This window comes from Streptomyces sp. NPDC031225, assembly GCF_055570355.1.
Genome location: NZ_JBVIHJ010000020.1, coordinates 1 through 55705, shown reverse-complemented (window position 1 = coordinate 55705; position 55705 = coordinate 1). Strand labels below are relative to the sequence as shown.

General features: G+C 70.2%; 55 protein-coding genes and 1 riboswitch. Of the genes, 30 read left to right on the top strand and 25 right to left on the bottom strand.

The window, feature by feature from the left end:
• Positions 1–150 precede the first annotated feature (150 nt).
• Complete coding sequence (gene sigR / locus ACZ48Z_RS30270; protein ID WP_404737146.1) at positions 151–834, top strand: RNA polymerase sigma factor SigR; 684 nt, start codon at positions 151–153, stop codon at positions 832–834.
• Positions 831–1142, top strand: coding sequence for a mycothiol system anti-sigma-R factor (gene rsrA, locus ACZ48Z_RS30265; RefSeq protein WP_468739058.1), 312 nt, complete (start codon positions 831–833; stop codon positions 1140–1142). The genes sigR and rsrA overlap by 4 nt, the downstream gene beginning before the upstream one ends.
• A gap of 46 nt (positions 1143–1188) precedes the next feature.
• On the opposite strand, the gene ACZ48Z_RS30260 is transcribed toward rsrA, so the two are convergent.
• Positions 1189–1554 (bottom strand): hypothetical protein, encoded by a 366-nt coding sequence (locus tag ACZ48Z_RS30260; protein WP_468739057.1) that lies wholly within the window; start codon positions 1552–1554, stop codon positions 1189–1191.
• Positions 1555–1708: 154 nt separating this feature from the next.
• Here ACZ48Z_RS30260 and ACZ48Z_RS30255 point away from each other — a divergent pair, with 154 nt between their 5' ends.
• From ACZ48Z_RS30255 to ACZ48Z_RS30215, 9 genes are all read left to right on the top strand, one after another.
• Positions 1709–2083, top strand: coding sequence for a hypothetical protein (locus ACZ48Z_RS30255; RefSeq protein ID WP_468739056.1), 375 nt, complete (start codon positions 1709–1711; stop codon positions 2081–2083).
• Positions 2080–2913: a hypothetical protein gene (locus ACZ48Z_RS30250; RefSeq protein ID WP_468739055.1), complete on the top strand. Its 834-nt coding sequence runs from the start codon at positions 2080–2082 to the stop codon at positions 2911–2913. The genes ACZ48Z_RS30255 and ACZ48Z_RS30250 overlap by 4 nt, the downstream gene beginning before the upstream one ends.
• Positions 2914–4120: 1207 nt before the next feature.
• A complete protein-coding gene (locus ACZ48Z_RS30245) occupies positions 4121–4519 on the top strand; it encodes a roadblock/LC7 domain-containing protein (protein ID WP_468739054.1) in 399 nt (132 codons plus the stop codon).
• 156 nt (positions 4520–4675) lie between these two features.
• Complete coding sequence (locus ACZ48Z_RS30240) at positions 4676–5983, top strand: HD-GYP domain-containing protein (RefSeq protein WP_468739053.1); 1308 nt, start codon at positions 4676–4678, stop codon at positions 5981–5983.
• A 164-nt stretch (positions 5984–6147) separates the two neighbouring features.
• Positions 6148–7404 carry an HD-GYP domain-containing protein gene (locus tag ACZ48Z_RS30235; RefSeq protein ID WP_468739175.1) on the top strand — a complete coding sequence of 419 codons (1257 nt, stop codon included), beginning with the start codon at positions 6148–6150 and terminating at the stop codon, positions 7402–7404.
• 104 nt (positions 7405–7508) lie between these two features.
• Positions 7509–8489, top strand: a complete 981-nt coding sequence (locus tag ACZ48Z_RS30230) for a tetratricopeptide repeat protein (RefSeq protein ID WP_468739052.1) — start codon at positions 7509–7511, stop codon at positions 8487–8489.
• Positions 8490–8641: 152 nt separating this feature from the next.
• Positions 8642–9292: a peptide deformylase gene (gene def / locus ACZ48Z_RS30225; protein WP_468739051.1), complete on the top strand. Its 651-nt coding sequence runs from the start codon at positions 8642–8644 to the stop codon at positions 9290–9292.
• Between the two features lie 292 nt (positions 9293–9584).
• A complete protein-coding gene (gene cyc1, locus ACZ48Z_RS30220) occupies positions 9585–10670 on the top strand; it encodes an epi-isozizaene synthase (protein ID WP_468739050.1) in 1086 nt (361 codons plus the stop codon).
• Positions 10667–12046 (top strand): bifunctional albaflavenone monooxygenase/terpene synthase, encoded by a 1380-nt coding sequence (locus tag ACZ48Z_RS30215; protein ID WP_468739049.1) that lies wholly within the window; start codon positions 10667–10669, stop codon positions 12044–12046. Before cyc1 ends, ACZ48Z_RS30215 begins: the two co-directional genes overlap by 4 nt.
• Positions 12047–12050: 4 nt before the next feature.
• On the opposite strand, the gene ACZ48Z_RS30210 is transcribed toward ACZ48Z_RS30215, so the two are convergent.
• Positions 12051–13016: a GlxA family transcriptional regulator gene (locus tag ACZ48Z_RS30210; protein WP_468739048.1), complete on the bottom strand. Its 966-nt coding sequence runs from the start codon at positions 13014–13016 to the stop codon at positions 12051–12053.
• Positions 13017–13108: 92 nt separating this feature from the next.
• Here ACZ48Z_RS30210 and ACZ48Z_RS30205 point away from each other — a divergent pair, with 92 nt between their 5' ends.
• Entirely contained in the window at positions 13109–13333 is a 225-nt protein-coding gene (locus ACZ48Z_RS30205) for a hypothetical protein (protein WP_468739047.1), read from the top strand.
• Here ACZ48Z_RS30205 and ACZ48Z_RS30200 read toward each other — a convergent pair.
• The 7 genes from ACZ48Z_RS30200 to ACZ48Z_RS30170 all read right to left on the bottom strand — a co-directional run bounded on the left by ACZ48Z_RS30200 (position 13300) and on the right by ACZ48Z_RS30170 (position 22851).
• Positions 13300–13782 carry a hypothetical protein gene (locus ACZ48Z_RS30200; protein ID WP_468739046.1) on the bottom strand — a complete coding sequence of 161 codons (483 nt, stop codon included), beginning with the start codon at positions 13780–13782 and terminating at the stop codon, positions 13300–13302. The two genes, ACZ48Z_RS30205 and ACZ48Z_RS30200, sit on opposite strands and share 34 nt — an antisense overlap.
• 103 nt (positions 13783–13885) lie before the next feature.
• The gene (locus tag ACZ48Z_RS30195; protein ID WP_468739045.1) at positions 13886–15943 is read right to left on the bottom strand and encodes a putative Ig domain-containing protein; all 2058 of its coding nucleotides are present in this window, start codon (positions 15941–15943) and stop codon (positions 13886–13888) included.
• Between the two features lie 311 nt (positions 15944–16254).
• Positions 16255–17280: a ribonucleotide-diphosphate reductase subunit beta gene (locus ACZ48Z_RS30190; protein ID WP_468739044.1), complete on the bottom strand. Its 1026-nt coding sequence runs from the start codon at positions 17278–17280 to the stop codon at positions 16255–16257.
• A complete protein-coding gene (locus ACZ48Z_RS30185) occupies positions 17280–19643 on the bottom strand; it encodes a ribonucleoside-diphosphate reductase subunit alpha (protein WP_468739043.1) in 2364 nt (787 codons plus the stop codon). The genes ACZ48Z_RS30190 and ACZ48Z_RS30185 overlap by 1 nt, the downstream gene beginning before the upstream one ends.
• Before the next feature lie 124 nt (positions 19644–19767).
• A riboswitch (cobalamin riboswitch) is annotated at positions 19768–19896 on the bottom strand.
• A gap of 187 nt (positions 19897–20083) precedes the next feature.
• Positions 20084–21694: a monocarboxylate uptake permease MctP gene (mctP, locus tag ACZ48Z_RS30180; RefSeq protein ID WP_468739042.1), complete on the bottom strand. Its 1611-nt coding sequence runs from the start codon at positions 21692–21694 to the stop codon at positions 20084–20086.
• The gene (locus ACZ48Z_RS30175) at positions 21691–21942 is read right to left on the bottom strand and encodes a DUF3311 domain-containing protein (protein WP_389095436.1); all 252 of its coding nucleotides are present in this window, start codon (positions 21940–21942) and stop codon (positions 21691–21693) included. The genes mctP and ACZ48Z_RS30175 overlap by 4 nt, the downstream gene beginning before the upstream one ends.
• Before the next feature lie 144 nt (positions 21943–22086).
• The gene (locus tag ACZ48Z_RS30170; RefSeq protein WP_328750414.1) at positions 22087–22851 is read right to left on the bottom strand and encodes a GntR family transcriptional regulator; all 765 of its coding nucleotides are present in this window, start codon (positions 22849–22851) and stop codon (positions 22087–22089) included.
• A 307-nt stretch (positions 22852–23158) separates the two neighbouring features.
• Between ACZ48Z_RS30170 and ACZ48Z_RS30165 the strand changes: the two genes are divergently transcribed.
• From ACZ48Z_RS30165 to ACZ48Z_RS30150, 4 genes are all read left to right on the top strand, one after another.
• Positions 23159–24442 carry an extracellular solute-binding protein gene (locus ACZ48Z_RS30165; protein WP_468739041.1) on the top strand — a complete coding sequence of 428 codons (1284 nt, stop codon included), beginning with the start codon at positions 23159–23161 and terminating at the stop codon, positions 24440–24442.
• A gap of 633 nt (positions 24443–25075) precedes the next feature.
• A complete protein-coding gene (locus tag ACZ48Z_RS30160; protein WP_468739040.1) occupies positions 25076–26056 on the top strand; it encodes a carbohydrate ABC transporter permease in 981 nt (326 codons plus the stop codon).
• Positions 26053–26895, top strand: coding sequence for a carbohydrate ABC transporter permease (locus tag ACZ48Z_RS30155; protein ID WP_468739039.1), 843 nt, complete (start codon positions 26053–26055; stop codon positions 26893–26895). The genes ACZ48Z_RS30160 and ACZ48Z_RS30155 overlap by 4 nt, the downstream gene beginning before the upstream one ends.
• Before the next feature lie 8 nt (positions 26896–26903).
• Positions 26904–28406, top strand: a complete 1503-nt coding sequence (locus ACZ48Z_RS30150) for a glycoside hydrolase family 3 protein (RefSeq protein WP_468739038.1) — start codon at positions 26904–26906, stop codon at positions 28404–28406.
• A 135-nt stretch (positions 28407–28541) separates the two neighbouring features.
• On the opposite strand, the gene nagB is transcribed toward ACZ48Z_RS30150, so the two are convergent.
• Positions 28542–29327, bottom strand: a complete 786-nt coding sequence (nagB, locus tag ACZ48Z_RS30145; RefSeq protein ID WP_468739037.1) for a glucosamine-6-phosphate deaminase — start codon at positions 29325–29327, stop codon at positions 28542–28544.
• Between the two features lie 637 nt (positions 29328–29964).
• Between nagB and ACZ48Z_RS30140 the strand changes: the two genes are divergently transcribed.
• Positions 29965–31431 (top strand): sensor histidine kinase, encoded by a 1467-nt coding sequence (locus tag ACZ48Z_RS30140; RefSeq protein WP_468739174.1) that lies wholly within the window; start codon positions 29965–29967, stop codon positions 31429–31431.
• Positions 31432–31627: 196 nt separating this feature from the next.
• Here ACZ48Z_RS30140 and ACZ48Z_RS30135 read toward each other — a convergent pair whose 3' ends face one another.
• Positions 31628–31885: a WhiB family transcriptional regulator gene (locus ACZ48Z_RS30135; RefSeq protein WP_006142322.1), complete on the bottom strand. Its 258-nt coding sequence runs from the start codon at positions 31883–31885 to the stop codon at positions 31628–31630.
• A 321-nt stretch (positions 31886–32206) separates the two neighbouring features.
• Positions 32207–33175, bottom strand: a complete 969-nt coding sequence (locus tag ACZ48Z_RS30130) for a diacylglycerol/lipid kinase family protein (RefSeq protein WP_468739036.1) — start codon at positions 33173–33175, stop codon at positions 32207–32209.
• 168 nt (positions 33176–33343) lie between these two features.
• Here ACZ48Z_RS30130 and ACZ48Z_RS30125 point away from each other — a divergent pair, with 168 nt between their 5' ends.
• Entirely contained in the window at positions 33344–33793 is a 450-nt protein-coding gene (locus ACZ48Z_RS30125; protein WP_468739035.1) for a hypothetical protein, read from the top strand.
• Positions 33794–34135: 342 nt separating this feature from the next.
• Here the strand turns inward: ACZ48Z_RS30125 and ACZ48Z_RS30120 are convergent, their stop codons facing one another.
• The 3 genes from ACZ48Z_RS30120 to ACZ48Z_RS30110 all read right to left on the bottom strand — a co-directional run bounded on the left by ACZ48Z_RS30120 (position 34136) and on the right by ACZ48Z_RS30110 (position 36230).
• Entirely contained in the window at positions 34136–35278 is a 1143-nt protein-coding gene (locus ACZ48Z_RS30120) for an RNA polymerase sigma factor SigF (protein WP_468739034.1), read from the bottom strand.
• 17 nt (positions 35279–35295) lie between these two features.
• Complete coding sequence (locus ACZ48Z_RS30115) at positions 35296–35709, bottom strand: ATP-binding protein (protein WP_019058277.1); 414 nt, start codon at positions 35707–35709, stop codon at positions 35296–35298.
• 260 nt (positions 35710–35969) lie between these two features.
• A complete protein-coding gene (locus tag ACZ48Z_RS30110) occupies positions 35970–36230 on the bottom strand; it encodes a UBP-type zinc finger domain-containing protein (RefSeq protein ID WP_468739033.1) in 261 nt (86 codons plus the stop codon).
• An 86-nt stretch (positions 36231–36316) separates the two neighbouring features.
• On the opposite strand from ACZ48Z_RS30110, the gene ACZ48Z_RS30105 reads away from it, so the two are divergent.
• Entirely contained in the window at positions 36317–37915 is a 1599-nt protein-coding gene (locus ACZ48Z_RS30105) for a Na+/H+ antiporter (RefSeq protein ID WP_468739032.1), read from the top strand.
• A 42-nt stretch (positions 37916–37957) separates the two neighbouring features.
• Here ACZ48Z_RS30105 and ACZ48Z_RS30100 read toward each other — a convergent pair whose 3' ends face one another.
• On the bottom strand, positions 37958–38851 hold the full coding sequence (locus ACZ48Z_RS30100) for a 1-aminocyclopropane-1-carboxylate deaminase/D-cysteine desulfhydrase (RefSeq protein WP_468739031.1): 894 nt from the start codon (positions 38849–38851) through the stop codon (positions 37958–37960).
• Between the two features lie 22 nt (positions 38852–38873).
• Positions 38874–39464 (bottom strand): N-acetylmuramoyl-L-alanine amidase, encoded by a 591-nt coding sequence (locus tag ACZ48Z_RS30095; protein WP_468739030.1) that lies wholly within the window; start codon positions 39462–39464, stop codon positions 38874–38876.
• 314 nt (positions 39465–39778) lie between these two features.
• Between ACZ48Z_RS30095 and ACZ48Z_RS30090 the strand changes: the two genes are divergently transcribed.
• The 5 genes from ACZ48Z_RS30090 to ACZ48Z_RS30070 all read left to right on the top strand — a co-directional run bounded on the left by ACZ48Z_RS30090 (position 39779) and on the right by ACZ48Z_RS30070 (position 43987).
• Positions 39779–41185, top strand: coding sequence for a family 2B encapsulin nanocompartment shell protein (locus ACZ48Z_RS30090; RefSeq protein WP_468739029.1), 1407 nt, complete (start codon positions 39779–39781; stop codon positions 41183–41185).
• 140 nt (positions 41186–41325) lie between these two features.
• Complete coding sequence (locus tag ACZ48Z_RS30085) at positions 41326–42489, top strand: family 2 encapsulin nanocompartment cargo protein polyprenyl transferase (RefSeq protein ID WP_468739028.1); 1164 nt, start codon at positions 41326–41328, stop codon at positions 42487–42489.
• A gap of 168 nt (positions 42490–42657) precedes the next feature.
• Positions 42658–43263: a GNAT family N-acetyltransferase gene (locus tag ACZ48Z_RS30080; protein ID WP_468739027.1), complete on the top strand. Its 606-nt coding sequence runs from the start codon at positions 42658–42660 to the stop codon at positions 43261–43263.
• Positions 43264–43433: 170 nt separating this feature from the next.
• Positions 43434–43766: a DUF952 domain-containing protein gene (locus tag ACZ48Z_RS30075; RefSeq protein WP_328750430.1), complete on the top strand. Its 333-nt coding sequence runs from the start codon at positions 43434–43436 to the stop codon at positions 43764–43766.
• Positions 43763–43987, top strand: coding sequence for a hypothetical protein (locus ACZ48Z_RS30070; RefSeq protein ID WP_468739026.1), 225 nt, complete (start codon positions 43763–43765; stop codon positions 43985–43987). The genes ACZ48Z_RS30075 and ACZ48Z_RS30070 overlap by 4 nt, the downstream gene beginning before the upstream one ends.
• On the opposite strand, the gene ACZ48Z_RS30065 is transcribed toward ACZ48Z_RS30070, so the two are convergent.
• Genes ACZ48Z_RS30065 through ACZ48Z_RS30055 form a run of 3 tightly spaced genes read right to left on the bottom strand, consistent with a single transcriptional unit; the run spans position 43974 to position 45579 of the window.
• On the bottom strand, positions 43974–44714 hold the full coding sequence (locus ACZ48Z_RS30065; protein ID WP_468739025.1) for a VOC family protein: 741 nt from the start codon (positions 44712–44714) through the stop codon (positions 43974–43976). The genes ACZ48Z_RS30070 and ACZ48Z_RS30065 overlap by 14 nt on opposite strands.
• Positions 44715–44757: 43 nt before the next feature.
• Positions 44758–45174, bottom strand: a complete 417-nt coding sequence (locus ACZ48Z_RS30060) for a VOC family protein (RefSeq protein ID WP_468739024.1) — start codon at positions 45172–45174, stop codon at positions 44758–44760.
• Between the two features lie 9 nt (positions 45175–45183).
• Complete coding sequence (locus ACZ48Z_RS30055; protein WP_468739023.1) at positions 45184–45579, bottom strand: helix-turn-helix transcriptional regulator; 396 nt, start codon at positions 45577–45579, stop codon at positions 45184–45186.
• Between the two features lie 103 nt (positions 45580–45682).
• Between ACZ48Z_RS30055 and ACZ48Z_RS30050 the strand changes: the two genes are divergently transcribed.
• The 3 genes from ACZ48Z_RS30050 (at position 45683) to ppk2 (ending at position 48082) form a co-directional block, all read left to right on the top strand.
• The gene (locus tag ACZ48Z_RS30050; RefSeq protein WP_468739022.1) at positions 45683–46837 is read left to right on the top strand and encodes an inorganic phosphate transporter; all 1155 of its coding nucleotides are present in this window, start codon (positions 45683–45685) and stop codon (positions 46835–46837) included.
• Positions 46838–46858: 21 nt separating this feature from the next.
• On the top strand, positions 46859–47092 hold the full coding sequence (locus tag ACZ48Z_RS30045) for a hypothetical protein (protein WP_468739021.1): 234 nt from the start codon (positions 46859–46861) through the stop codon (positions 47090–47092).
• A 117-nt stretch (positions 47093–47209) separates the two neighbouring features.
• The gene (gene ppk2 / locus ACZ48Z_RS30040; RefSeq protein WP_468739020.1) at positions 47210–48082 is read left to right on the top strand and encodes a polyphosphate kinase 2; all 873 of its coding nucleotides are present in this window, start codon (positions 47210–47212) and stop codon (positions 48080–48082) included.
• A 344-nt stretch (positions 48083–48426) separates the two neighbouring features.
• Here the strand turns inward: ppk2 and sodN are convergent, their stop codons facing one another.
• Entirely contained in the window at positions 48427–48822 is a 396-nt protein-coding gene (sodN, locus tag ACZ48Z_RS30035) for a superoxide dismutase, Ni (RefSeq protein WP_005480378.1), read from the bottom strand.
• A gap of 145 nt (positions 48823–48967) precedes the next feature.
• Between sodN and sodX the strand changes: the two genes are divergently transcribed.
• The gene (gene sodX / locus ACZ48Z_RS30030; RefSeq protein WP_468739173.1) at positions 48968–49405 is read left to right on the top strand and encodes a nickel-type superoxide dismutase maturation protease; all 438 of its coding nucleotides are present in this window, start codon (positions 48968–48970) and stop codon (positions 49403–49405) included.
• On the opposite strand, the gene ACZ48Z_RS30025 is transcribed toward sodX, so the two are convergent.
• Positions 49309–49938 carry a CGNR zinc finger domain-containing protein gene (locus ACZ48Z_RS30025; protein WP_389095380.1) on the bottom strand — a complete coding sequence of 210 codons (630 nt, stop codon included), beginning with the start codon at positions 49936–49938 and terminating at the stop codon, positions 49309–49311. The genes sodX and ACZ48Z_RS30025 overlap by 97 nt on opposite strands.
• Before the next feature lie 98 nt (positions 49939–50036).
• Here ACZ48Z_RS30025 and ACZ48Z_RS30020 point away from each other — a divergent pair, with 98 nt between their 5' ends.
• Positions 50037–50795 carry a class I SAM-dependent methyltransferase gene (locus tag ACZ48Z_RS30020; RefSeq protein WP_468739019.1) on the top strand — a complete coding sequence of 253 codons (759 nt, stop codon included), beginning with the start codon at positions 50037–50039 and terminating at the stop codon, positions 50793–50795.
• A 62-nt stretch (positions 50796–50857) separates the two neighbouring features.
• On the opposite strand, the gene ACZ48Z_RS30015 is transcribed toward ACZ48Z_RS30020, so the two are convergent.
• The 3 genes from ACZ48Z_RS30015 to ACZ48Z_RS30005 are packed head-to-tail and all read right to left on the bottom strand — an operon-like array spanning position 50858 to position 53535.
• On the bottom strand, positions 50858–51619 hold the full coding sequence (locus tag ACZ48Z_RS30015; protein WP_468739018.1) for an amino acid ABC transporter ATP-binding protein: 762 nt from the start codon (positions 51617–51619) through the stop codon (positions 50858–50860).
• Entirely contained in the window at positions 51616–52554 is a 939-nt protein-coding gene (locus ACZ48Z_RS30010) for an amino acid ABC transporter permease (protein WP_468739017.1), read from the bottom strand. The genes ACZ48Z_RS30015 and ACZ48Z_RS30010 overlap by 4 nt, the downstream gene beginning before the upstream one ends.
• A 30-nt stretch (positions 52555–52584) precedes the next feature.
• A complete protein-coding gene (locus ACZ48Z_RS30005) occupies positions 52585–53535 on the bottom strand; it encodes an ABC transporter substrate-binding protein (protein ID WP_468739016.1) in 951 nt (316 codons plus the stop codon).
• A gap of 693 nt (positions 53536–54228) precedes the next feature.
• Between ACZ48Z_RS30005 and ACZ48Z_RS30000 the strand changes: the two genes are divergently transcribed.
• Positions 54229–55452, top strand: coding sequence for an NAD(P)-dependent malic enzyme (locus ACZ48Z_RS30000; RefSeq protein WP_468739015.1), 1224 nt, complete (start codon positions 54229–54231; stop codon positions 55450–55452).
• Positions 55453–55705: the final 253 nt, after the last annotated feature.

Sequence of the window (55705 nt, the reverse complement as noted above, 5' to 3'; positions counted from 1 at the left end):
TGCCCGAGCCGCAGCAGCCGCGCTGACCTGGACTGGACGGTGCTGCGCGCGACCAAGACCACTCCTATTCGAGGGGCGGCCGGGGCGGGTAGTCGTCTATCCTCCAATTCCGGTGGCACCGGTTTCGGTGCTGCCCGGAATCTTGAGGAGGTGGGTCCGGTCACTGGGATCGACGCAGGGACCGACAACGGCCAGGCGGAGCAGCCCGAGGGCCAGGGCACGAGCACGGAGTCCACGTCGGAGCGCAGTGCGCGCTTCGAGCGGGACGCGCTCGAATTCCTCGACCAGATGTACTCGGCCGCTCTGCGTATGACGCGCAATCCGGCCGACGCCGAAGACCTGGTGCAGGAGACGTACGCCAAGGCGTACGCGTCCTTCCACCAGTTCCGTGAGGGCACCAACCTCAAGGCGTGGCTGTACCGGATCCTCACCAACACGTTCATCAACTCGTACCGCAAGAAGCAGCGCGAACCCCAGCGCTCCGCGGCCGAGGAGATCGAGGACTGGCAGCTCGCGCGCGCCGAGTCGCACATGTCGACAGGTCTGCGCTCCGCGGAGTCGCAGGCGCTCGACCACCTGCCCGACTCGGACGTGAAGGAAGCCCTCCAGGCGATCCCCGAGGAATTCCGCATCGCCGTCTATCTCGCCGACGTCGAGGGCTTTGCGTACAAGGAGATCGCGGACATCATGGGGACACCCATCGGTACGGTGATGTCCCGCCTGCACCGCGGCCGCCGTCAACTGCGCGGCATGCTCGAGGACTACGCCCGTGAGCGCGGGCTCGTCCCGGCCGGTGCCGGAGAGTCGAACGAAGCGAAAGGCTCGGGCTCATGAGCTGCGGAGAGCCGCATGAGACGGACTGCAGTGAGGTACTCGATCATCTCTACGAGTTCCTCGACAGTGAGATGCCGGACGTCGATCGCGTCAAGTTCAAGCAGCACTTCACGGAGTGCTCGCCGTGCCTGGAGAAGTACGGCCTCGAAGAGGCCGTGAAGAAGCTCGTCAAGCGGTGCTGCGGCCAGGACGACGTGCCGACCGACCTGCGCTCCAAGGTCCTCGGCCGGCTCGACCTCATCCGTTCCGGACAGTCGGTGCCCGACCATGACGTGACGGCCTCGCCGGTGACACCGCAGGAGTCCTGAGCGCCACCGGCGACCTCGTCGCCGGGTCCCGCGGGAGCCTGCGCGGTCAGATCTCCAGGCCGTTCTCGATCCTCTTCAGCCCGTGCCGGGCCAGCGCCAGATTGCTGCGGGTCCGGTCCAGGGCGACGTAGAAGAACAACGAGCCCTGGCTGCTCGTGAGCGGGCGGATCAGGTGGTACTGCTTCCCGAGCGTGATCAGGATGTCCTCGATCACGTCGTCCATGTCCAGCGAGGCCAGGGTGCGCATCTTCGCGCGCACCACCTCGGTGTTGCCCGCGGCGGCGAGTTCCAGGTCGAGGCCCTGGCCGCCGCCGATGGCGCCGAGCGACATGCCGCTGTCATAGTCCACGACGGCGGCGCCGATCGCGCCGTCGAGGCTCATGGCTTCCTTGAGCGCGGTCTCTATGTTCACCGGTTCCCTCAATTCTTCCGTGCTGCTGACCGGTCGATGCTCGGCCAACTACGATCGAAGCCAGGCGACTTGTGGGTCACTTAGCGTCAGTTTTGGCGTGTGTGACGAAACTTGTCGTTCAAAGTAGTGCGTGGTGTCGGACCGTGGAGGGCCAATGGGGGAAAACGCGACCGCGCTCCAGACCTCCCTGGACCGGTTGCTCGACGCCCCCGGAGTCACGGGTGTCGCCCTGATCGACGCGGTGACCGGCCTTGTCTACGGCACCGCCGGAGACGTCACCGAGGCCGGGACCGGCGCGGAGAGCAGCGAACTCGCGAACCTCATCGCCCAGCGGCTCGGCGAGGCCGGGGCCGAGGGAGAGCTGGAGAGCGTGGTCCTGACCAGCCGCCGCCGCCATCAGATGCTGTTCACCGTCGTACGGCCGGCCGGTGACCCCCTGCTCCTCGCGGCCGGCCTGGACCGCGACCGGGCCAACGTCGCGCTCGCCCTGCGCAGCCTGGGCGACCGCGTCACCGAGGTACTGGCGTGAACGCGCCCCCGGTCCGCAACGTCCCCGCGCTCCTCCTGGCGCTGCGGGAAGAGGAGTTCACCGGCACGGTCCGGGTCTCCGGAACCCCCGGCGGAACGATCCACATCCGCGGCGGCCTGGTCGGCGCCATCGAGACCCCCGGCGCTCCCACAGCCGCCTCGGCCCTCCTCACCACGGGCCGCGTCGACGACGAGGCATGGCTCGCCGCCTGCGCGACGCAACCCGACGCGGACCGGGTGGGCGCGCACCTGGCCGCCGCCGGGCTGATCGGCGCGGCGGAACTCGAGATCATCTGCGCGGCCGCGGTCTTCGACGGCGCCTTCGCGATGGCCCTCGGCCCGGCCGGCGGCTGGGAGACCGGCGACCGTGAACCGACGCTGGTGGCGGTGCCCGGTGTGGAGCCCCGGGCGCTGACCGAGGAGGTCGCCCGCCGAACGGGGGTGCTGGCGCGAGCGGGGGTGGCACCGGGGGAACTGGCCCGGCTGCGGCCGGAGGCTTCCGGGGACGGCCGCTCAGGTGTGTGGCTGTCGCGGCGGCACCGGGAACTCCTGGACCGCGTCAACGGGCGTCGCACGCCCCGGGATCTCGCCTTCGCCCTCGGGCGTGGGCTGTTCGCGGTGATGCTGGACCTGAACCGGCTGGAGGCGCTGGAGCTGATCCGCTGGGAGGTCAGGGCCGCTCCGGGCAACCGCCCGAGCACCGCGCCCCGCGTGGCCCCCGAGAGCCCCACCGGGCCCGTCCCCGCCGGCGGCACCCTGCCGAAACGCAGACCCGGCGGCACATCTCCCGCACGGAACCACGGCGAGCGTGGAGAGAAGGGCGGCGAGTGAGCCCAGAACCCGAACAACCCGCGAGGGCCCCGGACCCCGCGACGGCCCCAGAACCGACGGGTCCGCCAGGGTCCGCGAGCCCGCCGGGACCGACGGGTCCGCCGGGCCCGCCGGGATCCGGGAGCCCGCCGGGATCCGCGAGCCCGCCCGACCCGGCGAGACCGTCCGGCCCAGCGCGATCGCCGGGCCCGGCGAAATCGCCCAGCCCGGCGCGATCGCCGAAGTCCACGCGGGCCCCGGGGCCCACCGGGGCGCCGGAATCTGCGGAGTCCCCGGAGTCCTCGGAGTCTGCGGGGGTGCCGGAGTCCTCGGGGGCCGTGGAGTCCGGAGGGCCTACGGAGTCTCCGGGGGCGTCGAAGCCTGCGGGGCCCAAGAAGTCTTCGGGGTCTTCCCGGGCCACGGGGTCCTCGAAGTCCCGACGCGCGTTGAAGTCCTCGGGGGATACGAAGCCTTCGAAGCCTGTGGAGTCCCGGGCGCCCGCGAAGTCCGCGGAGTCCCGCGCGTCCGCGAAGTCGGCACGGGCCATGAAGCCCGAGGAGTCCCGCGCGCCTTCGAAGTCCGCACAGGCCACGAAGCCCGAGGAGTCCGCACAGGCCACGAAGCCCGAGGAGTCCCCACGGGCCATGAAGCCCGAGGAGTCCCGCGCGCCTTCGAAGTCCCCACGGGCCACGAAGCCCGAGGAGTCCCGCGCGCCCGCGAAGTCCCCACGGGCCACGAAGCCTTCGAGGCACTCACAGGCCCCGGAACCTCCACGGAACCCGGACGTCTCAGAGCTGTCAGGGCCGTCAGAGCCGTCAGGGCCGGTGGATGCCCCCGTGCTCTCGGAGTCCCCCGCGCCCCCCGATCCCTCCAGCGGCCCGAAGTCGACCAGGGCCGGGGCCCCGCGTTCCCGGAAAGGTGCGGGAGCCGCCAAGTCTTCTGAGTCGTCGGGTTCCGTGAGCGCTGGGGGCGGTGCCGGCGGTTCCGCCGAGTCTCCTGCGCCGTCTCTCCCCGAGTCCCCGCCCGCACGCCCTCCCCTGCCCGTGCGCGGTGCTGTTCCGGCCGCCGCACTTCCGTTCGCGTGTCCGGCGCCCTCGCCCGAGGAACTGGCCGCCGAGCAACCCTCGATCGAAACGCTGCAGCGCGTCCATGAGCGGCTGCGGGCTCTCCCCGAGAGCACAAGCCCGGCCGACCCCCCGCCGGCGTCCGGACCAAGGAGCACGTGTCCATGACCGAAACCCCGTCACCCGAGCCGGACGCCGCCCTCATCGACATCCTCGCGTCCCTGCGAGACCGGGTGCTGGGCGTCAGCGAGAGCGTGCTGTCCACCGCGGACGGACTGCTCGTCGTCGCCGACGTCGACTCGGCCCACCCCGAGTCCGTCGCCGCGCTGGCCGCCGCGACCCTCGGGGTCGGCCGCCGTATCGCCGACCTCGGCGGCGCCGGAACACTGCGCGAGGTGATCGTGCGGGGCGGTTCGGGGCATGTCGTCGTGACGGCCGTGGGTGATCGCGCGCTGCTCACCGTCATGGGCGACGAGGGCCTGGACATCGCCGCGTTCCAGCGCGAGTCGCCGGCCGCCGTGGAGGAACTCAGCAAGGCGCTCGCCGCGGACGTCCCGAACTGACCGCACGGAGGCACACGGGAACATGCGCGCACCGGTCACTCGATCGGGCTAATCCTGAGGCGATATGCTCGCAGATTCCCCCATAGTGGCTCACCCGGTCCGCCCCGCGTTCTAGGCTCCGGAGCCGTAACAGGCGCGGCCGGGGGAGGCGTTGGCGTGGAGGCGGTACCGGCACGGGCGCGCGCGTACATCGCCTGTGTCGCCGTAGTCGCGCTGAGCTGTCTGCTGCCGTTGCCGTCCGTACGCGCTCCCTGGTGGGCGGTCGTGCTGCTCGCCGCGCTGTACGCCGGATGCGAGCAGGCCGCCGCCCGGAGCCGGTTCGCCGGCACCTTCTACCCCGTCCTGCTGGCCGGCGCCTTTCTGCTGCCGCCGCCCGCCGCCGCCCTCGTGCCGATCCCGGGGGCCCTGCTGTCACCGGTGGAGCAGCGGCCGCGAGGCCTGCGCCGGATCTGGCGGGCCGCGCAACTCGCCGTGGGTGTGTGGGCGGCCGCGCGGGTGCACTGGGCGATGGGCGGCAGGGACGCGGTCGTGGCCGCCGACTTCCCGTACGCGCTGGTCCCGGCCGGGGTCGCGGTCCTCGCGTTCTGCCTGGTGCTGAGCCTGCTGGACGGGGGGATCCTGGCGCTCGCCGAGAGGACCCCGGTACGGCGGGCCTGGCGCGGCCTGTTTCTCCGCTCCCTCGCCCCCGTCGCCGTACACGGGCTGGCCGGGCTGATGATGGCCGTGCTGTGGCGCAGTCCCTACGGCCCCGTCGCCGCGTTGCTGGTGCTGCTGCCGATGGGTGTGTCGTGGTGGGTGTTCGCGCAGTACCACCGGGAGCGGGCCGCCCACCAGGCCACCATCCGCGCGCTCGTGCAGGCCGTCGACATCAAGGACGAGTACACGCGCGGGCACAGTGAGCGGGTCGGGCAGGCGTCGATGATGATCGCGCGGGAGCTCGGCATGGACGACGCCCGCGTCGAGGTGCTGCGGTTCGCGGGGATCCTGCACGACGTGGGGAAACTCGGGGTGCCGACGCGGCTGCTCCGCAAGGACGGGCCGCTGACCCCCGAGGAGCGACGGATCATCGAGCTGCATCCAGAGTACGGGCACGAGATGGTGCGGGGCATCTCCTTCCTCGGGGAGGCCCGGGCCGCCGTACTGCACCACCATGAGCGGCTGGACGGGAGCGGGTACCCGTACGGACTGACAGGCCGTCACATTCCGGAGTCGGCACGGGTGGTGGCGGTCGCCGACGCCTTCGACGCCATGACGTCCACCCGCTCCTACCGGCGGGCCCGGCCGGTCGGTGCCGCGCTGGAGGAGCTGGAGCGGTGCGCGGGCAGCCAGTTCGACCCGCGCATGGTGACGGCCCTCGTCAGCGCGCTGGCCCGGCACGGCTGGCATCCGGCGGTCACGGCGGACGAGACCGGCCTGCCGCGTCCCCGGCCGAGCGCCGTGGGGCGGCCGGGAGTCCGGCGGTGAGCGGGCGCGAGCAGGGCGGGGGGACGCCGACGGCCGGGGAGGCGGCGCAGGAGGCCGCCCCGCGATCGGCCCCGCGATCCGAACGGAGCCTGTCCCGGCTCACCCGCGCCCCGCGGCCGGACCGCAGCGCATCCGGGCGTACCGAGACCCCGCCACGGGACCGGATCACACCCAGCCGTGCCCCCCGGTCCCCGTTCCTCCTCACCCTCGTCCACGCCTCCGCCGCCCTCCTGGCCCTCGGCTCACTCGCGTTCACCCTGTGGACCGGCGTGGAGGAGCGCGGTACCGCCCTCGCCTTCGGTGTACTGCTCACCGTCGGTGAGCTCAACCGGCGCAGCGGGCCCCACGTCCGGGAGGCCGCGCCGCTCGGCGCCGCCGGGGCCCTGTCGTACGCCCTGCTCGGCGAGAACGCGGGCGCGCCCACCCATCACGGCGCCGCCCAGGTCGTCACCGTGGTCCTCGCCGCCTCCCTCGTCGGCAGCGTGCCGCACATCGCGCGCGGGCAGGGCCCCACCACCGACCAGCTCGCCCGGCGCGTCCTCACCGTGGGATTCGCCGCCGTGTGCTTCCAACCCCTGTACAACCAGGGTGCGTTCGCCCAGTGGGGCGGCCCCGCGTACGCCGTGCTGCTGCTGGCCCTGCTCGCGCTCACCGCGCTGTGCGACGCCGTCCTCGCGGCGGCCCTGGCGCACTCCCGCACCCGCTGGCCCTTCGGCCCGCTGCTGAGGGACGAGCTGCGAGCGCTGCTGGGGATCGGATCCGCGGTCGTCGCCACGGGGGCCGTGATGGCGCTCGCGGTGGCCGTCGCGGGACTGTGGGCGCTGCCCGTCTTCTCCGTGCCGCTTCTGCTCACCCAGCTTTCCGTCCGCCGGTACGCCGCTGTCCGCTGCACCTACCGGCAGACCATCGCCTCCCTCGCCCGGGCCACCGAGATCGCCGGGTACACGCCCGCCGGACACGCCCGCAGGGTCGCCGCGCTCAGCCGGGAGGTCGGGCGCGACCTCGGACTGTCCCGACCCGAGCTCACCGTCCTGGAGTACGCCGCCCTCATGCACGACATCGGCCAGCTGAGCCTCGTCGACCCGGTGCCCGCGGGCGCCACCGCCGCCCTGCCCGTCGCCGAACAGCGCCGCATCGCGCTGCTCGGCGGGGCCGTCGTACGGCAGACGGGCGTCGACGCGGCCGTCGCCGTGGTGGTGGAGCGGCAGGCCGACCCCTGCCGGGAGCAGCCGCTGGCCGCGCGGATCGTGCGGGCGGTCAACGCGTACGAGGAGAAGACGCGGGACGCCGGACCCGGCGGGCCGCTGACCGCGCTGGAGGAGCTGCGCCTGGGCACCGCGGGGGACTACGCTCCGGAGGTCGTGGAGGCGCTGGCCAGGGTGCTGTCGAGAGACTGTCTGACCTCCCCCGCGACGGGGTAACCCATGGGTAATGAGCGCCCTTCCGAGCACACGTGGTTGGATGCGAGAGAGAGGGTGTCCGGGGGCACAGCCAGCCCACTCGACGGAACCGGCAGGCGGGAATCGTGAGGATCTTCGGCAAGGGACGGCATCGGCCCTCCGCCTCTTGGCGGCAGGCCACGGACCGCGCGTTCACGCTGATCGGCGACGGTCGGTACGAGGACGCGGGCGCGCTGCTGACACGTGCCGCGGACCTGGAGCCGTGGCTGTCCGAGTCCTGGTTCAACCTGGCCCTGCTGCACAAGTTCCGGCACGACTGGGAGCAGGCGCGAGCGGCGGGCCTCAGGGCCGTCGCGCTGCTCGACCGGGAGACCGGGGCGCCCGACTGGTGGAACGTCGGCATCGCGGCGACCGCGCTCCAGGACTGGCCGCTGGCCCGGCGGGCCTGGCAGGCGTACGGGCTGCGGGTACCGGGCGGGGCGACCGCGTCCGGGGAGCCGCTCGGCATGGACCTCGGCAGCGCGGCAGTACGGCTGTCCCCGGAGGGGGAGGCCGAGGTGGTGTGGGGGCGCCGACTGGACCCCGCGCGCGTGGAGGTGCTGTCCATCCCGCTGCCGTCCTCGGGGCGGCGCTGGGGTGAGGTGGTCCTGCACGACGGAGTCCCGCACGGGGAGCGGACGACCGCGTCGGGCCACGCGTATCCCGTGTTCGACGAGATCGAGCTGTGGGCGCCGTCGCCCGTGCCGACCTGGGTCGTGCTGCTGGAGGCGGCCACCGAGGCGGACCGGGACGCGCTGGAGCAGCTCGCGGCCGACGCCGGGTTCGCGGCGGAGGACTGGTCGTCGTCGGTGCGGCTGCTGTGCCGGATGTGCTCCGAGTCGCGGATGCCGTCGGACGAGGGCGACGGGGAGCATCTCGACCCGCACGATCACAGTGAGCCGGGGCACCCCGGGCCGCTGGGGCATCGCACGGACGGGCAGCTGTGGGTGCCGGAGCGGGAGTGCGGGGTGGCTGCGCCGGCTGCGCTGGTCCGGGGGTTGCTGGACGGGTGGGTCGCGGACAGCCCGGATTCTCGTGATTGGCGGGACTTGGAAGAGGTCTGTTAGGTCGTTGTTCGGCTGCGGGGCCGGTGGGGGCCTGTCGCGCCCACGCGGCGGAGCCGCAGATCGACACAGCCCCGCGCCCCTTTGGGGCGCGGCCCCCGTACCCTGTACGCGCAGTCACTCCCTGTTCAGGTTTAAGGAAGGCACCGTCGGTCATGGCCCAGCAGGACACCGATCAGCAGCACGCGGGCGTGCTCCCCGTCGATGACGAGGGGTTCGTCGTCGACACCGAGGAGACCGAGGAGCGGGAGAACGCCTGGCGTGAGCGCGGCACCTCGCGGCCCATCACCGTCGTCGGGAACCCCGTGCTGCACAAGGAGTGCAAGGACGTCACCGAGTTCGGTGAGGAGCTGGACCAGCTGGTCGCGGACATGTTCGCCAGCCAGCGCACCGCCGAGGGCGTCGGTCTCGCCGCCAACCAGATCGGTGTCGACCTGAAGGTCTTCGTCTACGACTGCCAGGACGACGAGGGCCGCCGGCACGTGGGTGTCGTCTGCAACCCGAAGCTCGTGGACCTGCCCGCCGACGAGCGCAGGCTCGACGACGCCAACGAGGGCTGTCTGTCGGTGCCCACCGCCTACGCGCCGCTCGCCCGCCCGGACTACGCCGAGGTCACCGGCCAGGACGAGAAGGGCAACCCGGTCAAGGTCCGCGGCACCGGCTACTTCGCGCGGTGTCTGCAGCACGAGACCGACCACCTGTACGGCTACCTGTACATCGACCGGCTCTCCAAGCGCGAACGCAAGGACGCGCTGCGGCAGATGGCCGAGAACGAGCCCCGCTACCCCGTGGTCGCCAACGACTGACGTCCCACAACGACCGTACACACGGCGCCTGTTCGGGAACCACTCCCCGAACAGGCGCCGTTCGCATGTGCGTCGCACGTTCGATCGGATGCGCTCACGTAGTGATCGGATAGTGACCAGATTCAGGTCACACAAGGGGAGAATCGAGGCACTGTGGGGTAGTGAATGAAGCAAATCCGTTCCCAGAACGGTCAGTTGTGGTGCTGAATGGGAAGTGCGGGGATACGCAACGGCGCACGCCCGGTTCAGCGGGAGGGGTGCGCGCCAACTGGCGGCTGGAAGGGGTTTGTTCGTGCCTGCTTTCCCATACAGCACCACATCGACGCCGACGGCGATCGCGGTTCCACCGTCGCTCTCTCTCCCGGTGATCGAGGCAGCGTTTCCCAGGCAACTGCACCCGTATTGGCCCCGGCTCCAGGAGGGCACCCGTACCTGGCTTCTGGAAAAGCGGCTCATGTCGGCGGACATGGTGGAGGAATATGCCGACGGACTGTGCTACACGGACCTCATGGCGGGCTACTACCTCGGCGCCCCCGACGACGTTCTCCAGGCGATAGCGGACTTCAGCGCCTGGTTCTTCGTCTGGGACGACCGCCACGACCGTGACGTCGTGCACGGCCGCACGGCCGCCTGGCGGCGGCTCAGGTTCCGTTTGCATCGGGCCGTCGACTCCCCCCAGGGACACCTGCGTCACGAGGATCCCCTGGTGGCCGGGCTCGCGGACAGTGTGTCGCGGCTGTACTCGTTCCTGCCGCGCACCTGGAACGCGCGCTTCGCCCGGCACTTCCACGACGTGATCGAGGCCTACGACAGGGAATTCCGCAACCGCGTCAAGGGAGTCGTTCCCACGGTCGAGGAATACCTGACGCTGCGCCGCCTCACTTTCGCCCACCAGATCTGGACCGACCTTCTGGAGCCGAGCGCGGGACGTGAACTCCCGGACGCCATAAGGAATCACTCCGCATTTCGGCGTGCGGCCCTCCTGAGCCAGGAATTCGCCGCCTGGTACAACGACCTCTGCTCACTCCCCAAGGAAATAGCGGGCGACGAGGTCCACAATCTCGGAATCAGCCTCATCACACACGAGGGGCTGACACTCGAGGAGGCGATCCGGGAAATGCGGCGACGCGTCGAGAAATGCGTGGACGCGTTCCTCGTCGCCGAAAGCGATGCCCGCCTTTTCGCCGAATCCCTTGACGACGGAACCCTAGGGGGAAAGGAACTGAGCGCCGCCGTCCGGGCCTGCGTCCGCAATATGCGCCATTGGTTCAGCACCGTCTACTGGTTCCACCACGAGTCCGGCCGCTACATGGTCGACAGCTGGGACGACCGGTCCACACCCCCGTACGTCAACAACGAAGCGGCAGGTGAGAAATGACTCTCGAGTCGGTGCACACCCAGACCCCCGCGGTCCAGGAACCGGGCGGCAGGGGCGAACCGCCCCTGGCCGGCGGCCGCGTGCCCCTCCTCGGCCACGGTCTCAGGCTCGCGCGCGATCCGCTGAGCCTGCTGTCCGGGCTCCGGCGCCACGGCGACGTGGTACGCCTCAAGCTCGGCCCCAAGACGGTGTACGCGCCCACCACCCCGGAACTGACCGGAGCGGTGGCGCTCAACCCCGACTTCATCATCGCCGGTCCGCTCTGGGAGTCCCTGGAGGGCCTGGTCGGCACCCAGGGCGTGGCCACCGCCAACGGCCCCCAGCACCGGCGCCAGCGGCGCACCATCCAGCCCGCCTTCCGGCTCGACGCCATACCGGCGTACGGGCCGATCATGGCGGAGGAGGCACGGGAGCTGGCCGAACGGTGGCGGCCCGGGGAGACGGTCGACTGCACCTCCGAGTCCTTCCGCGTCGCCGTGCGCATCGCGGCCCGCTGTCTGCTGCGCGGCGACTACATGGACGAGCGCGCCGAGCGGCTGTGCGTCGCGCTCACGACCGTCTTCCGGGGCATGTACCGGCGGATGGTGATACCCGCCGGGCCGCTGTACAAGCTGCCCCTGCCGGCCAACCGCGCATTCAACCGGGCGTTGGCCGATCTGCATCTGGTGGTCGACGAGATCGTCGCCGAGCGCCGCGCATCCGGTCAAAAGCCGAACGATTTGCTGACGGCATTGCTGGCGGCGAAGGACGAGAATGGCGACCCCATCGGGGAACAGGAGATCCACGATCAGGTCGTCGCGATACTCACCCCCGGCGGCGAAACCGTCGCGTCCACGATCATGTGGTTGCTCCGGGTGCTCGCGGAACATCCGGAACACGCCGACAAGGTGTGCACGGAAGTCGAATCGGTCACCGGCGGGCGTCCCGTGGCATTCGAGGACGTCCGGTCGCTCACGTACACGAACTATGTGGTGGTCGAGACCATGCGTTTGTGGCCCGCGGTATGGATATTGACCCGGCGAGCGGTACGGGACACCGAACTCGGTGGCTATCACATTCCGGCCGGGTCCGACATCGTGTACAGCCCGTACGCGATCCAGCGGGATGCGGAGTCCTTCGACGACAACACGGAGTTCGACCCGCTGCGCTGGAGTCCGGAACGGTCCCGGGTGGTTCCGAAACACGCCATGAGCCCGTTCAGCACCGGCAACCGGAAGTGCCCGAGCGACCACTTCTCGATGGCCCAGCTGACGCTGCTCACGGCGGCGCTGGCCCGGAAGTACCGCTTCGAGCAGGTGGCCGGCTCGGACGACACCCCCCGCCCCGGCATCACCCTGCGGCCGAACCGGCTCATGGTGCGGCCCGTGCCCAGGTGACGGGTCAGGCGGCCGCCTCCGGGCCCTGGAAGGTGCGCCGGTAGGCGTTCGGGGTGGTGCCCACCGCCCGCAGGAACTGGTGACGCAGCGCTGCCGCGGTGCCGAACCCGGCGCGGCCCGCGATCGCGTCCACCGTCTCGTCCGTCGCCTCCAGCATCCGCTGGGCCAGCAGCACCCGCTGGCGCAGGATCCAGCGGTAGGGAGTCGTCCCCGTCTCCTGCTGGAAGCGGCGGGCGAAGGTGCGCGGGGACATGTGGGCGCGCTCGGCGAGCTGCTCGACGCTGACCTCCTCGTCGAGGTGCTGCTCCATCCACACGAGCACCTCGCCGACGGTGTCGCACTTGGACCGGGGCAGCGGCCGCTCGATGTACTGCGCCTGTCCGCCGTCCCGGTGCGGCGGTACGACCATCCGCCGGGCGATCTTGTTGGCGACCTCGGGGCCCTGCTCCTTGCGCACGATGTGCAGACAGGCGTCGATGCCGGCGGCGGTGCCCGCGGAGGTGATCACCGGGTCCTCGTCGACGTACAGGACGTCCGGCTCGACCGTCAGCCGCGGATACGCGCGCGCCAGCTCCTCCGCGTGGTGCCAGTGCACGGTGCAGCGCCTGCCGTCGAGCAGTCCGGCGGCGGCGAGCACGAAGACGCCGGAGCACACGCTGAGCACCCGGGCCCCGCGGCCGACCGCGCTGCGCAGGGCCTCCAGCAGCTCGGGAGGGAAGTCCCGGGTCTCGTAGCAGGCGCCGGCCGGGACGGCGATCAGGTCGGCCGACTCCAGCCGCTCCAGCCCGTGCTCGACGTGCAGGGAGAAACCGGACCGCGAGGACAGCCTGGGGCCCTCGGCCGAGGCGACCGCGAAGTCGTACACGGGCAGTCCGTCGTCGCTGCGGTCGGTCCCGAAGACCTCGCAGACGACGCCGAGCTCGAATGGGTTCACGCCGTCCAGGACGACGGCGGCCACGTTCTTCAGCATGCTGCCAGTGTGCCTCAGGACTGGCAGTAAATCGAGGGTGTGCGGCAGTCCTGCCACTGTTTGTCAGGAGTCAACGGCGCGACAGTAGTGACATGACTTCAGCACAGACAGAAGGACTGATCGCCATGCTGACTGTTCTCGCCATCCTCATCCTGCTGGTCCTCCCGTCCCTGATCGGAATCGCCCACGACCGCCGCATCGACCGGCAGATCCGCGAAGCCCAACGGGCCCACCGGGAAACCGACGGGCAGCTCCCCAAGGCGCTGCGCCCCGCGCGGCAGCGCTACTTCACCAGCACGGTGACCCACCACTCCTGAATGCCCTTGCACGAGACCCGGACGGTGTCGGTGGCACACAGCGGACGTGAGGAACTGAGCCGCACCGCGCCCGCCGACACCGCCTTGTACGCGGCGTTCGCGTCACCCGGCAGCAGGACGATCCCGCTGTTCGTGGCCTCCAGGCCACTGCCCTGGACGGCGACCGGCTGCCACGGGCGGCCCTTGGTCCCGTCCAGGCCGACCCGGACCGTGTCCCCGACGGCCAGGCAGACCGTGTCCCCGCTGTCGGCCGCGTCGAGCCCGGATCCGGAGGCGCAGCCGGGTGAGGGCTCGGCGGAGGGTGCGGCGGACGACGGCGACGGTGACGGTGACACGGTGCCGCTGCCGGCGCCCCCGTCGCTGCCGGCCTGGCTGCCGCAGCCCGCGGTCGCGAGCAGCAGTGTCAGTGCCGCGAGGGCGAGGGTCGTGTGATGGTTCGTACGGGTCATGAGGGCCTCCTGTTCCCCTTGGACGTATGACCCGTACACCTGGATCCAGGCCGGGCCCCGGTCGCGAAAGCGGCGACCGGGGCCCGGGGTCGTGCGGGGGACGTCAGCTGGTCGTCACGGCGGTGTCGTCGAGGACGAAGCTGGTCTGGAGCGAGGAGTCCTCGACACCGCTGAACTTCAGGGCGACGGTGGAGCCGGCGTACGAGGACAGGTCGATGGACTTCTGGACGTAGCCGGAAGCCGCGTTGACGTTGGAGTAGGTGGCCAGGGTGGTCGAACCGGCGGTGACCGTCAGCTTGTCGTAGGCGGTGCTGCCGGTCTCCGCGGTGTCGATGTGCAGGTAGAAGGTGAAGGTGGCCTTGCAGCCGCTCGGCACGGTCACCGACTGGGACAGGGTGTCGGTGTGCGCGGAGCCGTACCCGTCCAGCCAGGCGTAGTACGAACCGGCGTGTGCCGCCTCGCTGCTGGAGTTGGTGATGACACCGCTGGAGGAGGTCCAGGTGGTGCTGCCCGACTCGAAGCCCGGGTTGCCGAGCAGTTGGGACGAGGTGCAGGTGCTGCTGCTGGAACCGACCGTCCAGGTGAAGGACGTCGAGCCGGAGGCGCCGGTCGAGTCGCTCGCGGTGACGGTGACCTGGTAGGTGCCCGCGGTGGACGCCGTACCGGAGATCTTGCCGGTGGAGCTGCTGATCGACAGGCCGGTCGGCAGGCCGCTCGCGCTGTAGGTGAGGGTCGCGCCCGCGCTGTCGGTCGCGCTGATCTGCAGGCTGGCCGTGCCGCCGGTCGTCGTGGACTGGCTGCCCGGGTTGGTGACCGTCACGGTGTTGCCGGTGCTGGTGCCCGCGGTGAAGGCGGTGGTGCCGTTGGGGGTGCCCCAGCCGGTCGGGCCGTCGTAGCCGGTGGCCGCGGTGCAGAAGTACGAGGTGGAGCAGGAGCCGTTGTTGCCGCTGGTGACGTCGTACAGGTTGCTGGTGTGGCTGTAGGGGTACTTCGCCGGGTAGTCGCTGGAGCCCGGGGTGCCCGCCAGTGCGTACACGCCCGCGATGATCGGCGACGAGGCGCTCGTGCCGCCGTAGACGGCCCAGCCCGAACCGCCGTAGGTGTCGTACACGGCCACGCCGGTGGCGGGGTCGGCGACGGCGGAGACGTCGGCCTCCATGCGCTTGGTGCAGCCGGTGTCGGTCTGCCAGCTCGGCTTGGGGTCGTAGGCCGAGCAGCCGGAGCCGGTGCCCTCGGTGGAGCTGGTCTTCCACACGGACTCGGTCCAGCCGCGGGAGTTGGAGGACGTGGACAGGGCCGTGCCGCCGACCGCGGTCACGTACTGGGAGGTCGCCGGGTACTCGGCGCCGTAGGCGGAGTCACCGGAGGAGACGGTGATCGCGACACCCGGGTGCTTGAAGTACGAGGTGTCCTCGCTGGTCTGGGAGGAGGCCTCGGAGCCGCCCCAGCTGTTGGACACGAACTTGGCGCCGAGCGCGACGGCCTCGTTCTCGGCGATGCCGAGGTCGGAGTCGTTCGCGGAGTTGGCCTCGACGAGGATGATGTTGCAGTTCGGGCAGACGGCGCTGACCATGTCGATGTCGAGCGCTTCCTCGCCGGCCCACCCGGTGTCGTTGGTCGGCAGCGAGGTGGTGGAACCGGTCTGGCTGACCTGCTTGAAGCATCCGTTGGCGACCGTGCACGCCGACAGGCCGTAGGTCGAGCGGTAGGTCGCCAGGTCGGCGGCCGCGTTGGGGTCGTTGTACGCGTCGACCACGGCGACGGTCAGGCCCGTGCCGCCCGTCGAGGGCAGGTTGTAGGCACTGTGCAGGTTGGCCGGGCTGAGCCCGGAGGGGGTGGCTGCGGCGACCGCGGACGCCAGCCGTTGCTTGATGTCGGTCCGGCGCTGGGCGAAACAGGACGCGTGACCGGGGGCAGCGGTGGCACACAGGTGCGTGGTCGGCACCTTCTGGCCGGCCTTGCCGGTCGAGTGGAACGTCTGGCGGCCGGGGGAGGTGAGCGCCGTGGAGTTCTGGGCGACGCGGGAGGTGTGCGCGGCGGCGGGCGCTGCCTGCGCCGGCACCGCGACGAGCCCCGCGAGGCTCAGGGCGAGGGCGGGTATGGCGGCGGTCAGGAGTCTTCGCAGGGTCCGTCCGGACGTACCGGTGCGTGTCTGAAGCATGGGGTACTGCCTCCGTCGTTGGAGTGGGGTTCTCGACGCGGGTGGCAGGCCTTTGACGCGCGTAGCGGCGGCGGTGCGCGATGCCGTCATGGGCATGACACTTCTACCGTCCTGTGCATGCGATGTGTGGACATGACAGGACGGCCAGAACGTAACCGGGCCGGACGAGACCGGAACAGATGCCTCAGCAGAACTTTGCCGCCCCATAGGAGGTCCATGGACGGCCGATGGAGGGCCCGTTGCCGTTGGCAGGCGCCCCGCGCCCGGTTTCGTGGACCGGACCCGGGGCGACCCCGGCTACCGCCGCCGGCTCAGAAGTCCTCGTCGAGATCCACCGTGCCCTCGACCGCCACCTGGTAGGCGGACGGACGCCGTTCGAAGAAGTTGGTCAGCTCCTGGACGCCCTGGAGTTCCATGAAGGAGAAGGGGTTCTCCGAGCCGTACACAGGGGCGAACCCGAGGCGGGTCAGGCGCTGGTCGGCGACGCACTCCAGGTACTGCCGCATCGACTCGGTGTTCATACCGGGCAGACCCTCGCCGCACAGGTCACGGGCGAACTGGAGCTCCGCCTCGACGGCCTCCGCCAGCATGGCGGTGACCTCCTCCCGGAGCCGGTCGTCGAACAGCTCCGGCTCCTCCTTGCGGACGGTGTCGACCACCTCGAAGGCGAACGACATGTGCATGGTCTCGTCGCGGAACACCCAGTTGGTGCCGGTCGCGAGGCCGTGCAGCAGACCCCGGCTGCGGAACCAGTAGACGTAGGCGAAGGCGCCGTAGAAGAAGAGGCCCTCGATGCACGCGGCGAAGCAGATCAGGTTGAGCAGGAAGCGGCGGCGGTCGGCCCGGGTCTCCAGCCGCTCCAGCTTCTCCACCTCGTTGATCCACTTGAAGCAGAACCCGGCCTTCTCGCGGATGGAGGGGATGTTCTCGACGGCGTCGAAGGCCGCCGCCCTGTCCTGCGGATCGGGGAGGTAGGTGTCCAGGAGCGTCAGATAGAACTGGACGTGGACGGCCTCCTCGAAGAGCTGGCGACTCAGATACAGCCGCGCCTCGGGGGAGTTGATGTGCTTGTAGAGGGTCAGCACCAGGTTGTTGGCCACGATCGAGTCGCCCGTCGCGAAGAACGCGACCAGCCGGCCGATCATGTGCTGCTCGCCCTCGGACAGCTTCGCGAGGTCGGAGACGTCCGAGTGGAGGTCGACCTCCTCGACGGTCCAGGTGTTCTTGATGGCGTCCCGGTAGCGCTCGTAGAAGTCCGGGTAGCGCATGGGGCGGAGGGTCAGCTCGAAGCCCGGGTCGAGAAGGTTCTTCTCGGTCTTCTCAGGTGCGGTGGTCATTACTGGCAGGCCTCGCAGGACTCGGGGTTTTCCAGGGAGCAGGCGACGGCGTCGGGCTCGGCGACCTGCTGGACGGGGACGGTCGCCTGGGCCGCGCGGGCGATACGGGTCGCCGGGCGCGAGCGCAGGTAGTACGTCGTCTTCAGGCCCGACTTCCAGGCGTACGCGTACATCGAGGAGAGCTTGCCGATGGTCGGCGTCTCCAGGAACAGGTTCAGCGACTGGGACTGGTCGAGGAACGGGGTCCGCGCCGCCGCCATGTCGATCAGTCCGCGCTGCGGGATCTCCCACGCCGTGCGGTACAACGCCCGTACGTCCTCGGGGATCCACGCGAAGTCCTGCACCGAACCGTTGGAGTCGCGCAGCGCCTCACGGGTGCGGGCGTCCCACACGCCGAGGTCCTTGAGCTCCTGCACCAGATACGAGTTGACCTGGAGGAACTCACCGGACAGCGTTTCGCGCTTGAACAGGTTGGAGACCTGCGGCTCGATGCACTCGTAGACACCGGCGATCGAGGCGATCGTGGCGGTGGGCGCGATGGCGAGGAGCAGGGAGTTGCGCAGTCCGGTGGCGGCGATACGGCCGCGCAGGGCCGCCCACCGCTCCGGCCAGGTCAGTTCGGCGTCCGGGAAGTGGTCGGGGTGCAGCACGCCTTGGGCGGTACGGGTCTTCTCCCAGGCCGGCAACGGGCCGTTGCGCTCGGCGAGGTCGGTGGAGGCCTCGTAGGCGGCGAGCATGATGCGCTCGGCGATGCGGGTCGACAGAGCCTTGGCCTCGGGCGAGTCGAACGGGACCCGCAGCTTGAAGAAGACGTCCTGGAGACCCATCGCACCGAGGCCGACGGGACGCCACTTGGCGTTGGACCGCCCGGCCTGCTCGGTCGGGTAGAAGTTGATGTCGACGACCCGGTCCAGGAAGGTCACGGCGGTGCGGACGGTGGCGTCCAGCCGCTCCCAGTCGATGTCACCGGTCGCCGTGTCGACGAACGCGCCGAGGTTCACGGACCCCAGGTTGCAGACCGCCGTCTCCCCGTCGTCCGTGACCTCCAGGATCTCCGTGCAGAGGTTGGAGGAGTGGACGACATGGCCCGGGGTGGCCGTCTGGTTGGCGGTGCGGTTGGCGGCGTCCTTGAAGGTCATCCAGCCGTTGCCGGTCTGCGCGAGGGTGCGCATCATGCGGCCGTAGAGGTCACGGGCGGGGATGGTCTTCTTCGCGAGCCCCTTTTGTTCGGCCGCGCGGTACGCCGCGTCGAACTCCTCGCCCCACAGGTCGACCAGCTCGGGCACGTCGGCGGGGGAGAACAGCGACCACGGGGCATCGGCGTTGACCCGGCGCATGAACTCGTCCGGGATCCAGTGCGCGAGGTTCAGGTTGTGCGTACGGCGGGCGTCCTCACCGGTGTTGTCGCGCAGCTCCAGGAACTCCTCGATGTCGGAGTGCCAGGTCTCCAGGTAGACCGCGGCCGCGCCCTTGCGCCGGCCGCCCTGGTTCACGGCGGCGACCGAGGCGTCGAGGGTCTTCAGGAACGGGACGATGCCGTTGGAGTGCCCGTTGGTGCCGCGGATCAGTGAACCGCGGCTGCGGATGCGGGAGTACGACAGCCCGATGCCACCGGCGTGCTTCGAGAGCCGGGCGACCTGGTGGTAGCGGTCGTAGATGGAGTCCAGCTCGTCGACCGGGGAGTCGAGGAGGTAGCAGGACGACATCTGGGGGTGCCGGGTGCCGGAGTTGAAGAGGGTGGGGGAGGAGGGGAGGTAGTCGAGGCGGCTCATGAGCGCGTAGAGCGCGGCGACCTCGTCCAGCGCGCGGCGAGTGTCGTCCTCGGCGAGACCTGAGGCCACCCGGAGCATGAAGTGCTGGGGCGTCTCGATGACCTTGCGGGTGATCGGGTGCCTCAGGAGGTAGCGGCTGTGGAGGGTGCGCAGGCCGAAGTAGCCGAAGCGGTCGTCGGCTTCGGTGTCGACCAGGGCGTCGAGGCGCTCGGCGTGGACCCGCGCGAACTCGGCGGTCCGGTCGGCGATCAGGCCCTCGCGGTGTCCGACGGCGACCGATCCGGTGAACGAGGTGACGCCCTGCGAGGCGGCCTCGGCGGCGATGGAGACGGTCAGCAGCCGGGCGGCCAGCCTGCTGTACGCCGGGTCCTCGGAGATGAGGCCGGCCGCCGCCTCGGTGGCCAGCTCGCGCAACTCCGACGCGTCGGCCCGCGCGGACCGGCCGCGCAGCGCGGCGGCGGCGACCCGGCCGGGGTCGGCGTCGGGAAGGTCGGCGGTCAGCGCGGTCAGGGTCCGCAGCAACGCGGCTCCGGGACCGTCCTCGTCCACCGGGGTGGTCGCTGAAACCGGGTCGGCTGGCGCGATGGTCACGTGGGGCTCTCCCTCGCTGGGCACGGGGGCCTTGCGGAGGGCAGGGGGCAGCACACGAGCGCGCACGGCGTCGCGTCCACCGGCCCATTCCACGAGGCCCGGACGTCATGACACCCGGGCCAGGTGGCCGGGCGTACTGTCGACAGGTCCTCGGACTGACTCTCATATGCGCCTAAGCACGCATGAGTACACCGTTGCGGGACAGTTCCGGATTCGCACCGGATTCCCCTGCGACGACAGCGAGCATGAGCATACATCTTGTGCCGCGTTCCGGTGACACCCCCAGATGTTGTGTCGCGGCCGTTTCGGAGCGTCAACTTCCAGGTGAGGAGAGTGAAGGAGAGCGCACAACGAAGCGGGCCGCCGCAGGTCGTTCTCCGCGGCGGCCCGCCGTGTGTGGTGGTGCCCGGCGGCTCGCGGTTCTCCGCGCGCCTACGGCGTCAGTGCGAGGTTCCCGCTGTCGCGGGCGGGAGTTCCGTCCGGACCCCCGGGTCGCCCGCGTCCGCCGTGTAGTCCTCCGGGCTGGTCTCGTCGACGCCGTCGGGGGCCTTCAGCGCCTTCAGGACGAAGGTGAGGACCACCGTGACGGCGAGGTTCAGGACGAAGGCCGTCAGGCCGATGTAGCCGATCTCGCCGATGCCCGGGATCTCCTTCGCCGAGCCGCCGAAGTGCTTCTGCGTCGGCGAGGCGACCCCGTACGCGGCGGCCGTGCCGTAGACCATGCCGACCGCCCAGCCGGCGAGCAGGGCCCAGCGGTGGAACCAGCGGGTGAACAGGCCGCCGACCAGGGCCGGGAAGGTCTGCAGGATCCAGATGCCGCCCAGCAGCTGGAAGTTGATCGCGACCGTCTTGTCCATGGTCAGGACGAAGATGAGGGCGCCGACCTTCACCAGCAGGGACACCAGCTTGGAGACCTTGGTCTCCTGGGCCGGGGTGGCGTCCGGCTTGATGAAGTCCTTGTAGATGTTGCGGGTGAACAGGTTCGCCGCCGCGATGGACATGATGGCCGCCGGGACCAGGGCGCCGATGCCGATCGCCGCGAAGGCCACGCCCGCGAACCAGTCCGGGAACATGTCCTCGAAGAGCTGCGGGATCGCCAACTGCGGGTTGGTGACCTTGACTCCGGCCGCGATCGCCATGAAGCCCAGCAGGGCGAGCAGGCCCAGCATCAGCGAGTACAGCGGCAGGATCGTGGTGTTGCGGCGGATCACCTCGCGACTCCGGGAGGAGAGCGTCGCGGTGATCGAGTGCGGGTACATGAAGAGCGCCAGCGCGGAGCCCAGCGCCAGCGTGGCGTACGTCCACTGGCCCGCCTCGGCCGGGACCAGCCCGCCCACCTTGGCCGCGGTGTACTTCTCGCTCGCCGAGGCGAAGACGTCGTCGAACCCGCCCAGCTTGATCGGGATGTAGATGATCGCCACCGCGATGACGATGTAGATCAGCGTGTCCTTCACGAACGCGATCAGCGCGGGCGCCCGCAGACCGGAGGAGTACGTGTAGGCCGCGAGGACGCCGAAGGCGATCAGCAGCGGGAGGTCCTTCACGAACCAGTTGGTGTTCTCGCCGCCGCCGACGCCCATCACGTCCAGCACGGCCTGGATGCCGACCAGTTGGAGCGCGATGTACGGCATGGTCGCCAGGATGCCGGTGACCGCCACCGCCAGCGACAGGCCCTTCGAGCCCCAGCGGCCGCGCACGAAGTCCGAGGTCGTCACGTATCCGTGCTTGTGGGAGACCGACCACAGGCGGGGCAGGAAGGTGAAGATCAGCGGGTACACCAGGATCGTGTACGGCACCGCGAAGAAGCCGGCCGCGCCCGCCGCGTAGATCGCCGCCGGGACGGCCACGAAGGTGTACGCCGTGTAGAGGTCACCGCCCAGCAGGAACCAGGTGACCCAGGTGCCGAACGACCGGCCGCCCAGGCCCCATTCGTCGAGGCTCTGTTCGTTCTCGGACTTGCGCCAGCGCGCGGCCAGGAAGCCCATGACCGTGACGGCCAGGAAGAAGATGATGAAGACGGCGAGTGCCACGCCGTTGACGCCGTCGTTCACTTGGCACCCCCGTGCCGGGCACGCTGGTCACGCTGCCACAGCTTGTACGCGGTCATGGTCAGCGCGGTGGAGATCAGCACCCACAGCATCTGGTACCAGTAGAAGAACGGGATGCCGATGAACGTGGGGTCCACCTTGGCGTACGAACCGACCCACAGCATCGCCACGAACGGGGCGACGAGGCACAGGGCGATGACCACGCGCACGGGTGTCACCGTGGGTGGTCTCACTTCAGGCGCATCTGACATTCCGCGACTCCCGTCCCCTCACTGATCATCCGTGCAACGCGCAGGCAATCTAGGCGAGGGCGTCGCGATAGCGAAAGACCTCGTCCGCGTATCGGTATGTCGATTCTGTGAAACACGGAGGGAACGGGCGCCCGGTCCGCCCGGTCAGTCCAGCGGTCGCTTCAGCCGCGCCACGAACTTGTACCGGTCCCCCCGGTACACCGACCGTACCCACTCCACCGGTTCGCCCTTCCTGTCGAACGAGTGCCGGGACAGCATCAGCATCGGCAGGCCCACGTCGGTACCGAGGAGACCGGCCTCGCGCGGGGTGGCCAGGGAGGTCTCGATGGTCTCCTCGGCCTCGGCGAGGTGGACGTCGTAGACCTCGGCGAGCGCCGTGTAGAGGGACGTGTACTTGACGAGCGACCTGCGCAGGGCCGGGAAGCGCTTGGCGGACAGGTGGGTCGTCTCGATGGCCATCGGCTCGGCGTTGGCCATGCGCAGCCGCTCGATGCGCAGCACCCGGCCGCCGGCCGTGATGTCGAGGAGCTCGGCGAGACGGTCGTCGGCGGTGATGTAGCCGATGTCCAGGAGCTGCGAGGTGGGTTCGAGACCCTGCGCGCGCATGTCCTCCGTGTAGGAGGTGAGTTGCAGTGCCTGCGAGACCTTCGGCTTGGCGACGAACGTGCCCTTGCCCTGGATGCGCTCCAGGCGTCCCTCGACCACCAGCTCCTGGAGCGCCTGGCGCACGGTGGTGCGGGAGGTGTCGAACTCGGCGGCGAGGGTGCGCTCGGGCGGTACCGGGGTGCCGGGCGACTGGGTCTCCGTCATGTCGAGCAGGTGCTTCTTCAGGCGGTAGTACTTGGGCACACGCGCGGTCCGGACGCCTGCCCCGCCCTCGGTCTCCGCACTGCTGACGTCGCTGCTCATGGTCTGCCTTCCCGGCTCCGGATGCGGGTCACATCGTGATCCCTTCTGTATACCGTCGCCGCCTCTTTTGGTCTAGTCCACGAAGGTGAGTGGTCTAGCGGACGAGAGTACTCCGGCCCCGCTGTTTTCGCTGCCTTCTTACTTAAAGGTTCCTGTTTATGTAGCTCGCATAACGGCTGGTCAGAGCCGTTTCGGACCCTCTTGACAGGCTTCCTGGTCTGGTCCAAGCTCCCCCTACTGGTCTACACCATTGGTCCAGGTCCCGGCCCATGGGCGGGAGGTGTGGGGCATCCCTGAGGAGGGTGGCGTGAAGCGCAAGCTGATATTCGCGATCGGTGTCGCGGGCATGATGGTCTCGGTCGCCGCGTGTGGGGGCGGCGACAGCGGAAGTTCGGACAACAGCGGCGCGGACGCCAAGGAGCTGACCGTCTGGCTCACCGTCGACGCCCAGAACAACTGGCCCGCGCTGGTCAAGGCCGCGGACGCCGCGGTGGTGAAGAAGCACCCCGGCATCAAGATCAAGCACGAGTACTACGGCTGGCCCGACAAGAACACCAAGCTCGACGCGGTCCTCGCCACCGACAAGGCCCCCGACGTGGTCGAGATGGGCAACACCGAGATGCTCGGCTACATGGTCAAGGGCGCCTTCGCCCCCCTCGACGCCGCCAAGTTCACCAACTCGGACGCCTGGCTGGACGGACTCAAGGCCTCGGTGACCTACGACGGCAAGACCTACGGCGTGCCCTACTACGCCGGTGGCCGCGTCGCCAACTGGCGGGGGGACCTCTTCGCCTCGGCCGGCGTCAAGTCCACGCCGAAGACGTACGCCGAGCTCACCGCCGCCCTCGACAAGGTCCAGAAGAAGGAGGGCGACAAGTTCTCCGCCTGGTACCAGCCCACCCGCGACTGGTACGCGGCCATGTCCTTCGTCTACGACGCCGGCGGCGCCATCGCCACCGAGTCGGGGGGCCAGTGGAAGGGCAGCCTCTCCTCGCCCGAGTCCATCAAGGGCCTCACCGAGTTCAAGAACGTCATCGACAAGTACATGCACGGTGACAAGACCAAGGACGAGTCCGACCGCTACATCGTCTACGGCCAGGGCAAGTCCGGCATGATCTTCGCCCCGGCGTGGGAGGGCGCGACCGCCGCGACGAAGGAGAACGACAAGACCGGCAAGCTCGCCGGCCACGTCGAGAACTTCGTGATGCCCGGCCCGTCCGGCAAGAACATGCCCGTCTTCCTGGGCGGTTCGGACCTCGCCGTCCCGGTCAAGTCCAAGGCCCAGGCGGTCGCCGCCGAGTGGATCAACGCCTTCACCGGTCCCGCCGGCCAGAAGGGCCTGATCGCCAAGGGCAACCTGCCCAACAACAAGACCGACCTCGCCACCCTGAAGAACGACCCGGCGACCGCGGTCCCGGCCACCGCGGCCGAGTCCAACTGGTTCGTCCCGATGGCGCCGGGCTGGGGCCAGGTCGAGAAGGCGCAGGTCCTGCAGACCATGCTGCAGAGCATCGGCACGGGCAAGAAGTCGATCGAGGCGGCGGCCAAGGATGCCGACGCGGCGATCGACAAGGTCATCAACACCAAGTGACCCAGGGCAGGGCCCCGTTGAATCCGACGGGGCCCTGCTTCCCGTACAGCCGATGCGGGTCCCGATCCCGGCGCCGGTGGTACGGGTCCGATCCCCGTGCCGGTGGTACGGGTCCGATCCCCGTGCCGGTGGTGCGGACCTGATCCCCGTGCCGGTGGTGCGGGCGGGCCCGACCTCCGCGCCGGTGGTGCGGATCCTGACCCCCGCGGTCACCCGTGCGGGGCCCTGCTTCCCGCCCCGCCCCGTGCGGGGTTCGACCCCCGGACCACCTGCACGAGCTTCGGCCCCGTGCGCCGTGTGCGGGCTTCGACTCCGCACGACCCGTGCGGGCCTCTACCCCGCACGGCCAGTGCGGGCTTCGGTCCCCGCCCGGCCGGTGCGGGCTTCGGGCCCCGTACGACCAGTGCGGGCTTCGGCCCCGGCCCACCTGTGCGGGTCCGACTCCCGTACGGCCTGTGCGGGTTCGAGTCCCGTACGGCCATGCGGGTCCGACCCCCGTACGGCCGGTGCGGGGCCTGACCCCGTCTCACCCATGCGGGGCCCGGCCCCGTTCGGCCCATGCGGGCCCCGACTCCGCACGACCCGTGCGGGCTTCGCTTCCGTACGACCAGAAGGATCGCTGAGGAGCGCGCGATGAGTGCCGCAGACACGACCACCCCCGCCAAGGCGCCGCCGCCGACAGCCGTACCGCCGCCGCCCCCGCCCGCGCCGCCGAGCAGAAAGCGCGGCTTCAGCGGCACTCCCTGGCTGCTGCTCGCCCCCTGTCTGCTCGTCCTCGCCCTGGTCATGGGCTATCCGCTGGTCCGCCTGGTCACGCTGTCCTTCCAGAAGTTCGGCCAGTCCCAGCTGTGGGGCTTCCTGCCCGCCCAGTGGGTCGGCTTCGACAACTTCACGGGCGTGCTGAACGACGGCGAGTTCTGGGCGGTCGTCGTACGGACCATCGTCTTCGCCGCCGGCTGCGTGATCTTCACGATGGTCTCCGGCATGCTCGTCGCCCTGCTGCTCCAACGGGTCTCCGGCTGGGTGAAGACCCTGGTCAACGTCGCACTGGTGGCCAGCTGGGGTATGCCGATCATCGTCGCCACCACCGTCTTCAAGTGGCTGTTCGACGCGGACTACGGCGTCCTCAACGCACTGCTGAGCAAACTGCCCGGCGTCGACATGATCGGCCACAACTGGTTCGCGAGCGGCCCCCAGGGCCTGGCCGTGATCATGCTCCTGGTGGTCTGGGGCGCCGTGCCCTTCGTCGTGATCACCCTCAGCGCCGGGCTCACCCAGGTCCCGGCCGAACTGGAGGAGGCGGCCCGGCTGGACGGCGCGGGCGCCTGGGGCGTGTTCCGGTACGTCACCCTGCCGATCCTCAAGCCGATCATCGTGATGCTCACGACCCTCTCGGTCATCTGGGACATGGGCGTCTTCCCCCAGGTCTTCGTCATGCGCAACGGCCACCCGGAAGCGGAGTTCCAGCTCCTGACCACCTACTCCTACGACCGGGCCTTCGTGGTCAACGACTACGGCCAGGGCTCGGCTATCGCGCTCATCACCGTGCTGCTGCTGCTCGGTGTGGTCGCCGTCTACATGCGCCAGATGCTGAAGATCGGAGAGGTCGAATGAGCACGCTCGCTCCCGGGACGCCCCGCAGGTCGAAGTCCGGCTGGAACCTCCTCGGTCTCCTCGTCTTCCTCGCCGCCGGCTTCCCCGTCTACTGGATGGTGAACACGGCGTTCAAGCCCGCCAAGGACGCCATCGACCCGGACCCGAGCCTGCTGCCGACCGGCCTCACGCTCGACAACTTCCGGCGCGCGCTCGACATCGCCGACTTCTGGGGCCCGGTCGGCCGCAGCCTCATCGTGTCCCTGTCGGTCGTGGCGATCGGCATCGTGGTGGGCACGCTGGCCGCGCTCGCCATCTCCCGCTTCGACTTCCGCGGCCGCAAGGTCGTGATCGTGGCCATCCTGGCGGTCCAGATGGTCCCCCTGGTCGCGATGATCATCCCGGTCTTCCTGCTGCTCAACGACCTCGACCAGTACGACAAGCTGTCGGGCCTGATCATCACGTACCTGACCTTCATCCTGCCCTTCACGGTGTGGACGCTGCGCGGCTTCATCGTCAACATCCCGAAGGAACTGGAGGAGGCGGCGATGGTGGACGGCTGCTCCCGCACCGGCGCCTTCATCCGCGTGGTCTTCCCGCTGCTCGCCCCCGGCATGGTCGCCACCTCGGTCTACGGGTTCATCCTGGCCTGGAACGAGTACCTGTACGCCCTCATGCTGCTCAGCCAGGAGCACCAGACCGCGACCGTCTGGCTCGGTAACTTCACCACCAAACACGGCACCGAATACGCCCCGATGATGGCCGGTTCCACCATGATGGCCGTGCCGATCGTGATCCTCTTCCTCCTCGTCCAGCGCAAGATGGCCGCGGGCCTCACCGCGGGCGCCGTGAAGGGATAACGCCCCCGATGACGACAATCGCCAGCGGTACCGCTGGGCCCAATGCGAAAGACGTGCTCACGCGGGACGCCCTGACCGTCCTCCAGCCCGGCTTCACCGGCACCACCGCCCCCGACTGGGTGCTGCGGCGCCTCGGTGAAGGGCTGGCCTCGGTCGGCCTGTTCGGCCGCAACATCGCCTCACCGGAACAACTGGCCGTCCTGACGGCACAGTTGCGTGCCGAGCGCGACGACGTCCTGGTCGCGATCGACGAGGAGGGCGGTGACGTCACCCGCCTGGAGGTGCGGACCGGCTCGTCCTTCCCCGGCAACCACGCCCTGGGCGCGGTGGACGACGCGGAGCTGACGAGGCAGGTGGCCGCCGAGCTGGGGCGCCGTCTCGTGGCCTGCGGGGTCAACCTCAACTGGGCCCCGTCGGCCGACGTGAACTCCAACCCGGCCAACCCGGTCATCGGCGTCCGCTCCTTCGGTGCCTCCACCGAACTGGTCGCCCGCCACACCGCCGCCTATGTCACCGGCCTCCAGTCGGCGGGCGTGGCCGCCTGCACCAAGCACTTCCCGGGCCACGGCGACACCGCCGTCGACTCCCACCACGCGCTTCCCCGCATCGACGTGGACGCGTCCCTGCTCGGCTCGCGGGAACTCGCCCCGTTCCGCGCGGCCATCGCCGCCGGCACCCGGGCCGTGATGACCGCCCACATCCTGGTCCCGGCCCTGGACCCGGACCGCCCGGCGACACTGTCCCACGGCGTCCTGACCGATCTGCTCCGCGGCGAACTCGGCTACACCGGCCTCATCGTGACCGACGGCATGGAGATGCAGGCCATCGCCGGGACCTACGGCATCGAGCGCGGCAGTGTCCTGGCCGTGGCCGCCGGCGCCGACGCGATCTGCGTGGGCGGCGGCCTGGCCGACGACGAGACGGTACGGCGTCTGCGGGACGCCCTGGTCTCGGCGGTCCGCTCGGGCGAACTCCCCGAGGAGCGCCTGGCCGACGCCGCCGAACGGGTCCGTGTCCTGGCCCGCTGGACGGCGGCGGGTGCGGCCGACCCGCGGATTCCGGCCGACGACGAGGTGGGACTGCGCGCGGCCCGCAGGGCGTTGCGCATCACCGGCGCGGACGGCTTCACCCCCCTCACATCGGCGCCCTACGTCGCGGCCTTCACCCCGATGGCCAACGTGGCCGTCGGCGACGAAACACCCTGGGGCGTCGCCGCCGAACTCGCCGGTCTGCTCCCCGGCACGGAAACGGGCAGTTTCGCAGGCGAGGACGCCGGCCTCGCCACCCTGGCCGCGGCCGGCCCCCGCCGCATCGTGGCCGTGGTCCGCGACGAACACCGTCACCCCTGGATGGGGAGGGCCCTGGACACCGTCCTCAGGACCCGCCCCGACACCATCGTGATCGAAATGGGTCTGCCCCAGGCCCCCGCCCGAGGAGCTCTGCACATCGCGACCCACGGCGCCGCCCGGGTCTGCGGCAGAGCGGCCGCGGAGGTCATCGCGGGGGAGTAGTGGTTACGACAGGAAAGGCGCCGGTCCCTGTCCGGGGAAGCGGCGCCTTTCGTGCCTTTGGGGGCGCGGGGAACTGCGCGATCAGCCACGACGAACCCGCGCCCGGCAAGGCACAGAACCCGGCAGACGAGACTCCTAAATCCCCTGCCAGTCAGGCTTGTTGACAAACGTGTGCCGGAAGTAGTCCGCCAGCTTCAGCTTGGACGCGGCCGCCTCGTCCACGACCACCGTCGCATGCGGATGCAACTGCAACGCCGACGCAGGACACACCGCAGCAACCGGCCCCTCGACAGTCGCCGCCACCGCATCCGCCTTCCCCTCGCCCGTGGCGAGGAGCACCAGATGCCGGGCCTCCAGGATCGTGCCGATCCCCTGCGTGATCACGTGATGCGGCACCTGCTCGATGTCCCCGTCGAAGAACCGCGCGTTGTCCACCCGGGTCTGCTCCGTCAGCGTCTTGATCCGCGTCCGCGAGGCCAGCGAGGAGCACGGCTCGTTGAAGCCGATGTGCCCGTCCGTCCCGATCCCCAGCAACTGCAGGTCCACGCCCCCGGCCGCCGTCAGCGCCGCGTCGTACGCCGCGCACGCGCCGGGGATGTCCTGTGCCGTCCCGTCCGGGCCCATGAACGCGGCCATCGGTATCCCCAGCGGTTCCAGTACCTCGCGCCGCAGCACCGACCGGTACGACTCGGGATGCTCGGCAGGGAGCCCGACGTACTCGTCGAGCTGGGCTATCCGCGCCCGCTGCACCGCCACGGCACCGGACCGCACCTTCGCCGCCAGCGCTTCGTAGACGGGCAGCGGGGTCGAGCCGGTCGCCACGCCGAGCAGGGCGTCGGGCGTGCGCCGGAGCAGTTGGGCGATGGCCTCGGCGATGAGCTCGCCGCCCGCCTTGGCGTCCGGAACGATGACAACTTCCACGCTGCGCCTGCCGATCTGAGGAAACGGTCTGATCTGGAGGAACGATCTCAACCAGGAGGGCTTGACCGGACCCGGTGCGGCCCATGTGGTTTAGACCAATCTAACAGAATCGGGTGCCCCGGCCCAGGGCTGTGAAGCCATCCGAAACCTGGCCGAAGAGGTCCAGAACCGCCCTGGAGATCATCCCCCTCCCGGAAGGGCGGTTTCCCGCCGGGGGCCGGCCAGGGTGGCGAAAATTGCAAGGGAGATCCGGCCCCGCACATGAACCCACACGCGTTAGGCTGCGTGGTGGTTGTCAGGGCGTCCCAACAGTGGACTCCCGCGAGCGAAAGCTCCAACAACAAACAGGCTCCAACGCATGGACACACCTAGTGGTCTAGTCCACAATTGAACCGTGACGTCCGTCTTCCCCGCACAGGAAGACGGATCGAGGAACCGGAGCTCTCTGCCCTGACTGCCCCGGATCCTCATCCTTCGGCCGACCGGGACCGCACACCCCACGGCCGATGTTGCTCCGGGCTGCGGTGCCGGGAAGGCTGAGGGTCCTTCCCAGGCGCCGCGGCCCGCGGGTGTCTTCAGGGCACGGCGTATTTAGGCCGCTCACATACCCCCAGGTACGCTCGCACCCGTGCCCTCCATGAACGAACTGGTCCGCCAGCACACCGCCCTCGACGACTCCGACCTCGAGTGGCTCCATCTGCTGGTCTCGGAGTGGCAGCTGCTCTCCGACCTCTCCTTCGCCGACCTCGTCCTGTGGGTGCCCACCCACGACGGCACCCGCTATGTCTCCGTCGCCCAGATGCGGCCCAACACCGGCCCCACCTCGTACCAGGACGACATGGTCGGCCACCTCGTCCCACGCGGCCGCCGCCCCCTGCTGGACGCCGCGCTCGACGAGGGCCGGATCGTGCGCGAGGGCGACCCGGAGTGGCGCGAGGAGGTCCCCGTCCGGGTCGAGTCGATCCCGGTACGACGGGAGGGACGCGTCCTCGGTGTCATCGCGCGCAACACCAACCTCCTGACCGTGCGCACCCCGAGCCGCCTGGAACTGACGTATCTGCAGAGCGCCTCGGACCTGGCGCAGATGATCGCGGCCGGTTCCTTCCCGTTCCCGAACCAGCAGATGGACATGGACGCGGCTCCCCGCGTCGGCGACGGCCTGATCCGCCTCGACGCGGACGGCATCGTCCAGTACGCCTCCCCGAACGCCCTGTCGGCCTACCACCGCATGGGCCTGGCCTCCGACCTCGTAGGCCAGCACCTGGGCCGCACCACCGCCGAACTCGCCCCGACCCGGGGCCCGGTGGACGAGGCGCTCGCCAAGGTCGCCAGCGGCTGGGCACCCCGAGAGTTCGAGATCGAGGCCCGCGACGGGGTCATCCAGTTCCGGGCGATCCCGCTCAAGCCCAAGGGCACCCGCATCGGTTCGCTGGTCCTGCTGCGGGACGTGACGGAACTGCGCCGTCGCGAGCGCGAGTTGATGACCAAGGACGCGACCATCCGGGAGATCCACCACCGGGTGAAGAACAACCTCCAGACGGTGGCGGCCCTGCTCAGGCTCCAGGCCCGGCGCATCGAGTCCGACCGCGGCCGCGAGGCGCTGGAGGAAGCGGTCCGCCGCGTCGGCTCGATCGCGATCGTGCACGAGACGCTGTCCCAGAACCTGGACGAGCGCGTCGAGTTCGACGAGATCGCCGACCGGGTCCTCGCGATGGTCGCGGAGATCTCGCCGGGCAAGGTCGCCGGCCGCCGCAGCGGCCGCTTCGGCATCCTGGACGCCGAGGTCGCCACTCCGCTGTCGATGGTCCTGACCGAGATCCTCCAGAACGCCCTGGAGCACGGCTTCCGCGAGGGCGAGACGGGCACGGTCGAGGTCTCCGCGGTCCGCGGCGGCACCACCAAGGATGCCCGCCTCCTCGTCACCGTCCAGGACGACGGCGTCGGCCTGCCCGAGGGCTTCGACCCGCACACCGCGGGCAACCTCGGCCTGCAGATCGTACGGACCCTGGTGGAGGGCGAGTTGGGCGGCACCTTCGACATGGTCCCGGCGCCGGAGGGCGGGACCCGGGTGATCCTCGACGTGCCGGTGCGGGCCAGCAAGTAAGGCCGTACGCGCACATACCGTCGCGTGCGGGGGCCGGTGGACAGCAAAAAGCCCCGGACCGTTCAGGGGTCCGGGGCCCAAATGCTCGTTGGCAGCGTGTGCTGCGCATCGGGGGTACTGCGCGCTGCGGCTCGGGGGCGGGAGAAGCGTACGCGGTGTACGCGCCGCCAAGCTCAGGCTGTTTTAGGGGCGGGTGTCAGGCAGAAGCCTGACGGGCCCGGTTGCGGGCGGCACGGCGCTTCATGGCGCGACGCTCGTCCTCGCTGAGACCACCCCAGACGCCGGAGTCCTGGCCGGACTCGAGCGCCCACTGCAGACACTGGTCCATTACGGGACAGCGACGGCAGACGGCCTTGGCTTCCTCGATCTGCAGCAGCGCAGGACCGGTGTTGCCGATGGGGAAGAAGAGCTCGGGGTCTTCCTCGCGGCAAACGGCGTTGTGACGCCAGTCCATGGCTGCTACCTCTCCTTGGTATTACGTGCATGTTGCTTGTGAATGTGAACGCTTTCACGAATCCCTCAACAAGTGAAGGGCCGTCCACCGAGTTGCACCCGGCGTGGTCCTGTGGATTGAAGAGGGGTTCCGGTGGTCTGTGGACGCTGGTGTTGCGGGCTGTCCCGACCGCCACGTAGAGACTCGCAAACCTCGGCGGCGGATACAACCCCTTCCGGAAAGTTTTTTTTGATTCCTCGGTGTCGACTAGGTCACAGCCGTACTTCCATGGGGTGGACCCTGGCCTAAACGTTCGAGTGAAAGGACTTTAGCCCCTTCTGCTCACACAATCACACGCAGTGCACGGCGTACGCCTGTGAACGTCACGCTCGTTCGCAGTCCGAGGTGGTCGCCGTCCATCTGGAGGGGCAGAGGCACCTTCGAATGCAAGGTGAACTGGTCCAGGTCATGGAGGGACATGGCGTGCTTGCCATGGGGGCCGCGTTCGGGGGACGAAGTGAGCAACTGGGTGCCATACCGGGCGATTGCGGGCGTCGTCATACGGCTGAGACCGAGTACGTCGAGGCCTTTATCGAACGAGGCCTTAGGCGACGCGTACATCGGGTGATTGCCCAGGAAGGTCCACGGAGAGGTGTTCGAGACTATGGAAAGGACCAGATCGGTCACCGGCTCCGCATCCGGACGTTCCAGGGTGATCGTGCCGTGGCGGCGGTGGGCCTCACCGAAGAATTGCCGCAGAGCCTGGCGAACGTAGAGAGCGTGTGTGGATTTCCTGCCCCGCTCGCGCTGCTGCTCCACCCGCCCCACCACACCGGCGTCGAATCCGAGACCCGCGTTGAAGGTGAACCAGCGTCCCGGCACGGCCTCGTCCTCGGTGCCGGGGGTGCCCGTGCTCAGACCCAGGCCGACCGTACGCTCACGGCCCTCGCGCAGGGCGTCGAGGAGGGCGCCGGTGGACTCCACTGCGTCGTTGGGCAGACCGAGGGCGCGGGCGAAGACGTTGGTGGAGCCACCGGGGACGACGGCGAGGCCGGGAAGGCGGTCCGGGTCGGGGCCGGCGTGCAGGAGGCCGTTGACGACCTCGTTGACCGTACCGTCGCCGCCCAGGGCCACGACCAGGTCGATGTCCTTGCTCTCCGCCGCCTGCCGGCCCAGGTCGCGGGCGTGGCCGCGGTACTCGGTGGTGACCGCTTCCAGCTTCATCTCGCTCGCGAGCGCGTGGATCAGGACATCGCGCGTACGTGCGCTTGTGGTGGTAGCCGCCGGATTGACCACGAGAAGTGCACGCATGGGTTGCAGCGTACCTACTGGGTGGTACCGGGCACAGGCCGAGGTAGGGATCACGTAAGACTCCGGGCGTGAACCTCGCCACGGCGGCGTGGGGCAACCTCGGCGCGGTGCCGTGCGTTGCCCGCTCCTCACGGCGGGGCCCTCAGGGGCCGGGGCTAGTCTTCAGGGGTGAGCAGCGAGCAGACCCCCGCCGTCCCCGACACCGCCGGCCCCCGCCCGCGGCGGCTGACGTACGCCGCCGCCCTGGCCGCGCTGGAAGGGCTCGCGCTCGTCGTGGGGGGTGCCTGGATGCTCGTCGAGGGCCTCGCGGGCGACCCGGACGACCGGCAGTCCGCCGTCACGGGGGGTATCACCCTGATCGTCCTCGCGCTGCTGCCACTGCTCGCCGCGCGGGGGCTGCTGGCCCGGCGGAGCTGGAGCCGGGGTCCGGCCGTCATCACCCAGATCATGGCCCTGCCCGTCGCCTACAACCTGCTCCGGGCCGACAGTGCGGCGATCCCGGCGGGCATCGCCCTCGCGGTCGTCGCGGTGGCCGCGCTGGTCCTGCTGGTCAACCCGGCGACGACCCAGGCACTCGGCATCAGGGGACCGGGCCGCGCACAGGACGGCGAGCGGTAGCCGTCAGGGTCGAGTCGGTGGCGGCTTCCGTACCTACGGACCGACGACGCCACCATGGCCGTAAACCGAGGTCGCTGTCGTGGAGCCACGTCGGCCGGTAGCCGCATGGGCGGTGGCGAACAACGACCGCGAGGCCGACCCGCCGGTGCAGCCGTAGCGCCGCGGACCGGGTGGCCGTGTCGGAGCTCCGCTGCCGAGGCGTGGCCGCAGGCCCCGGGCGGTAGGAGTGAACCCGTGGGCCGGAAGGGGTGACCGCCGCTTCCGGCCTGTCCTTCGAGCTCGGCCCGAGGACCGGGCCCGGGCCGTGGCCCCTGGGCCCGTCGCTCGGATCGGGGTGGAGGTCTACTCCTCCACCAGCAGTTTCTCCCGCAGCTGGGCGAGCGTGCGGGCCAGCAGGCGCGAGACGTGCATCTGGGAGATGCCGACCTCCTGCGCGATCTGCGACTGGGTCATGTTGCCGAAGAAGCGGAGCAGAAGGATTCGCTTCTCGCGGGGCGGAAGGTCCTCCAGGAGCGGCTTCAGGGACTCCCGGTACTCGACGCCCTCCAGCGCCTCGTCCTCGGAGCCGAGGGTGTCCGCGACCGCCGGGGACTCGTCGTCCGTGTCGGGGACGTCCAGGGACAGCGTGGAGTACGCGTTGGCGGACTCCAGGCCCTCCAGGACCTCCTCCTCCGAGATGCCCAGTTTCTCGGCCAGTTCATGGACCGTGGGGGAGCGGCCGTGCAGTTGCGAGAGCTCCGCGGTCGCCGTGGTGAGCGAGAGGCGCAGCTCCTGCAGGCGCCGGGGCACCCGCACCGCCCAGCCCTTGTCACGGAAGTGGCGCTTGATCTCGCCGACGACCGTGGGAGTCGCGTACGTCGAGAACTCGACGCCGCGCTCCGGGTCGAAGCGGTCGACGGACTTGATCAGTCCGATGGTGGCGACCTGGGTCAGGTCGTCCAACGGCTCACCGCGGTTGCGGAAGCGGCGCGCGAGGTGCTCGACGAGGGGCAGGTGCATCCGGACCAGCCGGTTGCGCAGCTCCGCGTACTCCGGGCCGCCGTTGTTCAGCGTGCGCAGCTCGACGAACAGGGCGCGAGCCCCGCTGCGGTCGTGCGGATCGTGCCGCGGGGCCGGCGTGTTGTTCGCGCCCGCCGCGCCGTCCTCTGCGTTTCGCTCGTGCTCGCTCATCGTCCCGCCCGTCGCCCTTCCACGAGCCGTCGCCCCCGTCCGGGCCGGGAAGGCCCCGGTCCGGCCTGCCGGAGGCGCGCCCTGCACGGCACCTTTCCGATCACGCTGCCCGTCGTCCAGGAAGCCGGCCGCCGTCGTGTCGCCGACGCCCTCCTCCGGGTGCGGCCGGGCCTGCTCGGGGATGCCGTCGATGCCGTCCGCCATGCGCCGGGAACCGCCGGGGCCGTCGTCGCCCAGGCTGTCGGCGCCGCTCGGGCAGGGAGGGCGTCCACCCTCGGCCGACAGCTCCCGTGTGCCGCGCTCTTCGTCCCGCACCGGCCCGTCCCCGTTCCTCACGCCGGCCCGGGGCCGGCGCCGCGCTGTTTGTAGAGGCTGATCGAAACGGTCTTGTCCTCGTCCACGGCCGAGGAGACCTTGCCCGCCAGGGCCGAGAGGACGGTCCAGGCGAAGGTGTCCCGCGCGGGCGCGTGCCCGTCCGTGGTCGGGGCCGAGACGGTGACCTCCAGCGAGTCGTCGACGAGTCGGAAGACACAGCTGAGCACCGAGCCCGGCACGGCCTGCTGAAGCAGGATCGCGCAGGCCTCGTCGACCGCGATGCGCAGGTCCTCGATCTCGTCGAGGGTGAAGTCCAAACGGGCCGCGAGGCCGGCCGTGGCCGTCCGCAGCACCGACAGGTAGGCACCCGCGGCCGGCAGCCGGACTTCGACGAAGTCCTGGGTCGCGGGCTCGCCTGCGATCTGGGACACCCTCACCTCCAAGGTGGTACAAGCTTTTCGGGGGCCGGGGGTCGCCCCCCGGAGTGACGCGATGTGTGGTTCAGCGGTGACGCTACCGCGCTCTCGACTTTCCTGTCCCCGGGACCCCAACCCCTTGCCGTCACTCACAGTAAAACTGTGGACACGCTCCGTGTCTAGGGGTTTGCGGCTCCAATTGGGAAGAACGCGCGCCGGGTTGACGTACCCAGACGTCAGACGGTCGAACCGTCCTGGAACCCGGGGGTCCAGGGTCACACAAGGACGTGGTCCAGGAAGCACCAACGCCAGTTCTCACCCGGTTCGTGGGTGCGCATGATCGGGTGGCCGGTGTCCTTGTGGTGCTTCGTCGCGTGCTGTCCCGGCGAGGAGTCGCAGCAGCCGACGTGACCGCAGGACAGGCACAGGCGCAACTGCACCGGGTGGGTGCCGTCCCTCAGGCACTCCGGACACGTCTCGTTGAGAGGCTCGGGTACCGGGTGCGGCAGCGCGTCGGCATGCAGGCACTGTTTCATGATTGCCAGGTTACGACGGTCACGCGGACAGCCGCGCGCAAAATCGAGGGCGGGCACAGGACGATGAATGAGGGCGGGCGAGGGTCATGGACGTGATGCCACTGCTGTTGCTGGTGGCCGGGAGCGCGGTGGTCGCCGCGGCCGCCCGGCGGACCCCGGTGCCCGCGCCGCTGCTGCTGGTCGCGGCCGGGCTCGTGATCTCCTACCTGCCCGGGGTCCCGGAGTACACGCTCGACCCGGACGTGGTGCTGCCCATCATCCTGCCGCCGCTGCTGCACTCCGCGGCCACCGACAGCTCCTATCTCGACCTGCGGGCACAACTGCGGCCCGTGGCGCTGCTGTCGGTGTGGTACGTGCTCTTCGCGACCCTCGTCGTCGGCTGGGCGGCGTACCGCATCGTGCCCGGCCTGTCGCTCACCGGGGCGCTCGTGCTGGGCGCGGTGGTGGCGCCGCCTGACGCGGTCGCGGCGACGGCCGTGGCCCGCCGGGTGGGGCTGCCCTCCCACATCACCACCATCCTCCAGGGCGAGTCCCTGGTGAACGACGCGACCGCGATCACCGCCTACCGGGTCGCACTCGCGGCGGCGGTCGGTGAGGGCGCCACCTGGGCGGGCGGCATCGGCGAGTTCCTGCTCGCGGCGGTCGGCGGCGTGGCGGTCGGCCTGGTGCTGATGGTGCCGATCCACTGGCTGCGCACGCATCTCAAGGAGCCGCTCCTCCAGAACACGCTCTCCCTGCTGATCCCGTTCGTCGCCTACGCGGTGGCCGAGCAGTTCCACGCGTCCGGAGTGCTCGCGGTGGTCGTGGTGGCGCTCTTCCTCGGACACCGCGCGTGGGAGGTCGACTTCGCGACGCGCCTGCAGGAGGACGCCGTCTGGAAGATGGTCGCCTTCGTCCTCGAGTCGTCGGTCTTCGCCCTCATCGGACTGCAACTGCCCGTCGTGCTGAGGGGCCTAGGGGAGTACGAGGGCGGACGCGCCGCCTGGTACGCGGTCGCCGTCTTCCTCGTGGTGGTCGCGTCGAGGTTCGCCTGGGTCTACCCGGCGACCTTCCTGCCACGCATGCTGTCCTCGCGGATCCGCGCGCGTGAGCAGAACCCCACCTGGAAGGGACCGTTCGTCATTGCCTGGGCCGGGATGCGGGGCGTGGTCTCGCTGGCGATCGCCTTCTCGATCCCCGAGCACCTGGACGGCGGCGAGCCCTTCCCGGGCCGCAACCTCATCCTGTTCCTCACCTTCACCACGGTCATCGGCACCCTCGTCGTCCAGGGCGTCACCCTGCCTCCGCTGATCCGCATGCTGAAGCTGCCCGGCCGCGACGCGCAGGCCGAGACCCTCGCCGAGGCGAACGCCCAGGCGCAGGCCTCCCGGGCCGCCGAACGCCACCTGGACGAACTCCTCTCCGACGAGCACAACGCCCTCCCACCGCCCCTCGCCGACCGTCTTCGCACGGTCCTGGAGCGCCGCCGCAACGCCGTCTGGGAGCGCCTCGGCCAGGTCAACCCGCTGACGGGCGAGACGGTCGACGACACCTACCGCCGTCTGTCCGGGGAGATGATCGGCGCCGAACGCGCGGTCTTCGTCAAGCTGCGGGACGGGCGCCACATCGACGACGAGATGCTGCGGACCCTGCTGCGCAGGCTGGACCTGGAGGAGGCGGCGGCCTATCGGGAGGTGGAGCAGTGAGACCGCAGGCGGGGCCTGTGGCCTTCCTCAGGGCGGCCCGCCTCAGGGGAAGGGCCGGCCCGTGACGACCGCCGCGAGTGTCGTCCCGCGCGCGAAGGCGCCCTCCTCGGCGAGCGCGACAAGTCCGTAGAGCAACTTGGCGACATAGAGACGTTCCACGGGCAGGCCGTGACGGTTCTCGAAGTCCTCGGCGAAGGCGTCGAGTTCGGGGCTGGTGCGGGCGTAGCCGCCGAAGTGGAAGCGGTCGTCGAGCGTCCAGTCGCCGCGCGGGCCGCCGAAGGCGCGCTGTTGCAGGGACTGGACGTCGGCCGTCAGGAAGCCGCCCTTGAGGACGGGAAAGCCCAGGCAGCGCTGGTGCGGGGCCAGTCCGGCGGCCAGGCCCGCGAGCGTGCCGCCGGTGCCGCAGGCGATCGCCACGACGTCGGCCCGACCGGCCAGCTCCTCGCCGAGCGCGCGGCACCCCCGTACGGCGAGCGCGTTGCTGCCGCCCTCCGGGACGACGTACGCGTCCGCGGCGTCCGCCGCGCGCAGCACGCGCGCGAGGGTGTCCGGCTCGGCCTTGCGGCGGTACGTCGACCTGTCGACGAAGTGCAGCCGCATGCCGTCGGCCGTGCACCGGGCCAGCGAGGGGTTCAGCGGACGGTCGGCCAGTTCCTGGCCCCGGACCACCCCGACCGTTGGCAGACGGAGGAGGCGTCCGGCGGCCGCCGTGGCACGCAGGTGGTTGGAGTAGGCCCCGCCGAAGGTGACGAGGCCGCGACCGGCCGCGGCGGTGAGGTTCGGCGCGAGTTTGCGCCACTTGTTGCCGATGAGGTCGGGGTGGATCAGGTCGTCGCGCTTGAGGAGAAGACGCAGGCCATGGCGGGCGAAGCGGGGGTCCGACAACTCCTGGAGGGGGGACGGCAGGCTGGGGTGCAGGGTGTCGGGACCGGTCACTTCCCCATTGTGACCTGCGGGGTCATGTCAGACGCTCCCGGATACGCCCCCGCAGCCAGGCCATCGTGAAGCCGCGCGGGTCCACCTTTCCCGGCTGCCACTCCAGGTGGCCGATGACCGACCGTTCCGTCCAGCCGTGGTGGCGGCACACGGCCGCGGAGACCTTCTCGATCGCCGCCAGCTGGGCCGCGGGCCAGGGGTCCACGCCGTCGCCCAGGTTCTCGCACTCGAAGCCGTAGAAGTGGGGGTTCCCGTCGGTGTTCGCCTCGTTGTCGGCCGGGAGCGCCCGCTCCGCGATCACGGCACGCAGGACGTCGTCGTCGCCGAGACCGGCGTGGTTGGCGCGGCCGTAGCCGACGAGGTGGACGGTGCCGTCCTTGGTGATGACACCGTGGCACAGGGGGCCGGGCAGGCCGCTGTAGCCCTTGCGGCACAGCTCGACCGTGGCCGCGCTGCCCTTGGTCACCGTGTGGTGGATCATCACGCCGTGCACGGGCCCCCAGGCCCCGACGTGATTGCGGTTGTGGTGCTCCCAGTCGCCGACCTCGACGACGGTGGCGCCCTCCGCCCGCAGAACGGCCAGGAATCTGCCCGCGGACATGGGTGAGGCCATGGCCGCCTCCTTCGCACTGCGCGCCGGCCGCCGGACGCGGTCGGCTCGTACCGGTGCCTGTACCGAAAACAGGGGAGTCCGATTCCTGGTTCGTACAGCGTGCGACTTGATTCGGACAGTCGAATTCCGCTCATGGAAGTGGACTTGACCGGACGCGAGTCGACAGGAATTGCTCATGTGCCCAGCCTCGCGGTGATCCATTCCCCCTCTTTCGGGTAATAGCACCGACACGTTCTGTGAGGAAGGCTTGCTCGTGCACACGATGCCCGGGCGCAGATCGCGCTCGGGCATGTATTTCGGGAGGGCAATTCCTTATGTCGGTAGGCGAAGAGATCCGCACCGAGCAGGACCGGCCGCAGCAGAGCCTCGGCACGGCAGCCGCGCGGAACCTGGCCACCACCACCAAGTCCGCACCCCAGATGCAGGAGATCAGCTCCCGCTGGCTGCTGCGCATGCTGCCCTGGGTGAACGTGCAGGGCGGCACGTACCGGGTGAACCGACGTCTGAGCTACGCCGTGGGCGACGGCCGGGTGACGTTCGTGAAGACCGGCGACCGGGTCGAGGTGATCCCCGCCGAACTGCGCGAGCTGCCGGCGCTCCGGTCGTACGAGGAGGACGAGGTGCTCTCCGAGCTCGCCCAGCGCTGCCAGCAGCGGGAGTTCGCCCCGGGGGAGGTGATCGCCTCGTTCGGCGGGCGGGCCGAGGAGGTGTACCTGCTGGCGCACGGCAGGGTGGAGAAGGTCGGCACCGGCCCCTACGGCGACGACGCGGTCCTCGGCGTCCTCGCCGACGGCGCCTACTTCGGCGACCAGGCGCTCCTCGACCCGGACGCCATCTGGGAGTACACCGCCCGCGCGGCGACCGCCTGCACCCTCCTCGTCCTGCCCCGCCAGGACGTCGACCAGGTCGCGGAGCGTGCCGACGCCCTGCGCGAGCACCTCCAGGAACAGCGGGCGATCCCCTCGCAGCGCACCAACAAGTACGGCGAGAAGGAGATCGACCTCGCGTCCGGCCACGACGGTGAGCCCGACATCCCGCACACCTTCGTCGACTACGACGCGCGGCCCCGCGAGTACGAACTGAGCATCGCCCAGACCGTGCTGCGCATCCACACGCGCGTGGCCGACCTCTACAACCAGCCCATGAACCAGACGGAACAGCAGATCCGGCTGACCGTCGAGGCCCTCAAGGAGCGCCAGGAGCACGAGCTCGTCAACAACCGCGAGTTCGGGCTGCTGCACAACTGCGAGTACGACCAGCGGCTCCAGCCGCACGACGGCGTGCCCAGCCCCGACGACCTCGACGAGCTGCTCAGCCGCCGCCGGGGCACCAAGCTGCTGCTCGCCCACCCGCGCGCGATCTCCGCGATCGGCCGTGAGCTCAACAAGCGCGGTCTGGTCCCCGAGACCCTGGACGTGGGCGGCAACCGCATCCCCACCTGGCGCGGGGTGCCGATCTACCCGTGCAACAAGATCCCGGTCAGCCCGGAGCGCACGACCTCGATCATCGCGATGCGTACGGGCGAGGCCGACCAGGGCGTCATCGGCCTTCAGCAGGCCGGTATCCCGGACGAGATCGAGCCGAGCCTGTCGGTGCGGTTCATGGGCATCAACGAGCAGTCGATCATCAAGTACCTCGTGACGGCCTACTACTCGGCGGCCGTGCTGGTGCCGGACGCGCTCGGCGTGCTGGAGAACGTCGAGATCGGCCGGTGGAGGTGACGTTTCTGCACCCGGGAGCCGTGTCCCCGCCCACCGGGGCGGGTACACCCCGGTCGGACACCGGGGCGCAGCCGCCCCGGTGGCGCACACCCACCCACAGCGCAGGCGCCACCGTCCGCGGAGCGACCGAGGGGGGTCCCATGGCCGAGTTCACGACGCAGCCGTCGGTCGCCGGGCGGACCGGGGAGCCGGCGTCGGCCGGCGAGACAGGCGTGCTCGGCGGACCGCGGGCAGGCCCGCCTGCCGCGCCCTCGCCCGACGCGCACGAGACACGTTGCGTCGACGGTCACGAGGCCGGGGTGATCCTGGAGCGGGCCCGGGCGTCGGTCGACCCAGAGCTGCGTTCCGCCCTGGAGTCGCTGCCCGGCTCCCTGCGCAGGATCGCGCTCTATCACTTCGGCTGGGAGCACGCCGACGGCACCCCGGCGGCGGGCAACGCGGGCAAGGCGATCCGGCCCGCGCTCGTCCTGGCCGCGGCCGCCGCCCTGGGAGGAGAACCGGCGCGGGCCGCTGCCGTACGGGCGGCCGCGGCGGTGGAGCTGGTCCACAACTTCACGTTGCTGCACGACGACGTGATGGACCGGGACACCACCCGCAGGCACCGGCCCACCGCGTGGACCGTGTTCGGTGACGCCGACGCGATCCTCGCCGGGGACGCCCTCCAGGCGCTGGCGCTCCGGCTGCTGGCCGAGGACCCGCACCCCGCGTCCGGGTCCGCGGCCGCCCGCCTCGCGACCTGTGTCGTCGAGCTGTGCGAGGGCCAGCACCAGGACACCGCCATGGAGCGGCTCGGCCCCGGCGAGGTCACCCTCGACCAGGTGCTCGTCATGGCCGAGGCCAAGACGGGGGCGCTGCTGGGGTGCGCCTGCGCGCTCGGCGCGTTGTACGCGGGAGCGTCCGCCGAGGACGTCGAGGCGATGGACGCGTTCGGCCGGGAGGCCGGGCTCGCCTTCCAGCTCATCGACGACGTGATCGGCATATGGGGAGACCCGAGCCGCACCGGCAAGCCGGCCGGAGCGGATCTCGTGGCCCGCAAGAAGTCCCTTCCGGTGGTCGCCGCGCTCGCCTCGGGCACGCCCGCGGCCGCGGAACTGGCCGCGCTGTACTCGGCGCCGTACGACGAGGGGGATCTGGCGCGTACGGCTTCGGCCGTCGAGGAGGCGGGGGGACGGGACTGGGCGCAGCTGCAGGCCGCCGACCGGATGGCCCGGGCGATCGGGCAGCTGGCACGGGCGGTGCCGCAGCCCGAGGCGGCGGGCGGGCTGCTGTCCCTCGCCGAGTTCGTGACGCGGCGCAGCGTCTGAGGGCCCCGGAGCACCCCTTCCGTGCGGTTCCTGACCCCGCACGGCACTCCGGGAGCTCCGGCCGACGGGTCCCGCACATCCCCACGGTGTGCGGGGCCCGTTTCCGCACGTTCACCGGCTAGGCTCAACGACCTTGCAAGCAGAGGCTGTTGAGACACAGGGGTGGGCATGGGCGTGGTGATACGGACGGCGGGCAGAGCCGATCGCGAGCAGGTCGCGGGGCTGCTGGACGCGGCCTTCCAGGATGATCCGGTCAGCGGGTGGATCTTTCCGGGGGAGGAGTACCGCCGCACGACCCATCCCCGGCTCATGGCAGCGTTCGTCGACGGCGTGCTGGCAGAGGGACGGGTCGATGTCACCGAGGACGGGGCCGCCTGCGCGTTGTGGCTGTCGGTACCGGCGGCGGGAGGCGACGAGGACGGCGAGGCCGAGGAGTTCGCGCGGCTGCGTGAGGCTCTCGATCCGGAGAACGAGCGGATCGAGCTGATCGGGCGGCTCACGGCCGAGGTGCATCCCTCGGGGCGGGCCCACGAGTACCTGTGGATGATCGGCGTGGACCCTGCGCGCCAGGGAGAGGGGCTGGGGACCGCGCTCATCGGCTCGGTGCTCGACCGGTGCGACCGGGAGGGGACGCCGGCGTATCTGGAGGCGAGCAGTGAGCGGAGCCGGGTGCTGTACGAGCGGCTCGGGTTCGCGCTGGTGGAGCGACCGCTGCAGCTGCCGGACGGCCCTCGGATGTGGCCGATGTGGCGCGAACCCGGGCAGCGGCGCTAGGGCCGCGTTCGGCGGGCGCTGCGGGTGCCGGGGCGTATCGGTACACCGCCGCGCCCCGGCCAGGTCACCCGCGTGATCGTCCCACGATCCGTTCCACCCGGCACACCGGCCACTGACCGGACCCGCCTCCCGACGGGACCGCGATGCGCCTGAGGCCTTAACGTGACGGCATGTCCACAACCAACCCCATCGTGCACCTCACCGAGCGCTCTCTCTGGGAGGAGGCCCGGGCCCGGGGCACGTACGAGATGTCGACGCGCGGCCGCACCCTCCAGGAGCAGGGCTTCATCCACTGCTCGACGCGTGAACAAGTGCCTGCCGTCGCCGCCTTCGTCTACGGCTCCTACGCCGGGCCCGACGAACTCGTGCTCCTCGTCATCGACCCCGCACGGCTGGACGTGCCGCTGAAGTACGAGGCCCCCGAGCCCGGCGCCGAGGAGTTCCCGCACATCTACGGACCGCTGCCGGTGGACGCGGTCGTCGACGTGGAACCGTGGGGGTGACCGACCCCCGTCGCTCATGGCGCCGGGCGCTGGTCGTCTGGGTGGCTCTCGTGGTCGTCGCGGGCGGGCTCACGCTCTGGCTGCGGGACTCGGAGGAGCCGTCGGGGCCGTACGGGTGGGAGCGGGCGAGTCCGACGCCCTCGCTTCCGGAGGGATGGCGGACGTCCTGCTCCGCCCCCGACGAGAAGGGCCGGTCCGTCTGCCTGTTCAGGAACCGCTAGGCAGGCCGCCGGTCTCCGGGTCCCGGCCCGTCAGGCAGTACAGGCCACCGGCCGGGTCACGCAGCACCGCCCAGTTGCGGTGCCGGGCGACGAACTCGGCACCCAGGCGCTCGTGTTCGGCACGGGTCGCCTCGATGTCCGCGCAGGCGAGGTCCAGATGGGCGGCGACGGGGCGTTCCTCGCCGAGGCGCTGGAGGAGGATACGGACCGGGAGGCCGGGCGGAGGCTTCAGTACATGGAACTCGGGCAGCGAACCGGCCACCGAGTCCCAGTCGGGCAACAGGGCCGTCCAGAAAGCGACTTCGGCGCTGTGCAGCGACGGCGGGACATCGAGGCAGACCTGGTCGAGGCGGCTGCCGCGGATCACCGGCGGCCGGATCGACTGCCCGCGCCACGGCTCGGTGCAGAACAACTGGCCCGCGGGGGAGCGCAGTACGACCAGCGTCCCCTGATCCGCGACGACCCGCGCGCCGAGCGACTCGGCCGACCTCGCGAACTCCCGTACGTCGTCCACGGGAAAGTCGAGATGGGCGCCGCCCGGGCCGGAGGCGACCGCCTGGAGCTTGACGCAGGCGTCGGCGCCCTCGGCCAGCAGGGTCACGAACTCCCGCCGCCCGCCCCGGAATTCGGACAGCCGCGTGTCCGTCACGGTCGTCCAGAAGTCGCAGGCCTGCGCGAAGCGCACGACGGGCCGGTCCACGAAGGCATACGTCCAGCGGGTGCTCATACCGGTGATCGTAGGTCGGTGGTCCGTCGCCGCCCCGGTGTTTTCAGTCCTCGGACCGTTCCATGAAGCGGAGCATGTTCCCCGCCGGGTCACGGAACGCGCAGTCCCGCACGCCGTACGGCATGTCCATCGGTTCCTGGATCACCTCCGCGCCGGACTCCCGGACCCGGGCGAACAGGGCGTCGCAGTCGGTGGTGGTGAAGTTGACCCCGCGCAGCAGACCCTTGGCCAGCAGCCGGGCCATGGCCTCCTTGTCGGCGGGGGAGGCGTCCGGATCGGCGGCGGGCGGTTCCAGGACGACGTCCACGTCCGGCTGGAGCGGCGAGCCGACGGTCACCCAGCGCATCCCCTCGTACCCGACGTCGTTGCGCACCTCCATGCCCAGCACGTCCCGGTAGAACGCGATCGCCTTGTCGTGGTCGTCCACCGCGATGAAGCAGTTCTTGAGCTTGATGTCCATGAGTCCACGCTAGGCCCGTCTGGGCCGGGTGTGCCTGCGGACCACGCACGGGGGGATGCCCGCGATCTCCTCGTGGGGGCGGGCGCGGTAGGAGCTCGGGGTCTCCCCGACCAGTTCGGTGAAGCGCGCGCTGAAGGAGCCGAGGGAGGTGCAGCCCACGGCCATGCAGACCTCGGTGACCGACAGGTCGCCCCGGCGCAGCAGGGCCTTGGCGCGCTCGATACGCCGGGTCATGAGATAGCCGTACGGCGTCTCCCCGAACTCGGTGCGGAAGCTGCGCTGGAAGTGGCCCGGCGACATCAGCGCGGTGCGCGCGAGCGCCGTGACGTCGAGCGGCTCGGTGTACTCACGGTCCATCCGGTCGCGCGCCTGCCGCAGCCGCACCAGGTCCTCGATGCCCACCATCACGCCAGGATCGCACGATGGTCACGAGCTGGGTGCGCGGACCTGGAACGGGCTTTGCCTCACGTTCGCCTGCCGTACGGAAGCGCTTGTTCCCATGAGAGGCATGGACCACATCACGTTCCTCGTGGCGGTCGTCATCGTCACGGCCCTGGCCTTCGACTTCACCAACGGATTCCACGACACGGCCAACGCCATGGCCACGTCCATCGCGACCGGCGCACTGAAACCGCGGACCGCGGTCCTGGTGAGCGGTGCCCTCAACATCGTGGGCGCCTTCCTGTCCACCGAGGTCGCCAAGACGATCTCCGGCGGCATCGTGGACGACACGCTTGTCTCACCGGGGATGATCTTCGCGGGGCTGGTCGGCGCGATCCTGTGGAACCTGCTGACCTGGCTGATCGGCCTGCCGTCCAGCTCGTCGCACGCCCTGTTCGGCGGACTCATCGGCGCGGTGTGGGTCGGCGCCGGCTCCCACGGCGTGCACTTCGACAAGGTGGTCGAGAAGATCCTGATCCCGGCCCTGGCCTCCCCGGTCGTGGCGGGAGCGGCGGCACTGATCGCCACCTACCTCGCCTACAGGCTCACCGCCCGCGGCCGCAAGGACTCCGTGACGAAGGGCTTCCGGCTCGGCCAGATCGCCTCCGCGTCCCTCGTCTCCCTCGCGCACGGCACCAACGACGCCCAGAAGACCATGGGCGTCATCACGCTGACCCTGATCTCGGCGGGCGCGCTCGGCCACGACGCCGGTCCGCCGGTCTGGGTCATCGCCTCGGCGGGTCTCGCGATCGGCCTCGGTACCTACCTCGGCGGGTGGCGGATCATCCGCACCATGGGCAAGGGGCTCACGGAGATCCAGTCCCCGCAGGGCTTCGCCGCCGAGACCGCGTCCACGGCCGTCATCCTGACCTCCGCCCACCTCGGCTTCGCCCTGTCCACCACCCAGGTCGCCTCGGGCAGCATCCTCGGCGCGGGCCTCGGGCGCAGGCTGGCGGAGGTCCGCTGGGGCGTCGCGGGCAAGATGGTCCTCGCCTGGCTGATCACGCTGCCCGCCGCCGCGCTCGTCGGCGGCATCTCCGCGAGCGCCGTCAAGCACGGCGGGAACTTCGGCACCGTCGTGGTCGCCCTGATCGGCGCGGCCGTCGCCGCGGGCATCGTCCTGGTCTCCCGCCGCAACCCGGTGAGCGCGCACAACGTCAACGACGCCCACGAGGTCACCATCCGCACCGAGCCGCCGACGCGTGTCGGCACGGCCGCCTGAGCCCTCCCAGGAGTTCCTGTCATGAGCATCGACTGGACCGCACTCGGCCAGGTCACCGCGGTGAGCATCGGAGTCACCGTCGCCGTGGTCGTCGTCTTCGCCCTCGGCGTCCTCGGCCTCGCCCGCTTCGAGGGCGCGCGCGAGGATGGTGGTGGCACCTCCGCCGTCGGCGTCACGCAGGCGGGCCTGTGCTTTCTCGCCTGCGCGGCGGTGGTGGTGTACGGCATTTATCTGATCGTGCCGCAGTTCCATTGACGGGTAGTCGTACTGGCCGGCTGAACCACTGTGTGGCTGAGCCACTGACCGGCCGACCACGCACGCACTGGCCGAGCCACTGAGCCGTTGATTTACCGAGATGAGAGGGGAGCAAGGGTGACGCCCCTGCTGACCGACCTGAAGGTCGACTACACAGATCCCGACGACCCCGTGCTCATCCGCCCGGACGGGAGCCCGATCGACACCTGGCGGGAGAACTACCCGTACGCGCAGCGCATGGAACGCAAGGAGTACGACTGGCACAAGCGGCTCCAGCAGATCGAGCTGCTGAAGCTGCAGAGCTGGATCAAGGAGACCGGACGCCGTCTCGTCATCGTCTTCGAGGGACGGGACGCGGCAGGCAAGGGCGGCACCATCAAGCGCTTCACGGAGCACCTGAACCCGCGTGGCGCGCGCGTGGTGGCGCTGGAGAAGCCGACCGAGCGCGAGCGCGGGCAGTGGTACTTCCAGCGGTACGTCGAACACCTGCCGACCGCAGGCGAGATCGTGCTGTTCGACCGGTCCTGGTACAACCGGGCCGGGGTCGAGCGGGTCATGGACTTCTGCACGGAGGACGAGTACCGGCGCTTCATGCGGCAGGCCCCGCTGTTCGAGCGGATGCTCGTGGACGACGGCGTGGACCTGCTGAAGTTCTGGTTCTCGGTCTCCCAGGGCGAACAGCGCACCCGCTTCACCATCCGCCAGATCGACCCCGTACGGCAGTGGAAGCTCAGCCCCATGGACCTCGAGTCCCTGGACCGCTGGGACGACTACACCGCCGCGAAGGTCGCCATGTTCCGCGAGACGGACACCGATTTCGCTCCCTGGACGGTGGTCAAGAGCAACGACAAGAAGCGCGCCCGCGTCGAGGCCATGCGCAGCGTGCTGGCCCGCTTCGACTACTCCGACAAGGACGAGGAGGTCGTCGGCACCCCGGACCCGCGGGTCGTGGGCGCGGCGGCGGGGCTGCTGGAGGAGGGCGAGGACTGAGGCGGGACCGGGGGCTGTCCCTCGGGTCGTGCCAGGGCACGCGAGATCGAGCCGGTCCGGAAGGCAGGCCGTGAAGCGGTCCTGCGCGCCCGGCCACGCCCGTCCCTGCACAGCCGTTCGGCCGAACGGCTACGAGGGGCCCCGGCGGTCCGGGAGACTCCGACATCCCCGACGACCCGTGCGCGCTCCTTCTCCGTGCCGCGAACCGGACTTCGGTGTCCGGCAGCCGCCGACGGAGGGACGGAGAAGGGGCCCGGCCGGTGTGAACCGGCCGGGCCCCTTCGGGGTTCCCGTCGACCTGCGATGGTGCACCGATCGCGGGTCGGCGGAGGCTGACGCGGAGGTCAGGCCTTCTTGGTCTCCCAGAAGATCTTGTCGATCTGGGCGATGTAGTCCAGAGCCTTCTGACCGGTGGCCGGGTCCGTCGAGGCCTTGGCGGCCGAGAGGGCCTTGAGGGCGTCGTTGACCAGCTGGTGCAGCTCCGGGTACTTCTCGAAGTGCGGGGGCTTGAAGTAGTCGCTCCAGAGCACGGAAACGTGGTGCTTCGCGAGCTCGGCGCGCTGCTCCTTGATGACCGTGGCGCGAGCCTGGAAGTGCGGGTCGTCGTTGGCGGCCATCTTGTCCTGCACGGCCTTCACCGACTCCGCCTCGATGCGGGCCTGGGCCGGGTCGTACACACCGCAGGGCAGGTCGCAGTGTGCGCTGACCTTGACCTTGGGGGCAAACAGGCGGGAAAGCATGGAGCGTTCCTTCCTCGTGATCGTCTTCTCAGGTGCGACATTACTCCCTGGGAGTGGCGAAATCGCGGGTGCCCCCATGGGCTTAGGACAAAAGTCCGGGGTCAGACTGGGACTGGTGGATGAACGGACCGGGGAGGTGCCGGGGATGCCGGAGCTGTCGCAGGAGACCGAGCGGGGGAGGTCCTTGCTGCCCTTCGTGGGGGTGGCCGAGGTGACCGGGCCGTCGATGGTGCCCACGCTCCGGCACGGGGACCAGCTCGTCGTGCACTGGGGCGCCAGGATCGGCGCCGGCGACATCGTGATCCTGCGGCATCCCTTCCAGCAGGACCTGCTCGTGGTCAAACGGGCGGTGGAGCGTCGCGAGGGCGGTTGGTGGGTGCTCGGCGACAACACCTTCGCGGGCGGCGACAGCACGGACTACGGCGTCGTACCGGAGGATCTCGTTCTCGGGAAGGCCCGGCTGCGGTACCGGCCGCTCGGGTCCGGTCAGCGCTCGCCGCTGGCCGCGGTGCGCTGGGCGCTGTCCGCCGTACGGCCCGTCTTCCCCGACCGGTCGGCCTCCAGGCGCTTGCGGGCCCGGTAGGCGGCCACGTTGGCGCGGGTGGCGCAGCGGTCGGAGCAGTAGCGCCGGGAGCGGTTGGTGGAGGTGTCGAGGTAGGCGTTGCGGCAGGGGGCCGCCTCGCACAGGCCCAGCCGGTCCACGCCGTACTCGGTGAGGTGAAAGGCAAGGCCCATCGCGGCGATGGCCGCGTACCCGGCGGTGGCGTTGGACGGATGGTCCGCCAGGTGCATGTGCCACAGCGGGCGGCCGTCGTCGTCGCGGAAGTCGTGCCCGGAGATCTGCGGGCTCACCGGGAACTCGAGCAGCAGCGAGTTCAGCAGGTCCACGGCGAGCGTCTCGTCGTCGCCGTCCGCCGCCTCGAAGACCGAGCGCAGCCGTGCCCGGACCGAACGGAACCGGGTGACGTCGGCGTCGGTGGCCCGGCGGGCCCCCGTGCCGTTGCCGCCGAACAGGTCGCGAACGGCCTCCACCGAGGTCAGGGAGTCCTTGCCCCGGGCCGGGTCCTCGCTGTTGACCAGCCGGACGGCGTAATCCGAGTAATAGGCCAGTTCCACTTGTAGTCCTTACGGAGGCGTTCTATCGTCGTCGTGCGGTCGGGTAACAGCTGATCGTGCTTCCAGGGTATTACGACTGCGACTGGACAGGGGCTCCCATGACGGCCGAACTCACTACCGACTGGAAGGCCTGGCAGACGAGCTGGGACCGGCAGCAAGAGGTGTACATGCCGGACCGCGAGGACCGGTTCCGGATCATGCTCGACATGGTCGAGGCACTCGTCGGGCCCAGGCCGCGCGTGCTCGACCTCGCCTGCGGCACGGGAAGTATCACGGCCAGGCTGCTCGCCCGGTTCCCGGAGGCCACCAGCACCGGCGTCGACCTCGACCCGGCGCTCCTCGCCATCGCCGAGGGCACCTTCGCGGGCGACGAGCGGGTCTCCTTCGTGACCGCCGACCTCAAGGGCCCGGACTGGCCCACGAAACTGCCGTACGACGCGTACGACGCCGTCCTGACCGCCACGGCCCTGCACTGGCTGCACAGCGAACCCCTCGCGGCCCTCTACGGTCAGGTCGCGGAACTCGTCCGCGACGGCGGTGTCTTCATGAACGCGGACCACATGATCGACGAAGCCACGCCCCGGATCAACGCGGCCGAACGCGCCCGGCGCCACGGCCACATGGATCAGGCCAGGCAGGACGGCGCCCTCGACTGGGCCGAATGGTGGCAGCTCGCCGCGGAGGACCCGGTCCTCGCCGGGCCGACTGCGCGCCGCTTCGAGATCTACGGCGAACACGCCGACGGGGACATGCCGTCCGCCGCGTGGCACGCACGCGTGCTGCGCGAGAAGGGCTTCGCAGAGGCCCGGCCGGTGTGGTGCTCGCCCTCGGACACGCTGCTGCTCGCGCTCAAGTAGACGCCCACGCGAAAGGGGCGGTACGGGATCCCCGTACCGCCCCTTCGACGTCGTACCGCCGGCTAGAGCACCTTCGACAGGAACGCCTGCGTGCGCTCGTGCTGAGGGTTGGTCAGGACCTCGCGGGGGTCGCCGGACTCGACGACCACGCCGCCGTCCATGAAGACCAGGCTGTCGCCGACCTCGCGGGCGAAGCCCATCTCGTGGGTGACGACGACCATCGTCATACCGGACTCGGCGAGGTCACGCATGACGTCGAGGACGTCACCGACCAGCTCCGGGTCCAGGGCCGAGGTCGGCTCGTCGAAGAGCATCAGCTTCGGGTCCATCGCGAGGGCCCGGGCGATGGCGACGCGCTGCTGCTGACCGCCGGAGAGCTGCGCCGGGTAGGACTGGGCCTTGTCGGCCAGGCCCACCTTCTCCAGGAGTTCCAGCGCGCGCTCCCGCGCCTGGGTCCGGCCCACGCCCTTGACCTGGACCGGCGCCTCCATGACGTTCTCGACGGACGTCATGTGCGGGAACAGGTTGAACCGCTGGAACACCATGCCGATGTCCCTGCGCTGGAGCGCGACCTCGCTGTCCTTGAGCTCGTACAGCCTGTCGCCCTTCTGGCGGTAGCCGACCAGCTCACCGTCGACGTACAGCCGCCCGGCGTTGATCTTCTCCAGGTGGTTGATGCAGCGCAGGAGCGTCGACTTGCCGGAGCCCGACGGACCGATGAGGCAGAACACCTCGCCCTGCTTCACCTCCAGGTCGATGCCCTTGAGCACCTCGACCAGACCGTAGGACTTGTGGACACCCTCGGCCTTCACCATGGCGGTCATGCCCCGCCCCTTTCACTGCTGAACGCCATCAGGTTGACCTTGATCCGCTGCCACGGCGTCGGCGGCAGGTTCCGGGACGAACCGCGGGCGAAACGACGCTCCAGGTAGTACTGGAAGACGCTGAACACGCTGGTCATGACCAGGTACCAGATGGAGGCCACGAACAGCATCTCCATCACCGCGTACGACGTCGAACCGATCGTCGAGGTGGCGCGCAGCAGTTCGTTGTAGGTCACCGCGTACACCAGCGACGAGGTCTTCAGCATGTTGATGAACTCGTTGCCCGTCGGCGGCACGATCACCCGCATCGCCTGCGGGATGACGATCCGGCGCAGTGTCTTGGCGTGGCTCATGCCGAGCGCGTGCGAGGCCTCCGTCTGGCCCTCGTCGACGGCCAGCAGACCCGCGCGGCAGATCTCCGCCATGTACGCCGCCTCGTTGAGGCCGAGGCCCAGCAGGGCGCACATGAACGGGGTCATCACGTCCGTCATCTCGTCCTTGTAGATCGGACCGAGATTCAGGAGCGGGAAGATCAGCGCCAGGTTGAACCAGAGCAGGAGCTGGACGTAGACCGGCGTCCCGCGGAAGAACCAGATGTAGGCCCAGGCCACCCAGCTGGTCACCGGGTTCTTCGACTGCCGCATCACGGCCAGCACGATGCCCAGGACCACGCCAAGGATCATCGACAGGACGCTGATCAGCAGGGTGCGGCCGGCGCCCGCGAGGACCGTGGAGTCGAACAGCTTGTCGCCGACCGCGCTCCACTGGATCTTCTCGGCGGTGGCGAACGCGTTGACCAGCAGGGCCACCAGCGCCAGTACGACGACGGCGCTGACGTACCGGCCGTAGTGGCGCACGGGAATGGCCTTGATCGCCTCGGGGGCGATGGGCGTCCCCGGCGCGTCCGCCGGTTCCTTGTCGAGCTTGTCAGTCACAGTGACTGCCCTTCAGTGGTTCGGGGTCCGTCACTTGCCGCCGTTGACGGCGGACTTGTCGATCGCGCCGGTCTCGGCGCCCCACTTCGCCAGGATCTTCTTGTACGAGCCGTCCTCGATGATGGCGTTCACGGCTGCCTCCAGGGCGCTCGTGAGCTCCTTGTTCTCCTTGTTCACGGCGAGGCCGAAGGGACCGGCGTCCACCTGCTCGCCGACCACCTCGAAGGCGTTGCCGCCGTCGGCCTTGCGGGCGATGTCGACAGCGACCGGGTAGTCGTTGACGCCCGCGACGGCGCCGCCCGACTTCACCCGGGTCTGCGCCTCGGTGTCGTTGTCGAAGGACTCGATGGTCAGCTTCTTCTTACCGGCGTCCGTACACGTCTTGGACTGGTCCTTCAGCATCTGCTCGTACGTCGTACCGGTCTGCACGGCGACGGTCTGGCCGCACAGGTCCTCGACCGAGTTGATCTTCTTCGGGTTGCCCTTCTGGACGTAGATGGCGGTGCCGGCCGTGAAGTAGTCGACGAAGTCGACGCCCGGGCCGAGCTTCTTGCCCTTCTCGTCCAGGCCCTCCTGGCGTGCCTTGGTGTCCGTGATGGAGGACATGGCGACGTCGTACCGGCCGGAGTTCAGGGAGCTGATCAGGCCGTCGAAGGAGCCGGAGGTGAACTTGAACTCCACGCCCAGCTGCTTGCCCAGCGCGGCCGCGATGTCGGGGTCGACACCGACGATCTTGCCGCCCTCCTGGTATTCCATGGGGGCGTACTCGGCGTTGGTGCCGACCTTGATGACACCGGCCTTCTGGATCTTCGCGGGCAGCTTGTCGAACAGGGGTGCGCTGTTGGACGACTCGTCGGAGCTGCCGCTGCCGGTCTGGTCACCGCAACCGGTGAGAATCAGGGCGCCTGCGACCGCGATCGCACCTACCGCGGCTGTCCTGGAGCGCGCGACGGTCGTACGACGGGTGGAGCGTGCGGTCATGATGGGTTCCTCCGGCGGATGGGTGGAGTGCCGATGGGCGGGACGGCTGCCGACGGGACCGGCGGCTGCCTCGGAACCTCGGCTGTGCCTCGGTCGGTGAGGTGACGCCTTGGTTCCGCAGGTCGACGAGAGCACACGCCTTCGAGTGTCGCGACCTCATGTGATGACGGCATCTTGCCATTCGGACTGGACCATTCTGGGCGACGGTCATGTCAAAATCGGATAACGGGTGACCCCCGAACCCCACCATGTCCGTACATCACGACCGGACCATCTGCGGGAATCTGGCATTCCGGCCGGAAGATCTTCGGTGCGATCCGTGGCGCGGGCGCATGGACCGAGGTCGGCGCGCGGTGACCCGAGCGTCCGCTCAGCGGTCGTCAAGGGGCTCCCGACGGCGTGGCCGGATCGCGCCCCATGATTCATGTCACCGCCCCCGGATGATCGATGATCGATTTGCGCTGTGGCATGTGACCTTGGACGTATTGGACTCGTCCTCGGCGCCGGTCGTCCGGTAAGAAGGTTCTTTACACCCCTCATCCGGGGCTCAGGGCGCGTGTGCGGCGCGCCCGTCGCGTACCGGCCCATACGTATCCGTAGGTGTCCACGACCCAGGGCCGTGCGCGGTGCCCGCCCGTTCCTCAACCAGGAGCGGTCACCCTCAAACCATGAAGACCTAAGGGGTAAGACAAAGTGGCAGCGGAGATCGTCAATCCTCGCAGCGACAGCGATACGGGCCAGGACGGCGGGGCGGAGCCCCTCGATACCTTCGACCCCGCGTTCGCGCTGCACCGCGGCGGCAAGATGGCTGTGCAGGCCACCGTGCCGATCCGCGACAAGGACGACCTGTCCCTCGCGTACACGCCCGGCGTGGCGAAGGTGTGCAGCGCCATCGCCGAGCAGCCGGAACTCGTCCACGACTACACGTGGAAGTCGTCGGTCGTCGCCGTCGTGACGGACGGTACGGCCGTGCTGGGCCTCGGTGACATCGGGCCCGAGGCCTCCCTCCCGGTCATGGAGGGCAAGGCGATCCTGTTCAAGCAGTTCGGCGGCGTGGACGCGGTTCCGCTCGCCCTGGCCTGCACGGACGTCGACGAGATCATCGAGACCGTGGTGCGGCTCGCCCCGTCCTTCGGCGGCGTCAACCTCGAGGACATCTCGGCCCCGCGGTGCTTCGAGATCGAGCGGCGGCTCCAGGAGCGGCTCGACATCCCCGTCTTCCACGACGACCAGCACGGGACCGCGGTCGTGACGCTGGCGGCCCTGCGGAACGCCGCGCGGCTGAGCGGGCGGGGTATCGGGGACCTGCGTGCGGTGATCTCCGGCGCGGGTGCGGCCGGTGTCGCCATCGCCAAGATGCTCGTCGAGGCGGGCATCGGGGATGTTCTGGTGGCCGACCGCAAGGGTGTCGTGTCGAGTGACCGGGACGACCTCACGTCCGTGAAGCGGGAGGTGGCCGGGTTCACGAACAAGGCCGGCCTCTCCGGGTCGCTGGAGGACGCGCTCGCCGGCGCCGACGTCTTCATCGGCGTGTCCGGCGGTACGGTGCCCGAGGCGGCCGTGGCCTCCATGGCCGAGGGGGCCTTCGTGTTCGCGATGGCCAACCCGAACCCCGAGGTGCACCCGGATGTCGCGCGCAAGTACGCGGCCGTGGTGGCCACCGGGCGGTCCGACTTCCCGAACCAGATCAACAACGTGCTGGCGTTTCCGGGGATCTTCGCGGGGGCGCTGCAGGTGCGGGCCTCGCGGATCACGGAGGGCATGAAGATCGCTGCGGCCGAGGCGCTGGCGTCGGTGGTCGGTGACGACCTGGCCGCCGACTACGTGATTCCGTCCCCGTTCGACGAGCGGGTCGCTCCGGCCGTGACGGCGGCGGTTGCCGCGGCGGCTCGTGCGGAGGGTGTCGCTCGCCGCTGAGCATGATCGTTTCGCTGAGGTGGCTCCGTCCGGGGGGTTCGGTTCCGGGCGGGGTCATTTCTTTGCCCTTGGGCGCGGCTGATCGGGTGGGTGGGGTTGTGTGTTGGCTGCGGGCCGGTGGGGGCTTGTCGCGCAGTTCCCCGCGCCCCTAAATGCCCGTGGGTGGGTCGGGGGCGGGGTGGGGGGTGTCCGTCCTCGGTCCGGCGGCTCGGTTGCTTGAGCAGTGCTCGGTTCCGGACGCCGGCCGCTGCGG

Coding starts and splice junctions, on each gene's coding strand:
- ACZ48Z_RS30150 (WP_468739038.1), top strand. CDS start 26,904: ATGACGACAATCGCCAGCGGTACCGCTGGGCCCAATGCGAAAGACGTG.
- rsrA (WP_468739058.1), top strand. CDS start 831: ATGAGCTGCGGAGAGCCGCATGAGACGGACTGCAGTGAGGTACTCGAT.
- def (WP_468739051.1), top strand. CDS start 8,642: ATGGCCCAGCAGGACACCGATCAGCAGCACGCGGGCGTGCTCCCCGTC.
- ACZ48Z_RS30205 (WP_468739047.1), top strand. CDS start 13,109: ATGACTTCAGCACAGACAGAAGGACTGATCGCCATGCTGACTGTTCTC.
- ACZ48Z_RS30190 (WP_468739044.1), bottom strand. CDS start 17,280: ATGACCACCGCACCTGAGAAGACCGAGAAGAACCTTCTCGACCCGGGC.
- ACZ48Z_RS30065 (WP_468739025.1), bottom strand. CDS start 44,714: ATGAGCACCCGCTGGACGTATGCCTTCGTGGACCGGCCCGTCGTGCGC.
- ACZ48Z_RS30200 (WP_468739046.1), bottom strand. CDS start 13,782: ATGACCCGTACGAACCATCACACGACCCTCGCCCTCGCGGCACTGACA.
- ACZ48Z_RS30075 (WP_328750430.1), top strand. CDS start 43,434: ATGTCCACAACCAACCCCATCGTGCACCTCACCGAGCGCTCTCTCTGG.
- ACZ48Z_RS30055 (WP_468739023.1), bottom strand. CDS start 45,579: ATGGTGGGCATCGAGGACCTGGTGCGGCTGCGGCAGGCGCGCGACCGG.
- ACZ48Z_RS30090 (WP_468739029.1), top strand. CDS start 39,779: ATGTCGGTAGGCGAAGAGATCCGCACCGAGCAGGACCGGCCGCAGCAG.
- ACZ48Z_RS30210 (WP_468739048.1), bottom strand. CDS start 13,016: ATGCTGAAGAACGTGGCCGCCGTCGTCCTGGACGGCGTGAACCCATTC.
- ACZ48Z_RS30080 (WP_468739027.1), top strand. CDS start 42,658: ATGGGCGTGGTGATACGGACGGCGGGCAGAGCCGATCGCGAGCAGGTC.
- ACZ48Z_RS30245 (WP_468739054.1), top strand. CDS start 4,121: ATGACCGAAACCCCGTCACCCGAGCCGGACGCCGCCCTCATCGACATC.
- ACZ48Z_RS30050 (WP_468739022.1), top strand. CDS start 45,683: ATGGACCACATCACGTTCCTCGTGGCGGTCGTCATCGTCACGGCCCTG.
- ACZ48Z_RS30105 (WP_468739032.1), top strand. CDS start 36,317: ATGGACGTGATGCCACTGCTGTTGCTGGTGGCCGGGAGCGCGGTGGTC.
- sodX (WP_468739173.1), top strand. CDS start 48,968: ATGCCGGAGCTGTCGCAGGAGACCGAGCGGGGGAGGTCCTTGCTGCCC.
- ACZ48Z_RS30155 (WP_468739039.1), top strand. CDS start 26,053: ATGAGCACGCTCGCTCCCGGGACGCCCCGCAGGTCGAAGTCCGGCTGG.
- ACZ48Z_RS30255 (WP_468739056.1), top strand. CDS start 1,709: ATGGGGGAAAACGCGACCGCGCTCCAGACCTCCCTGGACCGGTTGCTC.
- ACZ48Z_RS30005 (WP_468739016.1), bottom strand. CDS start 53,535: ATGACCGCACGCTCCACCCGTCGTACGACCGTCGCGCGCTCCAGGACA.
- sodN (WP_005480378.1), bottom strand. CDS start 48,822: ATGCTTTCCCGCCTGTTTGCCCCCAAGGTCAAGGTCAGCGCACACTGC.
- ACZ48Z_RS30015 (WP_468739018.1), bottom strand. CDS start 51,619: ATGACCGCCATGGTGAAGGCCGAGGGTGTCCACAAGTCCTACGGTCTG.
- ACZ48Z_RS30175 (WP_389095436.1), bottom strand. CDS start 21,942: ATGTCAGATGCGCCTGAAGTGAGACCACCCACGGTGACACCCGTGCGC.
- ACZ48Z_RS30195 (WP_468739045.1), bottom strand. CDS start 15,943: ATGCTTCAGACACGCACCGGTACGTCCGGACGGACCCTGCGAAGACTC.
- ACZ48Z_RS30110 (WP_468739033.1), bottom strand. CDS start 36,230: ATGAAACAGTGCCTGCATGCCGACGCGCTGCCGCACCCGGTACCCGAG.
- ACZ48Z_RS30130 (WP_468739036.1), bottom strand. CDS start 33,175: ATGCGTGCACTTCTCGTGGTCAATCCGGCGGCTACCACCACAAGCGCA.
- ACZ48Z_RS30020 (WP_468739019.1), top strand. CDS start 50,037: ATGACGGCCGAACTCACTACCGACTGGAAGGCCTGGCAGACGAGCTGG.
- ACZ48Z_RS30060 (WP_468739024.1), bottom strand. CDS start 45,174: ATGGACATCAAGCTCAAGAACTGCTTCATCGCGGTGGACGACCACGAC.
- ACZ48Z_RS30135 (WP_006142322.1), bottom strand. CDS start 31,885: ATGGACTGGCGTCACAACGCCGTTTGCCGCGAGGAAGACCCCGAGCTC.
- ACZ48Z_RS30095 (WP_468739030.1), bottom strand. CDS start 39,464: ATGGCCTCACCCATGTCCGCGGGCAGATTCCTGGCCGTTCTGCGGGCG.
- ACZ48Z_RS30215 (WP_468739049.1), top strand. CDS start 10,667: ATGACTCTCGAGTCGGTGCACACCCAGACCCCCGCGGTCCAGGAACCG.
- ACZ48Z_RS30045 (WP_468739021.1), top strand. CDS start 46,859: ATGAGCATCGACTGGACCGCACTCGGCCAGGTCACCGCGGTGAGCATC.
- ACZ48Z_RS30140 (WP_468739174.1), top strand. CDS start 29,965: ATGAACGAACTGGTCCGCCAGCACACCGCCCTCGACGACTCCGACCTC.
- ACZ48Z_RS30160 (WP_468739040.1), top strand. CDS start 25,076: ATGAGTGCCGCAGACACGACCACCCCCGCCAAGGCGCCGCCGCCGACA.
- ACZ48Z_RS30170 (WP_328750414.1), bottom strand. CDS start 22,851: ATGAGCAGCGACGTCAGCAGTGCGGAGACCGAGGGCGGGGCAGGCGTC.
- ACZ48Z_RS30085 (WP_468739028.1), top strand. CDS start 41,326: ATGGCCGAGTTCACGACGCAGCCGTCGGTCGCCGGGCGGACCGGGGAG.